The sequence below is a fragment of the Pseudomonas violetae genome (assembly GCF_023072615.1).
GTDB classification, from domain to species: domain Bacteria; phylum Pseudomonadota; class Gammaproteobacteria; order Pseudomonadales; family Pseudomonadaceae; genus Aquipseudomonas; species Aquipseudomonas violetae.
On the sequence record NZ_JAKNRW010000029.1, the window covers coordinates 1 to 57,671 of the forward strand.

General features: G+C 59.8%; 43 protein-coding genes, 1 rRNA gene and 1 pseudogene (1 of these 45 running past the window's edge). 30 read left to right on the forward strand and 15 right to left on the reverse strand.

What is annotated here, in order from left to right; all coding sequences use genetic code 11:
• The 6 genes from rrf to qhpG all read left to right on the forward strand — a co-directional run.
• Positions 1-75 (forward strand): 5S ribosomal RNA (rrf, locus tag L9059_RS31090); the annotation flags it as partial.
• A 161-nt stretch (positions 76-236) separates the two neighbouring features.
• The gene (gene mrdA / locus L9059_RS23700) at positions 237-2,129 is read left to right on the forward strand and encodes a penicillin-binding protein 2 (RefSeq protein ID WP_247293315.1); all 1,893 of its coding nucleotides are present in this window, start codon (positions 237-239) and stop codon (positions 2,127-2,129) included.
• A gap of 147 nt (positions 2,130-2,276) precedes the next feature.
• Positions 2,277-4,181, forward strand: coding sequence for a sigma-54-dependent Fis family transcriptional regulator (locus L9059_RS23705; protein ID WP_247293316.1), 1,905 nt, complete (start codon positions 2,277-2,279; stop codon positions 4,179-4,181).
• A complete protein-coding gene (locus L9059_RS23710; protein WP_247293317.1) occupies positions 4,181-5,899 on the forward strand; it encodes an ABC transporter ATP-binding protein in 1,719 nt (572 codons plus the stop codon). The genes L9059_RS23705 and L9059_RS23710 overlap by 1 nt, the downstream gene beginning before the upstream one ends.
• Positions 5,889-6,566, forward strand: a complete 678-nt coding sequence (qhpE, locus tag L9059_RS23715) for a subtilisin-like serine protease QhpE (protein ID WP_247293318.1) — start codon at positions 5,889-5,891, stop codon at positions 6,564-6,566. The genes L9059_RS23710 and qhpE overlap by 11 nt, the downstream gene beginning before the upstream one ends.
• Entirely contained in the window at positions 6,563-7,858 is a 1,296-nt protein-coding gene (gene qhpG / locus L9059_RS23720) for a flavin-dependent monooxygenase QhpG (protein ID WP_247293319.1), read from the forward strand. Before qhpE ends, qhpG begins: the two co-directional genes overlap by 4 nt.
• Positions 7,859-7,997: 139 nt before the next feature.
• Here qhpG and L9059_RS23725 read toward each other — a convergent pair whose 3' ends face one another.
• Positions 7,998-9,488 (reverse strand): aldehyde dehydrogenase family protein, encoded by a 1,491-nt coding sequence (locus tag L9059_RS23725; RefSeq protein WP_247293320.1) that lies wholly within the window; start codon positions 9,486-9,488, stop codon positions 7,998-8,000.
• A 435-nt stretch (positions 9,489-9,923) separates the two neighbouring features.
• Here L9059_RS23725 and peaA point away from each other — a divergent pair, with 435 nt between their 5' ends.
• The 4 genes from peaA to peaD all read left to right on the forward strand — a co-directional run bounded on the left by peaA (position 9,924) and on the right by peaD (position 14,497).
• The gene (gene peaA, locus L9059_RS23730) at positions 9,924-11,504 is read left to right on the forward strand and encodes a quinohemoprotein amine dehydrogenase subunit alpha (RefSeq protein WP_247293321.1); all 1,581 of its coding nucleotides are present in this window, start codon (positions 9,924-9,926) and stop codon (positions 11,502-11,504) included.
• A gap of 95 nt (positions 11,505-11,599) precedes the next feature.
• Positions 11,600-13,030 carry a quinohemoprotein amine dehydrogenase maturation protein gene (gene peaB, locus L9059_RS23735; RefSeq protein ID WP_247293322.1) on the forward strand — a complete coding sequence of 477 codons (1,431 nt, stop codon included), beginning with the start codon at positions 11,600-11,602 and terminating at the stop codon, positions 13,028-13,030.
• Position 13,031: 1 nt separating this feature from the next.
• The gene (gene qhpC / locus L9059_RS23740; RefSeq protein WP_008027961.1) at positions 13,032-13,355 is read left to right on the forward strand and encodes a quinohemoprotein amine dehydrogenase subunit gamma; all 324 of its coding nucleotides are present in this window, start codon (positions 13,032-13,034) and stop codon (positions 13,353-13,355) included.
• Positions 13,356-13,378: 23 nt separating this feature from the next.
• A complete protein-coding gene (gene peaD, locus L9059_RS23745) occupies positions 13,379-14,497 on the forward strand; it encodes a quinohemoprotein amine dehydrogenase subunit beta (protein ID WP_247293323.1) in 1,119 nt (372 codons plus the stop codon).
• A gap of 126 nt (positions 14,498-14,623) precedes the next feature.
• Here the strand turns inward: peaD and L9059_RS23750 are convergent, their stop codons facing one another.
• A complete protein-coding gene (locus tag L9059_RS23750) occupies positions 14,624-15,025 on the reverse strand; it encodes a lysozyme inhibitor LprI family protein (RefSeq protein WP_247293324.1) in 402 nt (133 codons plus the stop codon).
• A 204-nt stretch (positions 15,026-15,229) separates the two neighbouring features.
• On the opposite strand from L9059_RS23750, the gene L9059_RS23755 reads away from it, so the two are divergent.
• A complete protein-coding gene (locus L9059_RS23755) occupies positions 15,230-15,718 on the forward strand; it encodes an SRPBCC family protein (RefSeq protein ID WP_247293325.1) in 489 nt (162 codons plus the stop codon).
• A 465-nt stretch (positions 15,719-16,183) separates the two neighbouring features.
• Here the strand turns inward: L9059_RS23755 and inhA are convergent, their stop codons facing one another.
• Positions 16,184-16,861, reverse strand: coding sequence for an isonitrile hydratase (gene inhA / locus L9059_RS23760; RefSeq protein WP_247293326.1), 678 nt, complete (start codon positions 16,859-16,861; stop codon positions 16,184-16,186).
• Between the two features lie 89 nt (positions 16,862-16,950).
• Between inhA and L9059_RS23765 the strand changes: the two genes are divergently transcribed.
• Positions 16,951-17,934: a GlxA family transcriptional regulator gene (locus tag L9059_RS23765; RefSeq protein ID WP_247293327.1), complete on the forward strand. Its 984-nt coding sequence runs from the start codon at positions 16,951-16,953 to the stop codon at positions 17,932-17,934.
• Here L9059_RS23765 and L9059_RS23770 read toward each other — a convergent pair.
• The 3 genes from L9059_RS23770 to L9059_RS23780 form a co-directional block, all read right to left on the reverse strand.
• A complete protein-coding gene (locus L9059_RS23770) occupies positions 17,903-18,802 on the reverse strand; it encodes an alpha/beta fold hydrolase (RefSeq protein ID WP_247293328.1) in 900 nt (299 codons plus the stop codon). The two genes, L9059_RS23765 and L9059_RS23770, sit on opposite strands and share 32 nt — an antisense overlap.
• 68 nt (positions 18,803-18,870) lie before the next feature.
• Positions 18,871-20,697 (reverse strand): glycoside hydrolase family 15 protein, encoded by a 1,827-nt coding sequence (locus L9059_RS23775; protein ID WP_247293329.1) that lies wholly within the window; start codon positions 20,695-20,697, stop codon positions 18,871-18,873.
• Positions 20,690-21,490 carry an SDR family oxidoreductase gene (locus L9059_RS23780; RefSeq protein ID WP_247293330.1) on the reverse strand — a complete coding sequence of 267 codons (801 nt, stop codon included), beginning with the start codon at positions 21,488-21,490 and terminating at the stop codon, positions 20,690-20,692. The genes L9059_RS23775 and L9059_RS23780 overlap by 8 nt, the downstream gene beginning before the upstream one ends.
• Before the next feature lie 353 nt (positions 21,491-21,843).
• Between L9059_RS23780 and L9059_RS23785 the strand changes: the two are divergent.
• The 7 genes and pseudogenes from L9059_RS23785 to L9059_RS23815 all read left to right on the forward strand — a co-directional run.
• Positions 21,844-22,010 (forward strand): annotated as a pseudogene (locus L9059_RS23785) (IS4 family transposase); the annotation flags it as partial.
• Between the two features lie 178 nt (positions 22,011-22,188).
• Entirely contained in the window at positions 22,189-22,815 is a 627-nt protein-coding gene (locus L9059_RS23790; protein WP_247293331.1) for a response regulator transcription factor, read from the forward strand.
• Entirely contained in the window at positions 22,816-26,421 is a 3,606-nt protein-coding gene (locus L9059_RS23795; protein WP_247293332.1) for a transporter substrate-binding domain-containing protein, read from the forward strand. It begins immediately after the preceding gene.
• Between the two features lie 124 nt (positions 26,422-26,545).
• A complete protein-coding gene (locus L9059_RS23800) occupies positions 26,546-27,754 on the forward strand; it encodes an EAL domain-containing response regulator (protein WP_247293333.1) in 1,209 nt (402 codons plus the stop codon).
• 113 nt (positions 27,755-27,867) lie between these two features.
• Positions 27,868-28,281, forward strand: a complete 414-nt coding sequence (locus L9059_RS23805) for an ANTAR domain-containing protein (RefSeq protein ID WP_247293334.1) — start codon at positions 27,868-27,870, stop codon at positions 28,279-28,281.
• 110 nt (positions 28,282-28,391) lie between these two features.
• Complete coding sequence (locus L9059_RS23810) at positions 28,392-29,018, forward strand: response regulator transcription factor (RefSeq protein ID WP_247293335.1); 627 nt, start codon at positions 28,392-28,394, stop codon at positions 29,016-29,018.
• A 93-nt stretch (positions 29,019-29,111) separates the two neighbouring features.
• The gene (locus L9059_RS23815) at positions 29,112-32,246 is read left to right on the forward strand and encodes a transporter substrate-binding domain-containing protein (protein ID WP_247293336.1); all 3,135 of its coding nucleotides are present in this window, start codon (positions 29,112-29,114) and stop codon (positions 32,244-32,246) included.
• A 97-nt stretch (positions 32,247-32,343) separates the two neighbouring features.
• Here L9059_RS23815 and L9059_RS23820 read toward each other — a convergent pair whose 3' ends face one another.
• Positions 32,344-33,252, reverse strand: a complete 909-nt coding sequence (locus L9059_RS23820) for a LysR substrate-binding domain-containing protein (RefSeq protein WP_247293337.1) — start codon at positions 33,250-33,252, stop codon at positions 32,344-32,346.
• Between the two features lie 104 nt (positions 33,253-33,356).
• On the opposite strand from L9059_RS23820, the gene L9059_RS23825 reads away from it, so the two are divergent.
• From L9059_RS23825 to L9059_RS23840, 4 genes are all read left to right on the forward strand, one after another.
• Positions 33,357-34,223 carry a pirin family protein gene (locus L9059_RS23825; protein ID WP_247293338.1) on the forward strand — a complete coding sequence of 289 codons (867 nt, stop codon included), beginning with the start codon at positions 33,357-33,359 and terminating at the stop codon, positions 34,221-34,223.
• 127 nt (positions 34,224-34,350) lie between these two features.
• Entirely contained in the window at positions 34,351-34,977 is a 627-nt protein-coding gene (gene ycaC / locus L9059_RS23830; protein WP_247293339.1) for an isochorismate family cysteine hydrolase YcaC, read from the forward strand.
• Positions 34,978-35,156: 179 nt separating this feature from the next.
• Complete coding sequence (locus L9059_RS23835) at positions 35,157-36,605, forward strand: mechanosensitive ion channel family protein (protein WP_247293340.1); 1,449 nt, start codon at positions 35,157-35,159, stop codon at positions 36,603-36,605.
• A 173-nt stretch (positions 36,606-36,778) separates the two neighbouring features.
• Positions 36,779-37,219 carry a carboxymuconolactone decarboxylase family protein gene (locus L9059_RS23840; protein WP_122838694.1) on the forward strand — a complete coding sequence of 147 codons (441 nt, stop codon included), beginning with the start codon at positions 36,779-36,781 and terminating at the stop codon, positions 37,217-37,219.
• Between the two features lie 346 nt (positions 37,220-37,565).
• Here the strand turns inward: L9059_RS23840 and L9059_RS23845 are convergent, their stop codons facing one another.
• Entirely contained in the window at positions 37,566-39,158 is a 1,593-nt protein-coding gene (locus L9059_RS23845; protein ID WP_247293341.1) for a DHA2 family efflux MFS transporter permease subunit, read from the reverse strand.
• Entirely contained in the window at positions 39,155-40,273 is a 1,119-nt protein-coding gene (locus tag L9059_RS23850) for an HlyD family secretion protein (RefSeq protein ID WP_247293342.1), read from the reverse strand. Before L9059_RS23850 ends, L9059_RS23845 begins: the two co-directional genes overlap by 4 nt.
• A 298-nt stretch (positions 40,274-40,571) precedes the next feature.
• Here L9059_RS23850 and L9059_RS23855 point away from each other — a divergent pair, with 298 nt between their 5' ends.
• Entirely contained in the window at positions 40,572-42,296 is a 1,725-nt protein-coding gene (locus L9059_RS23855; RefSeq protein ID WP_247293343.1) for a ShlB/FhaC/HecB family hemolysin secretion/activation protein, read from the forward strand.
• 89 nt (positions 42,297-42,385) lie between these two features.
• Positions 42,386-46,897 carry a hemagglutinin repeat-containing protein gene (locus L9059_RS23860; protein WP_247293344.1) on the forward strand — a complete coding sequence of 1,504 codons (4,512 nt, stop codon included), beginning with the start codon at positions 42,386-42,388 and terminating at the stop codon, positions 46,895-46,897.
• A gap of 211 nt (positions 46,898-47,108) precedes the next feature.
• Here L9059_RS23860 and L9059_RS23865 read toward each other — a convergent pair whose 3' ends face one another.
• On the reverse strand, positions 47,109-47,987 hold the full coding sequence (locus L9059_RS23865; RefSeq protein ID WP_247293345.1) for a queuosine precursor transporter: 879 nt from the start codon (positions 47,985-47,987) through the stop codon (positions 47,109-47,111).
• Complete coding sequence (locus L9059_RS23870) at positions 47,980-48,576, reverse strand: helix-turn-helix transcriptional regulator (protein ID WP_247293346.1); 597 nt, start codon at positions 48,574-48,576, stop codon at positions 47,980-47,982. The genes L9059_RS23865 and L9059_RS23870 overlap by 8 nt, the downstream gene beginning before the upstream one ends.
• A gap of 441 nt (positions 48,577-49,017) precedes the next feature.
• On the opposite strand from L9059_RS23870, the gene L9059_RS23875 reads away from it, so the two are divergent.
• Positions 49,018-49,383, forward strand: a complete 366-nt coding sequence (locus L9059_RS23875) for a DUF6124 family protein (protein WP_247293347.1) — start codon at positions 49,018-49,020, stop codon at positions 49,381-49,383.
• 145 nt (positions 49,384-49,528) lie between these two features.
• Here the strand turns inward: L9059_RS23875 and L9059_RS23880 are convergent, their stop codons facing one another.
• The gene (locus L9059_RS23880) at positions 49,529-50,293 is read right to left on the reverse strand and encodes an AraC family transcriptional regulator (protein ID WP_247293348.1); all 765 of its coding nucleotides are present in this window, start codon (positions 50,291-50,293) and stop codon (positions 49,529-49,531) included.
• Between the two features lie 97 nt (positions 50,294-50,390).
• Between L9059_RS23880 and L9059_RS23885 the strand changes: the two genes are divergently transcribed.
• Positions 50,391-51,518, forward strand: a complete 1,128-nt coding sequence (locus L9059_RS23885; protein WP_247293349.1) for an MFS transporter — start codon at positions 50,391-50,393, stop codon at positions 51,516-51,518.
• A 230-nt stretch (positions 51,519-51,748) separates the two neighbouring features.
• On the opposite strand, the gene L9059_RS23890 is transcribed toward L9059_RS23885, so the two are convergent.
• Together L9059_RS23890 and L9059_RS23895 are read right to left on the reverse strand one after the other, a co-directional pair.
• Positions 51,749-52,930 carry an acetyl-CoA C-acyltransferase family protein gene (locus L9059_RS23890; protein ID WP_247293350.1) on the reverse strand — a complete coding sequence of 394 codons (1,182 nt, stop codon included), beginning with the start codon at positions 52,928-52,930 and terminating at the stop codon, positions 51,749-51,751.
• Entirely contained in the window at positions 52,927-53,709 is a 783-nt protein-coding gene (locus L9059_RS23895) for an enoyl-CoA hydratase (protein WP_247293351.1), read from the reverse strand. The genes L9059_RS23890 and L9059_RS23895 overlap by 4 nt, the downstream gene beginning before the upstream one ends.
• Before the next feature lie 212 nt (positions 53,710-53,921).
• Between L9059_RS23895 and L9059_RS23900 the strand changes: the two genes are divergently transcribed.
• Genes L9059_RS23900 through L9059_RS23910 form a run of 3 tightly spaced genes read left to right on the forward strand, consistent with a single transcriptional unit; the run spans position 53,922 to position 57,380 of the window.
• Complete coding sequence (locus L9059_RS23900; RefSeq protein ID WP_247293352.1) at positions 53,922-55,025, forward strand: polyamine ABC transporter substrate-binding protein; 1,104 nt, start codon at positions 53,922-53,924, stop codon at positions 55,023-55,025.
• 31 nt (positions 55,026-55,056) lie between these two features.
• Positions 55,057-56,475 carry an aminotransferase gene (locus tag L9059_RS23905; RefSeq protein ID WP_247293353.1) on the forward strand — a complete coding sequence of 473 codons (1,419 nt, stop codon included), beginning with the start codon at positions 55,057-55,059 and terminating at the stop codon, positions 56,473-56,475.
• A 53-nt stretch (positions 56,476-56,528) separates the two neighbouring features.
• A complete protein-coding gene (locus L9059_RS23910; protein ID WP_247293354.1) occupies positions 56,529-57,380 on the forward strand; it encodes a LuxR C-terminal-related transcriptional regulator in 852 nt (283 codons plus the stop codon).
• Between the two features lie 120 nt (positions 57,381-57,500).
• Here the strand turns inward: L9059_RS23910 and paaZ are convergent, their stop codons facing one another.
• Positions 57,501-57,671: the end of a phenylacetic acid degradation bifunctional protein PaaZ gene (gene paaZ, locus L9059_RS23915; RefSeq protein ID WP_247293355.1), read on the reverse strand. It continues 1,884 nt past the right edge of the window; only the last 171 of its 2,055 coding nucleotides appear in the window; its start codon lies off the right edge, out of view; its stop codon occupies positions 57,501-57,503.

The following is a 57,671-nucleotide window of genomic DNA, read 5'->3' on the forward strand; positions in this document are numbered from 1 at the left end:
GAACTCAGCAGTGAAACGATGCATCGCCGATGGTAGTGTGGGGTTTCCCCATGTGAGAGTAGGTCATCGTCAAGATTAAATTCCAAAACCCCTATCTGCGTATGCAGGTAGGGGTTTTGTTTTTGTCCGCAGGAAATAATCGGCACTTTTTGGTATGGTGCACCTCGTTTTCAAGGGACTGCTATCAAGGCCTATGGACCGGCGTTACTTTTCAAATCCATAGAGCTCCTGCAGAAATGCCTGAACCAATCCCGATCAAAGACCACGAAAAAGAGACGCGCCTGGTCAACAATAGACTGATGGCCTGCGCCTTGTTCGTTGCGGCGATCTCCTGCGCACTGGTCGTGCGCCTGTATGTGCTGCAAGTGATCGAGTTCGACTACCACTCGACGATTTCGGAAAACAACCGCGTCCATATCCTCCCGATCACCCCGCCCCGTGGCTTGATCTACGACCGCAACGGCGTGGTCCTTGCGGACAACCGTCCCAGCTTCAACCTGACCATCACGCGTGAGCGCGCCACAGACGTCAAAGACGAGTTGGATCAGGTGGTCAATCTTCTGCACCTTCCTATCGAGGATCGCGCGCTGTTTGACAAGGCGATGAAGCAGGCACGGCATCCATTCGTGCCGGTTACGCTGTTCTATGAACTCACCGAAGATCAGATCGCCGTGCTCGCGGTTAATGAGTTCCGTTTGCCGGGCATTGATGTCGAACCACAGTTTGTTCGCCATTACCCAATGGGCGCCCATTTCGCACATTCCATCGGCTACGTGGGACGAATCAACGAGAGGGAATCCCAAACGCTTGATACAGTTGAATACCGTGGTGCCCAATCGATCGGTAAAACTGGCATCGAAAAATTCTACGAGTCGCAGCTGCATGGCCGCGTTGGCTATGAAGAAGTCGAAACCAATGCCCGGGGCCGGGTCTTGCGGGTGCTCAAGCACACCAATCCGATCCCCGGCAAAAACATCGTCCTGAGCCTCGACGTCAAACTGCAGGAAGCCGCCGAGCAAGCGTTGGGAGATCGCCGCGGCGCCGTGGTTGCGCTTGATCCTGCAACCGGTGAAGTGCTGGCCATGGTCAGTAAACCCAGCTTCGACCCCAACCTGTTTGTCACCGGCATCAGTTTCAAGGAATATGCTGCACTGCGCGACTCCATCGACCGGCCCCTGTTCAACCGCGTGCTACGCGGCCTCTACGCCCCCGGCTCAACCATCAAGCCTGAAGTGGCGATCGCCGGGCTTGATGCAGGTGTAGTCACCCCCCAGACCCGTGTCTTCGACCCGGGCTACTATCAGCTCCCTGACTTCGATCACAAGTACCGTAACTGGAATCACAGTGGGGACGGCTGGGTCGATATGGACGCAGCCATCATGCGCTCCAACGATACCTACTTCTACGACCTGGCCCACAAGCTGGGCATCGATCGCCTGCACGATTACATGGCCATGTTCGGACTTGGCGAAAAGGTCTCGCTGGACATGTTCGAAGAGTCTGCCGGCCTGATGCCTTCCCAGGCTTGGAAACGCGCCACGCGCCGCCAACCCTGGTTCCCAGGCGAGACAGTGATCCTCGGCATCGGCCAGGGCTACATGCAGGTCACGCCGCTACAACTGGCACAGGCCACCGCCCTGATCGCCAACAAAGGGGTGTGGAACCGGCCACATCTGGCGAGAACCGTGGACGGTGTCGCCCCTGAAGACGAGCACCCTATGCCGAATATCCTGCTCAAGGATCCCCGGGACTGGGAACAGGTCAACCACGGCATGCAAATGGTCATGCACGACGCGCGAGGCATTGCCCGGGCGGCTGCCGCCGGCGCCCAATACCGCATCGCCGGCAAGAGCGGTACCGCGCAGGTGATCGCCATCAAGCAGGGCGAGCGCTACAACCGGGCGAAGACACTGGAACGCAACCGCGACAATGCCTTGTTCGTCGGCTTTGCGCCAGCTGAACACCCGAAGATCGTCATCTCAGTGATGATCGAAAACGGCGAGGCGGGCGGTCGTGTTGCCGGTCCCGTGGTGCGCCAGATCATGGACGCCTGGTTGCTCGACCAGGATGGCCATCTCAAGCCGCAATACGCCTCGCCGAGCAAAGCTCCAGTGGATCCTCACGTCTGACGTCTTTGTCCCGGATAACCGACGGATCGGTCTGCCCGGTGCAGCAGGCGCCATATGGCACTTGCCAGCGACCTGACGTTAACGTAAAGATGACGTCAGGGCGCTTAACTCGAAAAAGGCGCAAAGCGGACCGAACCGGAGCGCTTGATGACGCTTATAAAAATAATTCCCCCCAAGCTGCATCGCGAAGCCCGGCTTGCCCGGGAGAAACTGCATCTGGAGGGTGAAGTGCCGGATGGCGTGCTGCGTGCGGAGATCGATGCATCGTGGCGCCGCAGCCTCAGTCATGGCGTGAATTTCAATGCCAAGCATGAACTGGCGCTGGAATCGAGCGCCAGCCTCGATGTGCTGCTGGCCAGCAACAGGTTGCTGATCGATGCTGCGCTGCCGGCGATCGATTACCTGGCCGAACGCCAGGGCAAGGAAGGGCTGATCATTCTGGCCAACTCCGACGCGACTATCCTTGCCGTTGAAGGTCGCGCGGATCGTCTCAAGGGTAGCGGCCTGCAGGACATCACCCTTGGTGCCTGCTGGAGCGAAGCCGCCCGCGGTACCAACGCCCTTGGCACCGCTCTGGTTGAAGCACGCCCGACGATGATCGATTGCGGCGAACACTATCTTGATCGACTGACTGATTTTTCCTGTACCTCGGTGCCCATTCATTGCCCGCAAGGCGACATCCTCGGCGTGCTCGACCTTACGCGCGAAGGCCCCTTGGGTCGCGTGCACGATAGCACCGCACTGCTGGCGATGGCCGTCAGCCAGATCGAAAGCCGAGTGTTCAACGCCAGCTATCCGGATGAAATCGTCCTGGCGTTCCACAGTCGGCGCCAGTACCTCGAATCCCCGTGGCAAGGGCTGTTGGCCGTCAGCCTTGGCGGGCAAATCCTCGCGGTCAGTGCCCAGGCCTGCCAGTTACTGCATGCCGAACGTTCGGCTCTGGTAGGTCGCCGCTGCGAAGAATTTCTCGGCGTAGACGGGCTGCAACTATTGTCCCGTCTGCACCAAGGCGGCGTTGGCAGCTTGCAGACCGCCAAGGGTGAATTCTTCTATAAAACCCTGCGCGCTCCACAGCGTTCGATCAACGTCAGCACGCCCCCGCGCAGCACCTCCAAGACACTCAAGCCACAACCAGATCTCGATTCCCTGGCCGGCAGCAATGCGCGCTATGCCCGGGCGCTGCGCATGGCCCGACAAGGCCTGGCCAACGAACTTCCAGTCTTGCTGCTGGGAGAAACAGGCACTGGCAAGGAAGTCATCGCCCGGGCGTTGCACATGGCTGGAAGTCGCTGCGACAAACCTTTCGTGGCGGTCAACTGCGCGGCGATTCCCGAAGGCCTGATCGAGTCGGAATTGTTCGGCTATCGTGAAGGCGCATTCACCGGCTCACGTCGCGGCGGCATGGTTGGACGCTTGCAGCAGGCCCATGGCGGCACGCTGTTTCTCGACGAAATCGGCGACATGCCATTGGCCCTGCAAGCCCGTTTGCTGCGAGTGCTGCAGGACCGCAAGGTGGCGCCACTGGGCGCAGGGGAAGAGCAGGACATCGATGTCGCGCTGATCTGCGCCACGCACCGCGATCTCAAGCGTCTGGTCGAGGAAAAGCACTTTCGCGAAGACCTGTTCTACCGGGTCAACGGCATCAGCGTGATGCTCCCGGCCTTGCGTGAGCGTGAGGATTTCAGCGCGCTGGTCGAGCGCCTGCTGAGCAAACTTGACGCCCCCAGCATGGTTCTGCATGACGACCTCATCCGCTTGCTCACCGGTTATCACTGGCCGGGTAACATTCGCCAGCTGGAAATGCTCCTGCGCACGGCGTTGGCCATGCGCGAACCGGGCGACAGTGTGCTCACCCTCGATCACCTGCCCGACAGCATGCTCGATGAATTGACCGCCAGCGAGCGGCCAGCCTCGGGAAGTATTCGCCAGAACGAACTGGAGTTGATTCGCCAGTCCCTGGACCAGCACCAGGGCAACGTCTCAGCCGCAGCTGACGCCCTGGGCATCAGCCGCGCGACCCTTTATCGCAAGCTCAAACAGTTGCGCCCGTGATGCAGCGTCTGATCGTGCGGCTGATCGACAGCCCGAACCCGCAAGCCCTGCAAGCCGCCTTGCGGTGGCTCTACAGCTTTGTGCGTCCCCATCGCCTGGCCATCGGCGGATTGCTTGGCCTGTCGGTTTGCGCCTCGCTGCTGGTACTGGTGCAACCCTGGCTGACCAAACTGCTGATCGACGATGGTCTGCTGGCCCGGGATTTTTCCATGCTGGTACTGATTTCCGGTTTGATGATCGTTGCCGGGCTATTGGGCACGGCACTGTCGGGCATCAACCGGTACCTGCATACGCGGCTGTCCGGGCGGATTCTGTTCTCCCTGCGCGATGATCTGTATCGGCATTTGCAAACCCTCTCGCCAAGCTTTTACGGCCAGCGGCGCATCGGCGACCTGATGTCGCGCCTTGACGGTGACGTCGCGGAGATTCAGCGCTTCGCCGTGGACTCGTTGTTCTCGGCGGTGTCGAGCGTGTTCGGCCTGGTGTGCTCGGTGGCCATGTTGTTGACCCTGTCGTGGAAGCTCTCGTTGCTGGCGTTGGTGCTGATCCCTCTGGACGTGCTGTGGTTGCGCTGGATGCGGCGCAAGGTCGAACGGGATGTGCGGCAACTGCGCGAGCGCTCCGCGGACATGTCCTCGTTCATGGTCGAGACGCTGCCGGTGATGAAGTTCATTCAGTCTGCGGGCCAGCAGCAGCGTGAGTCCCGCCGCCTGGAAACGCTCGGACAAGGCTACATGAGCCAGTTGCTGCGCTTGCAGGTCACCGAGTTTTTCACCCAGGCGGTGCCCGGTACCCTGACTTCATTGTCCCGCGCCTGTGCGTTTCTGATTGGCGGCTACTGGGTGGTCCAGGGCACCTGGCAACTGGGCGCCCTGATCGCGTTTTCCACCTACCTGGGCATGGCGGTCGGCCCCGTGCAAAGCCTGCTCGGCCTGTACGTCGCGATCCAGCGCATGACCGTCAGCCTTGGGCGGGTAATGGAATTGCGCGGCGAAGAACCTACCGTCCTCTCGCCGGGTGCGCCACAGCCGATGCCTGCCTGCGGCGATCTGCGTTTTGATAACGTGCACTTCACTCACCCGGGGCGGCCGACGACCTTGCGCGGCATCGAAGCGCGGATTCCCTACGGCCTCAAGGTCGCCCTGAGCGGTGGCTCGGGCGTGGGCAAGTCGACCCTGATCGACCTGCTGCAGCGACACCACGACCCAGAGTCTGGCCGGGTGCTGCTGGGGGAGGTCGACCTGCGCGAACTCGACCTGTTCCAGCTGCGCCGGCGCATTGCCGTGGTCAGCCAGGACATCGTGCTGTTTCGCGGCAGCCTCGCCGACAACCTGGCGTACGCAGTGCCGGACGCCAGCCGTGAAGCAATTGTCGAAGTCGCGCGCCTGGCGCAGCTTGACAGCCTGATCGCCTCCTTGCCCGAAGGCCTCGACAGTCCCTTGGGCGAACGTGGCCAGCAATTGTCCGGTGGGCAAAAACAGCGCATCGCCATTGCCCGTGCGTTGTTGCAGGACCCGCTGATTCTGGTGCTGGACGAAGCGACCTCGGCGGTGGATGAAGCCACCGAGCGCGAAGTCATCGAGGCCATCGATCAGCTGTTTGCCGGGCGTACACGCATCCTTATCAGCCATCGTCCCTCAACCCTGGCCGATGCCGATCTGCGCTTCGAATTGCTCGACGGCGTACTCATTTCGAAAACGGTGCTGCATGAAGCCTGAACTGCGGATCGGCGTGGTCGACAGCGGGCATTCGCCGGCACAGCAAGCCCAGGTGATCGCCGGGCGGCGCTTTTCACTACTCGAGGATGCACTGGTCGAGGGCGAACTACGAGAAGATCCCCTGGGGCATGGCAGCGCGGTCATTGAAGCCATCGGCCGACGCGCGCTATCGGCGGTGTTCTGTGTGGCTCAGGTGTTTGACCAGCGCGGCGTCACCAGCGCCTTGCAGATTGCCACGGCCATTGATTGGCTGGTCGAGCAGGACGTGAGATTGATCAACTTGAGCCTAGGCCTGCGCCAGGATCGCAGCCTGTTGCGCCAAGCCTGCGCTGCGGCGCTCACGCGCGGCGTGTTGCTCTGCGCGTCAAGCCCGGCTCAGGGCGAGGGCGTGTATCCGGCGAATTATCCACAGGTGTTGCGGGTGACTGGCGATGCGCGCTGTGCCGAACAGCAGTGGTCCTGGCTCGACAGCGCACAGGCGGATTTTGCTGCCTGTGTGCACGGCACCTACCCGGGACAGTCCGGCGCCAGCCTGGGGTGCGCCGCATTGAGCGGGCACATCGCGGGGTATCTGGCGCGGCAGCCGCAGGCGAATAACCAGCAGGTTGTCCAGTGGCTACAAGATCACGCCCGTTATCGTGGCCCTGAACGGCGCAGCGGAGCATGAACTCGATCGTCGTGCTCGGCGCCGGGCCGGCGGGGGCCGCAGTGGCTCTGGGGCTGCGGCGACTCGGCTATCCGGTGACCCTGGTCAGCGAATGGCGACGCTTTGCGGCCCTGGAAGGCGTGTCCACCAGGGTGATCGAGGCCTTGCGTGGCGCGGGACTGCAACGGGCTCTGGTGGACGCCGCCTTGCCCTCCCAGCGGCAGGTGTCGTGGAACGGCGAGCAGCATGCGCAGAACATTGAGTTTCTATTGGACCGTCCGAGCTTCGATCGCGGGCTGCGAGAAGACCTGCACGTTGCCGGTGTCGAGCTGATAGAGGGCCGGGTGCTGACGGTGCAGTCATTGGCTATGGGACATCGAGTCGAGATTGAAGGTCGCGAGGCATGGGTCGCCGACTTCCTGGTAGAAGCCCGCGGCCGTCAGGCGCCAGCCCTGGGCAAAGGTCTGCGCGGGGCCGAGACAGTCAGCCTGCTCAACCGTTGGCAAGGCGCGCCGGGTCAGACCGCCAGCGCTGTGGAAAGCCTCAAGGATGGCTGGGCCTGGATGGCTCGACGGGCTGACGGTCAGTGCTACTGGCAGTGGACGGTGGACGTCGCCAGTGCCGATCTGCCGATCAAGGCGCAGTTGCTCGATTACTGTAGGCACGTTCGTGAGTCCTCAGCGTTGGCCCAGGCATTTTTCGGCACCGGGCCGCAGCTTGATCTGCAGTTGCACGCACGCAGCAGCACCGCGATTCTCAGCCCGCAGGTGTGTGGCGATAACTGGATACGTGTGGGTGATGCGGCGATGGCGGTGGATCCGTTGTCCGGCAACGGGATTTTTCAGTCGCTGTCCTCGGCTCTACAGGCGCCAACGGTGATCAACACGCTGCTGCGCAAACCCGAGCGGGCCGCGCTGGCCCAGCGGTTTCATCAGCAGCGGGTCGAACAGTTGTTCTTGCGCTTTGCGCGAATCGGACGGGATTTTTATACCGATGAGCAGCGCTGGCCGGACCAGCCCTTCTGGCAGGCACGGCGCAATTGGCCGGATGCGCAGGTGGCGCATGCCGAGGCGGATTTCAGTGAGCTGAGGATCGAGCGTGCGCCGGTGCTCAGGGATGGTTTTGTCGACGAAGCCGAGGTCGTGATCACGCCAGATCAGCCATTGGGGATCTGGCATGTTCAGGGGGTTGAACTCGCGCCGCTGGTGCGACGGTTGTGGATTGAGCCTGCCGGGCAGGTGCTGGCGGGTTTGTCGGCGGAGCAGGGGCGGGAGGTTCGGGGGTGGTTGTTGGCTCAGGGATTTAAACCCTGAGATTTTGGTTGTCTGGGCAGGCCCTATCGCGGGCAAGCCCGCTCCCACAGTGATTTTTGTGATGGCAGAGATTGCAGCTTCACCACAAAACCTTGAGGGAGCGGGCTTGCCCGCGATGGCTCCCGAGAGACCGCCGCAATTACAACTTGATCAACACCGACTTCAACTCAGTGTAATGCTCGATCGCCGCATACCCCATCTCCCTGCCGACCCCGGACATCTTGTACCCGCCAAACGGCAACGCCGGGTCCAGCGCGCTGTGGCAATTAACCCAGACCGAGCCCGACTTGATCCGTGGAATCATGCGGTGCACCGCCGCCAGGTCATTGGACCAGATGCTCGCGCCCAAACCATAGGGGCTGTCATTGGCCATGCGCAACGCGTCGGCCTCGTCATCGAATGGAATCGCCACCAGCACCGGGCCGAAAATTTCCTCCTGCACCAGCGAGTGCTGCTGATCCACGTCGACAATCACGGTCGGCTTGACGAAGAACCCCGGCCCGAACTGTTCGCCACCACAGGCAATCGTCGCGCCACTTTGCCGGCCATTTTCGATGTAGCCGTAGACCCGTTCCTGCTGGCGTGCCGAGATCAGCGGGCCCATGTCCACCGATGGATCAAGGCCGTTGCCCAGCTTCATGCCATTGGCAATGGCGGCGATGTCCGCCACCACATTGTCGAAGTGTTTGCGCTGCACATACAGCCGGGAGCCGGCGCAACACACCTGGCCCTGGTTGAAGAAAATCGCACTGGCGGCCCCGGTAGCGGCAGTCTTCAGGTCGGCATCGGCCATCACGATGGTAGGAGATTTGCCGCCCAGTTCCAGGGTAACCCGGGTCATCGAGTCCATGGCGATCTTACCAATCTGCTTGCCCACCGCCGTGGAGCCAGTGAATGTCAGCTTGTCCACCAGCGGGTTATGGGTCAGCGCGGAACCTGCCGTGATCCCGGTACCGGTCACCACATTGAACACGCCCTCTGGGTAACCCGCCTCCAGCACGAGCTCAGCGAGTTTCAGCGCGGTCAGCGGGGTTTCATCCGCTGGCTTGAGCACCACAGTGCAACCGGTGGCCAGGGCCGGGCCGAGTTTCCAGCAGGCCAGCAATAGCGGGAAGTTCCAGGCGACGATAGCGCCCACCACACCGACCGCCTCGCGACGAATGAAGCTGTGGAATTGATCGTCGGGCATCAACGGCAGTGAAACTTCAACGCTGGACCCTTCGATCTTGGTCGCCCAGCCGGCCATGTAGCGCAGGAAGTCGATGGCCAGTTGCACGTCCATCACCTGGGCAACGGCCGCACTCTTGCCGTTATTCAGGCACTCCAGCTGCGCCAGCAGTTGGGCGTCGCGCTGCATCAGGTCAGCCAGCTTCCACAGCAGATTCTGCCGCTCCCGCGGGCGGGTGCGAGTCCAGGCCGAGTCGTCGAAGGCGTGGCGGGCAGCGAGTACGGCGCGGTCGACGTCTTCGGGCGTTGCCCGTGGCACCACGCACAACACTTCGCCGGTGGCCGGGTTGTGCAATGGCATGGTCTGGCCGTCGGCAGCTTCGACCCAGTCACCCCCAATAAGCATGCGCGGAGCACGCTGGATGAATGCCGAAGTGGCAGGAAGCAGATCAGGAAGCGACATGATGAAACCTCGTCTTGTTCGTGTGGCGAGGTCCTTCGCAATGGCTGTGCCAGTTGTGTTTTTTGATTGAAACCCCGATCGGATGGGCCTCTTGGGCTATTTGCCCAGGACAGGGGAATGAGTGAGCGTCGCAAATTGCGACAGCGAAGATCAAAAGATCGCAGCCTGCGATCTTTTGATCTTGAACCTATGCTTGTCTCAGAGTGAAACAGCTGTCGCGATATTGGACGCCCATTGTCTGGTTCAGGAGTCGTAAATCACCCGTTATTTCCACTAATTTATTGATAAAAAAGCACTATTTATAAGCTGGCACGCTCCGTGTATTGCTCATCGCAGACGTTTCTCCTGCCCCCGAAAGCGCTCGGCGCCGACGGCAGAAACCACAAAAACGATAAGCCACAAAAATAAGAAAGCACCGTGCGAGGTTCGACGTTGATGAAGAGAAAACTCCGATCAGGCATAACCGCCAGCTTGCTGGCCGTAACCGCCTGTATGGCGCTGCACTCGCCGCAAAGCCTGGCAGCTCGCGACGCCCAGACCATCCTCAAGGAAACCTGTCAGGGTTGTCATACCCCCGAAGCCGATAACGCCCTGAGTCGTATCAGTCACCAGCGTAAAACCCCGGAGGGCTGGCTGATGAGCATCGCCCGAATGCAGACCATGCACGGTTTGCAAATCAGCGATGACGACCGTCGCACCCTGGTCAAATACCTGGCGGACACCCAAGGCCTGGCGCCAAGCGAGACCGACGGTGTGCGCTATGCGCTGGAGCGCCGACTGAACACGGTCGAGAAATTCGACGACCAGACCAGTCAGATGTGCGGGCGTTGCCACTCCGGTGCGCGGGTCGCGCTGCAACGCCGTCCGGCGCAGGAATGGGAGCGCCTGGTGAACTTCCATCTCGGCCAATGGCCGTCGCTGGAATATCAGGCCCTGTCCCGGGATCGCGACTGGTTCGATCTGGCGCGAAAAGAAATGGTCCCCTTATTGGCCAAGCGTTATCCGCTGGACAATCCGGCCTGGAAAAAATGGCAAGCCAGCGCGCCCAAGGCCCAGGCGTTTGTCGGCGACTGGAATTTCAGTGGTCATCTGCCGGGCAAGGGTGAACTGGCCGGCGTCATGAGCGTGACGGCAGATGGCGACGACACCTTTAAAGTCAGCGTCAAAGGCCAATACGCCGATGGCAGCCCGTTCAACGGCGACGGCAGTGCAATTCTCTACACGGGCTATGAATGGCGCGGCAACGTGACCATCGACGGTGTGACCATGCGCCAGGTGTTCGCCGCGCAGGGTAGTGCGATGCAAGGCCGCATGTTTGAAGCCGAGCACGATGAACGCGGCCTGGATTTTGTCGCCGCCAAGCAGGGCAGCAGTCGTTTGCTGGCGGTGCAACCGGGTTACCTCAAGGCCGGCACCGAGACCGAAGTGACCTTGATCGGCAGCGGGCTCAGCGGCAAACCGAACTTTGGTAAAGGCGTGGAAGTGCTCGAAGTCGTCGAGCAAAGTCCTGACAGAATCAAGCTCAAACTCAAGGCCGCCGCCAATGCCCAGCCGGGCCTGCGCAGCGTCATGGTGGGCAGCTTGAAAGGCCCGACGTTATCGGTCTACAGCACCATCGCCGAAGTCAAGGTCGTACCCGCTTTCTCGGTGGCACGAATCGGTGATGGCGGCGGTTCGACGCCCAAGGTCCAGGGGCGTTTCGATGCGGAAGCGTGGGGCAAGGGCGCTGATGGCAAGCTGTACCGCATCGGGGTATTTCCGGCGCAGTGGAAGGTCGAGCCCTTCGACGATCGCGCCCGGGAGGACGAAGACGTCAAATTCGCCGGCACCATGCAGGCCGACAGTGGCGTGTTCACGCCGGGCGATGCCGGGCCGAACCCGGAACGCAAAATGTCCACCAACAATGCCGGCAATCTCAAGGTGATCGCTGCCGTCGACGACTCGGGGAAATCCCTGACCGGAGAGGGCCAGATGATTGTCACCGTGCAACGCTGGAACAATCCACCCATTCCATGATTTTGAAAACGTGAGCGGGCTGACGTTAACGGCTTCAGACACTTTTTTGGAATGATCGCACGCCCCGCCAAGCGGGGTCTGCACAGGAGGTTGCAATGGGCGCTATCTTGAACCTGGTCGAGAGAAACCTGCACGAAGTGCACGTCGACGCCGACCGTATGCTATTCCACATCCCCAGCAGTTCGCTGTTCGCCAGCGATGAGCTCACAGGCACCATCATTGACGCCTTGCGTGGCCCGGGTTGCTCGTCCGACGACCTGATCCAGCGATTGGCCTCGCGCTTCAACGGCGAAGAAATCACCGAGACCCTGCGCGAGCTGATGTCCCTGGAGCTGGTCAGCGACGGCTCGCCGCTGACCCCCGACATTGGCACCAAACGGGTCGAGCGCACCGCGATCAACACGGTCGTACTCAACGTCAACACCGGTTGCAACTTGAGCTGCACTTACTGCTACAAGGAAGACTTGGACAAACCGTCGGCGGGCAAGAAGATGGATGTCGAGACCGCTATCGCCTCAGTGGAAATGCTACTGCGCGAGTCCCCGGACGAAGAACGCTTCACCGTGGTGTTTTTCGGTGGCGAGCCGCTGAGCAATCGCAAGCTGATCGAATACATGGTCGATTACTGTGAAAAGCGCTTCCGCGAGGCCGGCAAGTTCGTGGAGTTCGTCATGACCACCAACGCCACGCTGCTGACCGAAGAGACAGTGGACTATCTCAATGCCCACCGTTTCGGTTTGTCGGTGAGTATCGACGGACCGAAAACCGTGCACGACCGCAACCGTATTACGGTGGGCGGGCAGGGCACCTATGACGTGGTGCGGCGCAAGGCCGAAATGTTGCTGTCACGCTACAACAGCCGTCCGGTCGGGGCTCGAGTGACACTGACCACGGGCGTCACCGACGTCGAGACTATCTGGGATCACCTGTTCAACGAACTGGGGTTTGCCGAAGTCGGTTTCGCCCCGGTGACCTCCGGCGACATCAGCACCTTCAACCTGACCAGCGACGAACTGATAGAAGTGTTTGCCAGCATGAAGAGGCTCGGCCGGCGTTACCTGGACGCGGCGCTGGAGCATCGCAACATCGGCTTCTCCAACCTGCACCAGTTGATCACCGACATCCACGAAGGCCACAAGAAAGCGCTGCCGTGCGGCGCCGGCCTGAAGATGCTGGCGGTGGATCACAAGGGTGAACTGAACCTGTGCCACCGTTTCACCGGTTCGAGCCTGCCGACCTTCGGCAACGTCCACAGCGGCGTGAAGCAGGTGGAATTGAATGACTTCCTGTCCCAGCGCCTGGACCGTACCAACACCGGCTGCGAAGACTGCCAGATCCGCAACCTCTGCTCCGGCGGCTGCTACCACGAGAGCTACGCCCGTTATGGCGACCCGACCCACCCAACCTATCACTACTGCGAACTGATGCGTGACTGGGTCGACTTCGGCATCGAGGTCTACACCCGGATCATGGCCCACAACCCTGCGTTTATCAGCAGCTACATCACCCCGCGCAAGGCTCACTGATATGAAGCATCTAAAGGCAATCAATAATAAAGCGCTGAAGCTCGACGAAGCCGCAGCAGAAAACCGCATCGAAGAAGTGGTTGCGATGAGTTCTGTCGCCGGTTGCGCCTCGACCACTGACCCGGGCTGGGAAATTGACGCGTTCGGCGGCGTATCGTCGCTGTGCCAGCCGATGGAAGCGGACCTTTATGGCTGTTCCGACCCGTGCTGGTGGCCAGCCCAGGTGCCCGACATGATGAGCACCTACCCGGACTGGAACAAAGATGCCCAGGCGTCCAACGATAACTGGCGCAATCTCGGGACTGTCTTTCCCAAAGACAAGTGATCGGCTTACAGAAGGATTTCAGCATGCCTCGCATCAATGCCTGCGGCCTGGCCGCACTCGCCGTCCTGAATGCCTTGACGTTCACGGTCCTGGCCGATGAAAACACCGCCCTCACGGCCGGTCACGAATACATGGTGACCACCAATTACCCGAACAACCTGCACATCATCGACCTGGCCACCGACACCCTGTTGAAGACCTGCAAGATGCCGGACGCATTCGGTCCCGGCACCGTGCAGCTCTCGCCCGACCGCAAGAGCGCCTATGTGCTGAATAACCACTACGCGGACATCTATGGCGTCGAACTGGATAACTGCAAACAAGTATTCCACGCCAGCATCACCCAGAAACCAGGCGAGAAGGCGAAGTCGATGTTCGCCTTCACCCTCAGTCATGACGGCAAGGAGTTGTTCGCCATTGCCAACCCGACCTTGATGCTCAATGATCGTTATGAAGTGCAGCAACCGCGGCTGGATGTGTACGCCACTGACGCTGGAATGGACGCCAAGCCTGTGCGCAGTTTCCCCGCGCCTCGCCAGCTCACCATCATGCAAAGCGGCGACGATGGCACGCTGTACGTTGCCGGGGCGGATGTCTATAAAGTGGATGTCAAAACCGGCAAGTTCGACGTACTGATCCCCAGTCGCCACTGGAAACGCGCCAACTACAGCGCCCCTGACGTGCTATATGTGTGGAACCAGCAGACCTACCGACATGACTTCTCGCTGCTCTATACCGCCGCTAAATTCAAAGACAAGAAGCAGGACCCTGCCACCGCCGAGTACCTCTACGGGCTATTCAGCGTCGACCTGAAAACCGGCAAGACCGAAACCACCGACTTCGGCCCGCTGACCGAAATCTACTTCAGCGGCATGCGCTCGCCCAAGGACCCCAACCTGATGTTCGGCGTGCTCAACCGCCTGGCCAAGTACGATATCAAGGAGAAGAAAATGCTGCAGGCGGCGACGCTTGATCACTCCTACTACTGCATCTCCTTCAACAAGGACGGCAGCAAGATTTACCTGGCGGGGACGTTCAATGATGTGGCGATCTTCGATCCCGACAGCATGAAGCAGATTGGCAGCATCAAGTTGCCGGGTGGGGATATGGCCATTACCACGGCGCAGATATTTACCCGGTAGTGGCGGCGGCCTGAGCGGCCGCCTTCGTCGGAACGCCGCCCGGAGCAAGCCCGCCCCGCACTGTCCGTGTCGACTCGGACAGTGCGGGGCGGGCTTGCCCGCGATTAGGCCCTCATAGAGACCGCATCAGGCCCCAGGAACCGGACACCCCATATCCCCCTCCTGGCACTTCAAATAATTCCTGAAGGTCTCGACCCGCGCCCGGGTCAATTCGGTAATGCAATTACCGTAGATCAACGGATAAACACTACCACCCTCCACCCCCGACGCTGAAAACTTGCACTGCGCATCCCTAAACGCAATCCACGATCGCTGCGCGCCGATTAACAGCTTCTTGCGGTCCGGATCGCTCTTCAGCCGTCCGGTAATCTGCTGGTACAGCGCATTCAACTCCTTGTCCGCCGCCTTGTTCTGCAGGGCGGCGCACTGGTTCATCGTCGCCTGATCCGTGGCGTTAGCGCAATCTGCGGCGAGGGCCACGTGGGTGAACAGCAATGGCGTCAGCGCCAGGAGAAAGCGTAAGTACATGGGAGTTCTCACTATGACATCGTAAAGAGAAGAGCAGTGTAGCGAACCCTGGCGATGGCAGTTGCCGGTCGCGCAAAAGCCATTCGATTCCAGTCATCTCGCTGCCGACTATGCGCTGAAGGTTGATTACAGCATCCGCTTGGTACAACTTTAGGGTTGGTCTTGTGGTCTTACAGGCCTACTGTTCATTACAGGAGGTGACATATGAACCCAGCATCAGATCGTATCGAAAGGAAAATCCTGCTCAGGACCCCGCGCTCGCAGGTCTGGCGCGTGATCGCCCATGCCGAAGCCTTCGGGCAATGGTTTGGTGTGGCACTGGAAGGCAAGCGGTTTGTCGCCGGTGAGTGGACCCAGGGGCAAATTACCTATCCTGGTTATGAACACCTGCTGTGGAATGTACTCGTGGAGCGGGTTGAGCCGGAGCGAGTATTTTCGTTTCGCTGGCACCCCTACGCAGTGGAACCGCACATCGATTATTCCCAGGAGCCCACCACCCTGGTGTTGTTCGAACTGGAAGATATGGATGGAGGCACGTTACTCAAGGTCACCGAGTCCGGCTTCGATCACGTTCCCCAGGAGCGCCGACTCAAGGCATTCCGCATGGACAGCCGCGGCTGGGATGAGCAGATGAACAATATCGAAGAGTTCCTCAAGATCAGTCAAAGGGCGCACGAACGCCAGCAAGAGTAAATGCCCGGATGCTTAAGCCCTGATTGAAGCGCTGGGCGCGGGAGGGCGACACAGAGCCGATCATCACGCCGACGCGGCTGCGATTACGCGTGCAGCCTTTAGCCCCGACATGCCTAAGGGCTTTCGGACGGCCGCTATGGCGAATGTCTTACACGCGATGGTAGTGATATCGTCTGTTACACATTGGATCCGATGCGTATTCTGACCCCATCAACCGAAGCACAGGAAGTGCCTCGGGATCACGGACGATCGACCATCAGCACGGAACGCTATCGACAGGGAGTCGACATGGTCTTGGGAAACCCGCTTCGGCGGGTTTTTTTTCGCCCGCAAAAAACCGACCCCGGTAGCGAGCTCGCTCGTGATGGACGTCAACGATAACGCTGGGCGCCTGATTCCCCATGGCGTTCTTTCATTTTTCTGGAGCAAGCTAGTTCCCAAAGTCGGGCCATCTAACGCATCTGTTTACAGCCTGGCCGCAGCCCGCTCGGTAATCACGGTCCGTTGCTCAAGCGACTGCGCTGCGCGCAGACGGGCATCTTCCAGCACTGCAGTCGGCGCAGTGTCCGGGCTGCCCGAAGCAAAAGGCGGTGCGGGAGCATATTCCAGCTGCAACTGCACTAACTGTGCAGTGTCCTCGCCGAACAATTCCGCAGCCAGCGTCAGGGCAAAATCGATCCCCGCCGTGATCCCGCCACCGGTCAGCAGATTGCCGTCGCGCACTACCCGATCCTGAACCGCAATAGCCCCCAAAGGCTTGAGCAGCTCGTGATAGGCCCAGTGCGTGGTGGCGCGCTTGCCCTTTAGCAGGCCTGCCGCGCCGAGTACCAGTGAACCGGTGCATACCGAAGTCACATAGCGTGCAGTGGCCGCCTGGGCCTTGATGAACGACAGCGTCACTTCATCCTCCATCAGCGTGCCGACGCCACTGCCGCCGGGAATACAGATCACATCCAGCGCCGGACATTCATCGAACGTCGTAGTGGGTTGCAACACCAGCCCGGTGCTGGCAGTCACGGGGGCCAGGTCTTTCCAGACCAGATGCACCTGCACATCTGGCAGGGACGCCAGCACGTCATAAGGCCCGGTCAGATCAAGCTGCTGAACCTGGGGAAACAACAGGAAACCAATCTGTAACGACATGGTGTTTTTCTCATGAAGTGGGTGGACGACTTCACTCTAGACGTCCAGGATGTGGCGCATACGCCAATTAGCCCACGAATTACGCCAATATGCCTAAAGTCATTCATGTGCTCGCGTTCGCCAAGGTGCAACTGCTCGATGTCACCGGGCCGCTGCAAGTGTTTGCCTCAGCCAATGACATCCTTCGTCAGCAAGGCCTGCCGGCACCCTACGCACCGACGGTGATCGTCAGGGGCGGCGGGGCAGTCATGTCCTCGGCGGGATTAGCATTGCTGGCCGAACCGTTACCAGAAACGGCCAGCGACACATTGATCATCGCCGGCGGCTGGGGCGTGTATGACGCGGCGCAGGACTCGGCGCTGGTGAGCTGGGTGCGCACCCATGGAACCCGATGCCGGCGCGTGTCCTCGGTGTGTACGGGGGCCTTTCTGCTGGCCGCCAGTGGCTGGCTGGATGGCAGGCGGGTGGTCACTCACTGGACCCGTTGTGACCAGTTGGCGCAGCAGCATCCGCAGCTGCGGGTCGAACCTAATCCGATCTTCATCAATGACGGCCCGGTCTGGACTTCGGCCGGCGTCACCGCCGGCATTGACCTTGCGCTGGCCATGGTCGAGCAGGACCTCGGTCACGAGATCGCCCTGGAAGTGGCCCGCCAGCTGGTGGTATTTCTCAAGCGTCCCGGTGGCCAGTCGCAATTCAGCGTGACCTTGTCGTTGCAAAAAGAAGGCAACCGGTTCGACGAACTACATGCCTGGATCAGCGAAAATCTCTCCCTGGACCTGGGCATTCCAACGCTCGCCGCCCAGGCCGGCATGAGCGAGCGCAGTTTCGTCCGGCACTACCGTGCCGATACCGGCCAGACTCCCGCCCGGGCAATTGAATCGATCCGGGTGGAAACGGCGCGCAGGTTGCTCAGCGACACCGGTTTGCCGGTCAAGCGCGTGGCGATGCAATGCGGCTTCGGCAGCGAAGAGACCCTAAGGCGCGGTTTCCTGCGGGCGATGGGGGTAACTCCGCAGGCTTATAGAGAGCGTTTTTGCATCAACGCTGCATCAAATCCAGTAATGCCCTGAGCGTCGCTTCGGGCGCTTCTTCGGGAATGTCGTGCCCGACTCCCGGCAAAATCCGCCGCTCGTAGTCACTGGTGAAATGGTCCCGATCCTCGTCGTTTGGCGTTGCAGGTCCGACGCCATCGTCGGCGCCGCACAGCGAGATAGTGGGCACATTGATCGGCGGCTGACGAGTCAGTGCCTGCTCCATCCACTCCAGCGCTGGATCGCCGGCGGCATACATGAATCGGTGTCGGTAAGAATGAATCACCACCTCGACAAAGTCCGGGTTATCAAAGGCCGTTGCACTGCGCGGGTACAACGCCGGGCCCTCGGCCCAGGTCGGTGACCACAGGCGCCAGAGCAGCTCGCACAGCGCTCGCCGGTTCCGGGTCAAGCCTTCCACTCCGCGCGGGCTATGGAAGTAATACTGATACCAGAGGCGATGTTCGGTTTGCGGATCCAGCGGCTGCGCCGAGTTGGGAATGTCCTGGAGGTTGTACCCATCGCCAGTCACCAGGCAACGAACCCGATGCGGCCACAGCGCCGCAACGATGCACGCCGCTCGTCCACCCCAGTCATAGCCGCAAAGCGCTGCCTGCTCAATCCCAAGCGTGTCCATCAGGTCCAGCAGATCCTGGGCAAGTGCCGCCTGCTGCCCGGAGCGCGGGGTACCCGGGCTATTAAAGCGGGTTGGACCGTATCCGCGCAGGTAGGGCACGATCACCCGATAGCCTTGTGCACCAAGGTCAGGTGCTATGTCGTCAAAGGCCCGCGGAGAGTAGGGGAAGCCGTGCAGCAGAATGACCGGATCGCCACTGGCAGGGCCGTGTTCTTCATAGGCGAGCGTGAGCATTGATGTTCGGGTGAACTGGATGGGATGGCCATACATGCAGAAGTCTCCGCGACTTTTCGGGCACCTACGAGGGATTGCGTGACCCTGTAAGATTCACGCCGTCATTAGGGCTGCCAATAACTCTTCTCGCCACTCAACTTCCGATCGAGAAAACTCGCCGCACTGATCAGCGCCAGATGTGTCAGTGCCTGCGGTGTGTTTCCCAAATGCCGGCCTCGGCTGTCGAATTCTTCGGCATACAAACCCAGCGAATTAGCGTACCTGAGCAATTGCTCGAATTCCAGATGCGCCTTCTCCACCTGGCCTGCCCGGGCCAGGCACTCGACGTACCAGAACGAGCAGGCCGCGAATGCACCTTCAGTGCCTTCCAGGCCGTCAATTCCGGCATCCTCGTTGCGGTAGCGGTAAACCATGCCGTCACGCACCAGGGTTTTCTCGATCGCCCGCAAGGTCGATAGCCAGCGCGGATCCTTGGCGCTGACGAAACGCACCAGCGGCATTAACAGCATCGAACCATCCAGGGCCGTGCTGCCGATATGCTGGACGAAATGCCCGCGTTCTTCATTCCAGAAGTTTTGCCAAATGTCCGCATAAATGGCCTGTCGAGTCTCATCCCAGCGAGCGAATGGCGCGGGCAGCGAGCGTTTGGACGCCAGGCGAATGGCCCGGTCCAGCGCGACCCAGCACATCAGTCGCGAGTGCAGGAAATGATGCTGTTCGCCGCGCATTTCCCAAATGCCGACGTCTTTCTGCTGCCAGCTTTCACAGACTTGATCGACCACCTCAACCGTGTGCTTCCAGCCCTTATGTGAAATCGCATCGCCGTACTTGTTCACCAGGTACACGGCGTCCATTAGCTCGCCGAAGATATCCAACTGTACCTGGTCGTAGGCCTGATTACCGATCCGCACTGGCGTCGCACCACCGTGGCCTGCAAGGTGAGAAAGTTCGGTTTCCGGCAGTTCCTGGCGGCCATCGACGGCATAGAGGATGTTCAGTTTCATCGGCTTGCCTCGGCAATCGCTGACGCGTCCTCGCAGCCAGCCCATGTACGCATTGGCCTCTTCGACGAAACCCAGGCGCATGAACGCATAGACGGTGAACGAGGCGTCACGGATCCAGGTGTAGCGATAGTCCCAGTTACGCCCGCCGCCGGGTGTTTCCGGCAGGCCGAAAGTCGCGGCCGCGAGAATGGCGCCATGCTTGCGCGAGGTCAGCAGCTTCAGCGCCAGGGCCGAACGATTGACCATCTCTCGCCAGCGGCCGCGGTAATTGGACTGGCTGCTCCAGTCGCGCCAAAATTTCAGGGTGCGCTCCATGCACATGTCCGTGGCGCCTTTTTTAAAGCGCGGGTCATCCACGCCGCCGAGCAGGAATTGCGCGCTCTGGTCCTGCTCCAGGGTGAACTGCGCTACTGCTGCATCGGCATCGAGGCTCATCGCCTGATCCGATGACAGGCGCAGGGGAGGCTGGCCGGTCGCCTTGAACACCACGTCCTGCTCATCCATCTGCGCGCGAGTGCTGGCGCGGGCGTAATCGTGTCGAACAGCGCAGCGCATATGAAAGGTCGCCTGGCCGCTGACAACGCGAACCCGGCGCATCAATACTGGCAGATCATCCTCGCTGTCGCCGATTGGCAGCAGGTCGGTGACCTCGACCACCGCGCGGTCGCTCAGCCAGCGGGTTTGCAGGACGTTGGTGTCCGGCAGGTAAATCTGTTCCCGGCGCGCATCCGGCAAGTCCGGCGTCAGCTGGAATATCCCGGCGTCAGGTGTGTCCAGTAACGAACAGAAGATCGACGGGCTGTCGAATTCCGGCCAGCAGAAAAAGTCCACGCTGCCTCGGTCATTGACCAGTGCAGCGCTGCGCATGTCGCCGATGATGCCATGGGCGTCGATAGCGCTTTGTCGTTCAGAATGATGATCAGCCATTGCCGCGAAACTCCGGATAGAGGCTCATGCCGCCGTCGATGAACAGGGTGGTGCCGACAATGTAGTCGGATGCATCGGAGGCGAGAAAGACCACGGCATTGGCAATGTCCTCGACGTCACCGATGCGGCCATAGGGGATAAGTTTGAGCAGTTGTTGTGCGGCTTCACCCTCGGTGGCTGCCTGGTTGATAGCCGTGCGAATTGCTCCCGGGGCGATGCCGTTGATGCGGATGCGCTGGTGGCTGACTTCCTGGGCGAGGGTCTGCATCAGCATGTCGATCCCGCCTTTGGACGCGGCGTAATTGGCATGGCCGGCCCAGGGAATGCGCTGGTGCACCGAACTCATGTGAATGATTTTTCCGGCTGCCCGGGACACGCCTTCGCGAATCCCCTGCCGATTGAAAATTCCCAGCGCCGCACGGGCACATAGGAACTGGCCGGTGAGGTTGACGCCAATCACCTGGTTCCAGTCGGCGAGGCTCATATCCACGGTCGGGGAGTCTTTTTGCAGGCCCGAATTGGCCACCAGGATATCCAGCGCACCGAAGGCTTCGAGAGTTTGTGCGAAGAGGCGTTCGACGTCTTCCTCCTTGGAAACGTCCGCGCCGATGGCGATGGCGCGACCGCCTTCAGCGTTGATCTGTCGGGCCAGTTCTTCAGCAGGTGCGGCCTGGGAATTATAGTTGAGCACCACGGCGGCGCCGGCAACGGCCAGGGCCTTGGCGGTGCCGGCACCGATACCTGAGCTGGCGCCGGTGATGAGAGCGACCTGGTGGTCCAGGGATATCAGCATAAGGTTAGCGCCTTGAATTGAGGGCCTAAGTAGCTGACTGGTTTCAGGCTTCAAGAGTTCAGCAGCAAAATCAAAAGATCGCAGCCTGCGATTTTTTGATCTTGGAGCCTTAACATTCAGCCAACAATTCAGAGCTTTGCGCACCCCCGCCTTGTGGCAATTTGCACTCCCTGTTCGAGACATGCGTCCCATGGCAAACCCCTACCGCGACCTGTTTAAAGCCCCAGGCAGCAGAGCCTTCATACTGGCCGGCATGATCGCGCGCATGGCGATCGCTGCAGGCGCAGCAGTGCTGGGCTCAGCCATCCAGAGTTCCCGCCATTCGAAACGGAGTCCCCAGGTGCTGTAGGCGCGAGCTTGCCCGCGATGGTCGTCCACGATAACGCGCGAAGGGCCTGCAGATCCAAAGGTGCCCAAACCCAAAGATTGGTTCGAGGGCAAGGCTGTGCACGCCCATGTATCGACGGACCAGGTACCCAAGGCGGCTAAAGCGCAAAGACCTAGAAAGGAATGGCCGTAAAGGCGAATTCATAATCCGCCGTGACCGCAGGAATGGATATGTACACGAGACAAGGTCAAAAGATCGCAGACTAGTTTCACTCGGCAACCTCTCCAAAGCGCCTGGAAAAAAAACGCGATCAGGCAGCCATCCCCGCAGCCTCTCGCTACAATGCCCGCCATGTCTTGCAGAGGTTCCTATGGTCAAAGCGATGGTGGTAGACGATCATCCGTTCATTCGGGCATCGGTCACAATGCTCCTGCAGCAGGAAAACATCGAAGTGATCGCCGAGGCGGACAACGGTGCGGATGCCGTGCAACGAGCCCGCGAACACGCGCCAGACTTGATCATCCTCGACATCGCCATGCCCAGGCTCGACGGCCTGCAAGTCATCAGTAGGATCATGACCGACCAACCGCATTGCAAGATTGTGGTCCTGACGTCGCAGTCGCCGATTTTCTTCGCCATGCGCTGCATGAAGGCCGGTGCCGCCGGTTACATCTCCAAGAACGATGACCTTGATGAATTGATCAGGGCCATCAAGGCCGTGTTGACCGGCTATACATTCTTTCCCAACCTGGCAAACAGTTCAGTGCGGCGCAACGATGCCCAGGCCAGTGACCTGGAACTGATCCAGAGCCTGTCCGATCGAGAGCTGACAATTCTGCAGCAACTGTCCAACGGCATGAGTAATAAGGAGATCGGCGAAGCCATGCTGCTGAGCAGCAAGACCATCAGCACCTACAAGACCCGCCTGATCGAAAAACTCAACGTGAAGTCCGTGGTGTACCTCGCCGATTTCGCCAAGCGTAATCAGTTGGTGTGAATGAATCAGGCCTGGGGTAAATGGCTCGTCGTGTTGCTGTTGTCGGGCTCCGTTCATTGCGTATGGGCCGCGGCAGCGTCGGTGGAAAACCTACGGGTCCTGGGGCGTTCGCAGGTCGATGGCTACCAGGTAGTGCTCGATGAGCCCGACCGGCAATGGCTGCGCCACAAGGGGGTATTGGTGTTGGGCGCTTCGGCGCCGGACGACCCGCCATTTGGAATCACCGGCACCGGTCGTGACTATGAAGGGCTGACGGCAGACTACGCCGCATTGCTGGCCGAGCTGCTGCAGGTGCGCATCGAGGTGCGTCGTTATTCGTCCCGGGCTGATGTGGTGCATGCGGTCCAGCAGGGCGAAGTCGACCTGCTCGGCACGTCCAACGACTTCGAGGCGGCGGACCCACAGCTGGTGATGTCCAGTGGCTACGCCGAAGACCTGCCGACCCTGGTCACTCGTATCGGCGACAGTCAGAACGCCACGCCGGACCTGGCCGGAAAACAGGTGGCTATGCTCTACCACTACCTGCCACCGGAAGCCGTCAAGGCGTACTTTCCCAACGCCCATTTGCAACTCTATCCCTCGACATTGAGTGCGATCGGTGCGGTAGCCTTCGGCACGGCCGATGTCTATCTGGGCGACTCCATCAGCGCCAACTACCTGATCAACAAGAATTACCTGAACAACGTGCAGTTAGCGGCGTTTCTCGACACCAACGTCAACAACTTTGCCTTCGCCACGGCCCGGGACAACCCGCACCTGCTGCGCATCGTCAATGCTGCGCTGGCGGTGATTCCCGCGAGCGAACGGGTGACCATCCTGCGTCGCTGGAGTGCGGGCGGGGCGAACATGAGCGAGCTGCAGGTGTTGAAATTCAGCAGCGCCGAACAGCGCTGGATGGAGGAACACCCCCACGTCAAGGTGGCCATAGACGAGAGTTTCCTGCCGCTGTCGTTTTACGGCCAGGATGGCAAGTTCCGCGGGCTGGGTGCCGATGTGCTGGCCAAGGTGGCGCTGCGCACCGGGTTGAAGTTCGACATTCAACGCCTGCATACGGTCCCTGAACTGATCCGGCAAGTCGAATCCGGCCAGGCGGACCTGGTGATCAGCTTGACTCCCAGCGCCGCGCGCGAGGAGACCTTGCGGTTTACCCGTCCCTACCTCAGTACGCCGTATGTGCTGGTCAGCCGTACCTCCGGCGGCAGTCCCGCGACCCTGGACGAGATGGGCGGCAAACGCCTGGCGGTGATTCGCGGCACGCCGGTACGCGACCAGTTGATCGAGCAGTACCCGAGCATCGAATTGATCGATGCCGACAACGCCGAGCACGCCATGACCCTGGTGGCCAAGGGGCAGGCCGATGCCGCCGTCAGCGCACTGATTACTGCGCGCTACATGATTTCCCGGCAGTATCGCAACCGGCTGCGCATCACCAGCACGGTCGGCACCACGTCCGCTCGCCTGGGCTTCGCGACCACCCGCGATGCCACCGAACTGTATTCGATCCTCGACAAGACGCTGCTGAGCATTCCCCCGGAGGAGCTGGACGAAGTGTCCAACCGCTGGCGCAGCGAAGTGGTGGTGGACGACAGCTACTGGTTGCGGCATCGCGCGGCGATCATTCAGGGCTTTGCCCTGGCGGCCGTGTTGCTGCTGCTGGCGTTGGGCTGGATCGGCTATCTGCGCCAGCTGATTGCCAGGCGACGTCAGGCGGAAGTGGCCCTCAGCGATCAGCTGGAGTTTATGCGCGTGTTGATCGACGGCACACCGCACCCGATCTACGTACGCGATCGCCAGGCACGGCTGCTGATCTGCAATTCGGGTTACCTCGATGTGTTCGGTATCAAGCGCGATGCGGTGGTTGGCAAGACCGTCATCGAGGGCATGTTCAAGAACGTGCAGGAAGCTGCGGCCTACCATGAAGATTATCTGCAGGTGATGAAGGACGGCCGGCCCCTGATTCAGGACCGCAAGTTGACCCTGGGCGCAGACGTGCTGACCATCTACCATTGGATGCTGCCGTACCGCGCCAGTAGCGGTGAAGTGAGTGGTCTGATCGGTGGCTGGATCGATATCAGTGAGCGCCAGCGTCTGGTCCAGGCGTTGCGCGAGGCCAAGGACGACGCCGACGACGCGAACCGGGCGAAGACCACCTTCCTGGCCACCATGAGCCACGAGATCCGCACGCCAATGAACGCGGTGATCGGCATGTTGGAGCTGGCGATGAAGAAGGCCGATCAGGGGCTGAGCGACCGATTTGCCATCGAAGTAGCCTCAGGTGCCGCGCGTAGCTTGCTTGAACTGATCGGCGATATTCTGGATGTATCACGCATTGAATCCGGGCACTTGAGCCTGGCCCCGGAGCGCGCCAACCTGGGGGAGTTGGTGATCGTCGTCGCGCGCATTTTCGAGGGGCTGGCGCGCCAGAAACAGCTGCGCCTGATCCTCGAACTGGATGTCGGCGCCCATCGTGAAGTGCTGGTCGACCCGCTACGCTTCAAGCAGATTATCTCCAATCTGTTGAGCAACGCCATCAAGTTCACCGAGGCTGGCGAGGTCCGTCTGCAAGTCAGGGTCCAGGCCGGGCATGACGAGCACCTGACGCTCTACCTGCAGGTCGTCGACACCGGCATTGGGATTTCGGATGAGGATCAACATCGTTTGTTCAGCCCCTTCACCCAGGCCAGCAACAATCGCCAATCGGCGCGCAGCGGCTCGGGCCTCGGGCTGGTGATCTGCCGCACTTTGTGCGAAATGATGGGCGGCCAGCTGACGTTGAACAGCAGGATTGGGAAGGGCACCCAAGTCGACGTCGTCCTCGACCTGCCCACGTTGCAACCTTTGGATGAGCCGGTGACTGTGCAGGTCGCGGTGGCACCGGCGAATCGTGCATTGAGTATTCTGGTGGTCGACGATTACCCGGCAAACCGCCTGTTGCTGTCCCAGCAACTGAGCTACCTCGGCCATAAGGTCCGGGACGCTGAAGACGGCGTGCAGGGCTTGCACGCCTGGCGCAGCCAGCCTTTTGATGTGGTCATCAGCGACTGCAATATGCCGGTCATGACAGGGTACGAAATGGCCCGGGCAATCCGCCAGGAAGAGCGCGCCAAGGGACTCGCCCCCAGCCTCATCCTGGGATTTACCGCCAATGCGCAACCCGAGGAAAAGCAGCACTGCCTGGACGCAGGAATGGATGACTGCCTGTTCAAGCCGATCAGCCTCGGGGACCTCGGTGCACGGCTGTCGAGCGTGATCCCGAGCGCCGAGCAGGCAGCCGCCCCCTTCAAGGACGATATTGACTTGGGCGGGCTGTACCAGTTGACCCGGGGTGACGAGGCGTCGATCAAGCGCCTGCTGGATGACCTGGCGTCCTGCAATGATGACGATATGGCGCGGTTGATGCGGCTGTTCACGCAAAACGACGTGCCGGGGCTGGCGAACCTGGCTCATCGCATCAAGGGCGGTGCGCGAATCATCAAGGCCCAGGGTTTGATCGGGGCATGCGAGCGTCTCGAAGCGGCATGCGCCGGAGTGAATCCGGTGCAATTGACCGAGGCCGTTGACGAGTTGCATCAGGCGATGGAGCGATTGGCTCAGCGGTTGGGTTAATCGTGCTCATTCATTACTAATAAGAAATTTGGGAAATTTCCTACGAGGTTTGGGAAATTTCCTAAATAGTATTCACCGCTCATTCTGGATAATCGTCTTCCCTTACAAGACGAGTTCAGATGACATGACCTGCCCGCCACTGCGCATTCTGATACTCGAAGACCATGCCTTTCAACGCTCCGTGGCCGTGAGCATGTTCAAGCAGGCAGGCTGTTGCGAGGTGTTCGAAGCTTGCGATGGAGCGCAGGCGCTGGCGGTCTTGCACGAAGTCGGACCGGTGGACATCGCCCTGTGCGATTTGCAGATGGAGGGCATGGACGGTCTGGAGTTCTTTCGCCGGCTGGGGGCCAGCAGGCAGGTCAAGTCGATCATCATCAGCAGTTCGCTGTCGGCGGATCTGCGGCGGGCGGTGCACCAGATCGTCTCCCTGCTGGGGCTCGAGTTGCTGGGGGATGTCGGTAAGCCGCTGCACCCGCAGGTGTTGCGCGAGTTGCTCGACAAACACCTCAACCCTTTGCCGGTGGTCAAACCCGCGATGGCAGCGCCTTTGTTCCTGGCCTGCGAGGAGGAGGTGTGCGGGGCGCTTGCCTTGGGGCAGATCCAGTCCTGGTACCAGCCCAAATTCAATCTGCACACCGGCCAGGTCTGTGGCGTCGAGGTACTAAGCCGCTGGCTGCACCCGGACAGGGGGGTACTATCCCCGGCGGTGTACCTGCCGATACTGGAGAGGCACGGGCAGATGCACCAGCTGCTATTCGCCCAGCTGGAGCAGGCGCTGATCCTCCAGCAGGCCGCGGCAAGCAGGGGTTTTGCCCTGAACATGGCGTTTAACCTGCAAGCCGCGCAACTGGTCGACAGTGAACTGACGGCCAGCATCCGACGTATCCTCATCCGCCATGGCGCACCGGGGACCGGACTGACCTTCGAACTCACTGAAAGCGGTTTGCTGGAAGCGCCTGCCACCAGCCTGGAGAACCTGGTACGCCTGCGAATGATGGGCTGTCGGTTGTCCATCGACGACTTCGGTGCCGGTTTTTCTTCACTGCAACGCCTCTGTCAGTTGCCTTTCAACGAGATCAAGCTCGACGCCGAATTTGTCCGCAGCCTGGAACACGAACCGCGCTGTCGGGCGGCCATCAGCAGTACCCTGGCGCTGGGGGACAGCCTGGGCATGTCGGTCGTCATCGAAGGCATCGAGACCGACGCGCAGCGCCTGCGCCTGATGTCGCTCGGCTGCATTCAGGGGCAGGGCTACTGGTATGCACGCCCCATGAGTGGCGAAGATTTGCTGGGCTGGTTGCAGCTGCGTGGAGAATCCCCGGATGGTCGCTGATGCCTAAGTCCGGACAAATGGGGTGGGAGTTTAGGAAAAGTCCTACAGAAAGCCCCACAGCTCATGCGTAGCCTTGCGCCATCTCGAACTTCACACCCTGCTGGGGGCTTACGTTGCCGAACAAAGCTTTACGTATCCTGATTGCCGACGAGCAGCATTTTCAGCGCATGAGAATCGAACGGCTGTTCAATCAGCTCAACTATTACCGGATCGCACCTGTTCACTGCCTTGAGGAATTGCTGACGTTGGTCGACTACGGCTGCGAGCCGTTCGACCTGGTGGTGATCAACGCTTCCATGGCAGGCGATGCTTTGAACCTGCTGGATTTCTTTCGTTTTAACGCCCAGGTTCGTCACGCCTTCATTTACGAAGGTCAGCGCGCAAAGTTGCCGCCGATTCCCGCCTGCGAGCAACAGAAGATCCAGGTCAGCCACACATCATTGCCGGATCTGGCATCAATTAGCCGCCTGATGGCACTGGTCGATCGTCGCCTACCGTCCGTCGGAACTGTCATTTCTGTCAGGTAGTTTCACCGCAGTGCCCATGTCAGAATTTTCGCGCAGCTGTTGCGTTTGATCCGGGCCTGTCCCGTGAGCATTCTCTGCTCAATCGTCGTGTTTTTGTACATGGAGTTGTCATGAAGTCAGCGCTGATTGTGGACGATCATCCGGTGGTTCGCGCCGCAGTCAAAATCGTACTCCGCCAGGAAGGTTTTCACCGAATCTACGAGGCCAGTTGTGGCAACGAAGTCATGCTTATGATTCGCGAACATCAACCGGAACTGCTGGTGCTGGATCTTTCCTTGCCAACGCTGGATGGGCTGGAGGTACTCGCACGGATACATGACAGTGGGGCGCGGTGCCGGGTAGTGGTATTTACTTCCCAGGAGGCCATGCATTATCAGGACCGCTGCATCCGCGCCGGTGCCTCGGCCTACGTGCCCAAGTCGAATGATCTGCAGGATTTGCATAAAGCCATACATGCGGTTATGGCCGGTTACACCTTGTTCGCCCAGCTCGTTTCGAACTCGGTGGCACTCAGCGTATTGCAGCGCAGTGAGGGGCAACGGATAAGCCAGCTCTCTGATCGTGAGCTGACTATTTTGCGCTACTTGGCCAATGGCATATCTAACAAGGAAATCGCCGCAACCCTGCACTTGAGCCACAAGACCGTCAGCACCTACAAGACGCGCCTGATTGAAAAACTGGACGTCAAGTCGTCGGTGTACCTGAGGGATTTTGCTCTGCGCAACCGTCTGATTTGAATGAGCAACTCCTGGCCCCCGCGTTGCCTGGTTGCGGCATTTTTACTAGGCCAGTGGCTCTGGATCAGTTTGGCTTGGGCGCAGCCGCAAACAATGACCTTGTTGTGTCGCTCCGAAGTCGCAGGCTATAGCGCCGGGTTGTCGGCTAGCGATGCGGGTTGGCTCAGGCAGAAGGGGCGATTGGTGCTCGCGGTCTCGGGGCCGGACTATCCGCCCTTCGACATCACCACCACGGGCAACTCGCTGGAAGGCCTGACTGCCGACTACGCCGGGTTGCTGAAACAGTTGTTGGGCATAGAGATCGAAGTTCAGCGCTATCCATCCCGCGAAGAAGCGGTACGGGCCATCAAGGAGGGGACCGCCGATCTGCTGGGCACGGCCAACCGCTATGAGGCGCAGGACCGGCAATTGCGCATGTCCAGCGCCTACGCGGTGGATCAACCGGTACTGGTGACACGGCTGGGGTTGTCGCAGCCACTGGATCCGCAGTTGGTCGGCAAGCGGTTGGCGATGCTGTATCACTACCTGCCAGAGAAAACCGTGCAGGGTTTTTACCCCAATGCGCAGGTGGAACTCTTCCCCTCGACGCTGGGAGGCGTGGGGGCCGTGGCATTCAGTCATGCCGACGTTTACCTCGGCGATGCCATCAGCACCCATTACCTGATCAGCGAAAACTACATCAACAACGTGCAATTGGCGGATTTTTCCCAGCTGGAGTCCGGGCGCTTCGCATTTGCCATGAAGCACGACAACGTGCGGTTACAGCGTGTCGTCAACCGCGCATTAGCGGCGGTGCCAATAGATGAACGATTGAATATCCTGCATCGATGGGGCGCCAGCGGGCCTTCCGTCGTCGGCACCCAACCGCTGCACTTCACGGTGGCCGAGCAGCGTTGGCTCGACGCTCACCCGCGCCTGAACGTCGCGATCAATGGAAATATCATGCCGATATCCTTCATCGGCGGCGATGGCGAATTTCGTGGTATTACCGCTGATGTTCTGAGCAAGATCAGTGTTCGCACCGGATTGAAATTCGATGCCAAGCCGCTTAATGCGGTGGCCAAAATGATCGAGCAGATCAAGTCCGGTGAGGTCGACCTGATCGGCGGTATCAGCCCCAGCAGCGAGCGCGAAGCCGATCTGCAATTCACCCGCTCATTCATGACCAGCCCTAATGTCCTGGTGGTTCGTGATGCTCCATGGAGCCCCGCGACCCTGGACGAGATGGCCGGCAAAACGCTGGCCATTACCCAGGGCAACAGCACCATCGATTATATTCGCCAGCATTACCCACAAATCAAATTGCTTATCGCGCCTCTGACGGCAGAGGCCATGTCCATGGTTGATCGGGGTCAAGCCGAGGGTGGTATCAACTCGCTGATTGGTGCCCGTTACATGATTTCCCGGCAATTCCCCGGGCGATTGAAAGTCACCAGCACCGTGGGTGCCGACCCTGCCCGCGCCACCCTCGCCACGGGTCTTGACTCCCCGGAACTGCACTCGATTCTGGACAAGGCGCTGCTCAGCATTTCGCCGGAAGAAATCGAAGACATGACTCAATATTGGCGCAACGACTTGATTGTCGAACCCAGCTATTGGCTGCGCCATCGCCAGGATATTCTCCAGGGGTTCACGGCCGCGGGGGCATTGCTGTTGGTGGCGCTGGCGTGGATCGTCTGGCAGCGCCGGCAGATTCGCCAGCGCCAGCATCTGCTGCAACAGCTACAGGAAGCCAAAGACGCCGCCGACGATGCGAATCGGGCGAAGACGACGTTCCTGGCAACCATGAGCCATGAAATTCGGACCCCGATGAATGCCATGATCGGCATGCTCGAACTGGCGCTCAAGCGCGCGGAGCAGGGTGTCATCGACCGCTCGGCGATCGAGGTGGCGTCCACGGCGGCGCAACAGCTCCTGGGTTTGATCGGCGACATCCTGGACATCGCACGGATCGAGTCCGGGCATCTTTCGCTGATGCCCGAACGAGCCAATCTGCGCAGGCTGGTCGAGTCGGTGTGCCAAATTTTTGAAGGACTGGCCCGGCAGAAGAACCTGAAGTGGCAGGTCGAGCTGGACCCGCGCAGCGACTGCGATGTGATGATCGATCCGACGCGGTTTAAACAGGTCCTGTCCAACCTCCTGAGCAACGCCATCAAGTTCACGCATCAAGGTGGCGTGAGCCTGGCGCTGCGGGTGGAGCCTGCTCGCGACGGACATCTGTCGGTGAGCGTGCTCATCGAAGACAGCGGTATCGGCATCAGCGAGTTCGATCAGAAGCGCCTGTTCAGCCCGTTCGTGCAGGCCGGCAATAATCCGCAGTCGGGGCGCCAGGGTTCCGGATTGGGGCTGGTGATCAGCCGTACATTGTGCGAAAGGATGGGCGGGCAACTGCTGCTCGACAGTTTGCTGGGGCGCGGAACCACGATTGTAATCCGTCTCGAGTTGTTGGAGTTGCGACCGTTGCTCTGCAGTGATATTGCCAGTGTGATGCAGGCCCCGACCCGGGCGTTGCGCATCCTGGTGGTCGACGATTACCCGGCTAATCGCCTGCTGCTCTCGCGCCAGTTGGGCTACCTGGGTCACCAGGTGCTCGTGGCCGAGGATGGCGAGGTGGGGCTCAGGCAATGGCGCGACCACGAGTTTGACGTGGTCATAACCGACTGCAACATGCCGCTGCTTAGCGGGTACGAACTGGCGGGGGCCATACGTGATGAAGAGCGCGTCCATGCCGTGGAGCCGATCCTGATTCTCGGGTTTACTGCCAATGCTCAGCCCGAGGAGAGGGCACGTTGCCTGGAGGCAGGCATGGATGACTGCCTGTTCAAGCCCATCAGCCTGGGCGACCTAAATGCTTGGTTGGTGTCGAGGTTTGGCGTAACGCCCGCCGTCGTAGACGTTCCCGACAATGCCGAAATCGACCTGCGAGGCCTGGAACAGTTTGTGGGTGCCGATCGAGAGTTGATCGAGCAACTGCTGCAGGATGTTGTAGTGACCAACCGCATTGATCGCAACGAACTGCTCGACGCCCATGCCCGCAGCGATCATCAGGCCCTGCGAGTGTTGGCGCACCGGATTAAGGGCGGGGCGCAGATGGTCCGGGCGGCCAATCTGGTCGAGCGCTGCGAACAGCTGGAGGAGGCGTGTCGCGATGGCAGTCAACACCGGATCGACGAATCTGTCGATCAGTTGCAGCAGGCAATGAAGCGCCTGGAACTCAGCCTCGGGTAGGAACCGTGCAGGAGCTGCGTAGGAGCGGTCGAGTGAAACGAAGCTGCGATCTTTCAAAGACTGCCTCAATCCCCCTAACCCCAATAACGAAAACCCCCTAAGCAATATCCGCATGACTGAACTCTTCCCCAAGAAAATCAATCAACGCCCGTACCGACGGCAGCAACCCGCGACGTGACGGAAAAATCGCGTGGACGATCCCGCACTTCGGCGCCCACCCCGGTACCAGTTCCACCAGGTGCCCGGCGGCAATGTCTTCGCGCACCACGACACTGGGCAGATGCGCCACGCCGACGCCTGCCAGCACCGCGTGGCGCAGTGCCAACAAGTCGTCCGTGACCATGCGTGGCGCATGCCGGATCAATGCGCTGGCGCCCTCTGCGCCAAACAGCTCCCACTGATAGTCGCGCTGCGCCGCGCCCCAGTGCACGCTCGGCAAGCCGCTGAGGTCTGCCGGCGTGGCAGGGGATGACAGGCGTTCGGCAAAGGCCGGGCTGCCCACCAGGCACTGAGTGCTGTTGCCCAGCACCTTCATCACCATGTCTGTGTTTTCCAGCGGCGGGAAACGCACGCGCAGGGCGATGTCGAAGCCCTCGTGAATCAGGTCGACCCGGCGATTGGTACTCTCGATGAACAACTCCACCAGCGGGTACTTGAGCATGAAGCGGGTCAGCATCGGCCCGACCCAGGAATTGAGCAGGGCGGTCGGGCAACTGATGCGCACCAGGCCCTGGGGTTCGGAGCGATTGCGCTCAATCAGTTCGGCGGCGCTTTCCGCTTCCACCCGCATGGCCAGGCAACGCAGGTAATACGCCTGGCCGATTTCGGTCAGCGAACAATGCCGGCTGGTGCGATGCAGCAGGCGCACACCCAGGCGCTCTTCTAGCTCGGCGATGCGCCGGCTGAGCTTGGACTTGGGCATGTCCAGCGCCCGCCCGGCCGCAGCGAAGCCACCATGCTCCACCACTTGGGTGAAGTAATAAAGGGTGTTGAGATCTTCCACCATCGTTCTCCAAATAGAACGCTGCGACTGTTTTTTGCAGTCTATCGCACCAAAGGCTTCGGTTTTAAGCTTTATCCATGGCGACAAACCACAGATTCGGAGGCCTTATGAAAAACATCATCGGTATTTACACCAGCCCGCGCAGTCATTGGGTTGGTGACGGTTTTCCGGTCCGCACACTGTTTTCCTACGACAACCTGGGCAAGCACATAAGCCCGTTTCTGCTGCTGGATCACGCCGGCCCGGCTGAATTCAGCCCGACTACAGCACGCCGTGGCGTAGGTCAGCATCCGCACCGCGGCTTTGAAACCGTGACCATCGTCTACAAGGGCGAACTTGAACACCGTGACTCCACTGGCAGTGGCGGCAAAATTGGCCCGGGAGACGTGCAATGGATGACCGCCGCCTCGGGGATTGTCCACGAAGAGTTTCATTCCGAAGGCTTTGCCAAAAGCGGCGGAACCCTGGAAATGGTGCAGCTATGGGTCAACCTGCCGGCCAGGGACAAAATGGCCGACGCCAGTTACCAGACGATTCTAGACGCAGACATTCCGACCATTGCGCTTAAGGACGATGCCGGAAGCCTGCGCCTGATCGCTGGGGAGTTCGAGGGCCACACCGGCCCGGCGCGCACCTTCACCCCGATCGACGTCTGGGACCTACGCCTCAACGGTGGCAAGTCGTTGACTCTGGACCTGCACGAAGGTCGTAACACGGCGTTGGTGGTATTGCGCGGCACGGTTCAGGTCAACGGCCAGGAACTCGTGCGAGAAGGGCAGCTTGTACTGCTTGGACGCGAGGGTCACCAGCTCAGCCTGGAGGCTAAAAACGACGCGGTGGTGTTGCTGCTCAGCGGCGAGCCCATCGACGAACCCATCGTCGGCCATGGACCGTTCGTGATGAACAGCGAGCAGGAAATCCACCAGGCCTTTGCCGACTTTCAATCGGGCCACTTTGGCCGGATGAGCGGTTGAACTGATTGCTGCACCGCTGTGGCGCGGCCAGCTCGTGTGACTACGCTTGCCTGGCCGCGATTTAAACGAAAAAACCGAAATCACTGCGCCGGCCTGATCGGCATCGATAAATAGCGAGGATTACCCCATGACTACTTCCTACAAACGTCTCGACAAGGATAACGCTGCGGTTCTATTGGTGGATCATCAGGCAGGCCTGCTGTCGCTGGTGCGCGACATTGACCCGGATCGTTTCAAGAACAACGTGCTGGCGCTGGCCGACCTGGCCAAGTACTTCAAGCTGCCGACCATCCTGACCACCAGCTTCGAAACCGGTCCGAACGGCCCGCTGGTGCCAGAACTCAAGGCGCTGTTCCCCGACGCGCCCTATATCGCTCGTCCTGGCCAGATCAACGCCTGGGACAACGAAGATTTCGTCAAGGCGATCAAGGCGACCGGCAAGAAGCAGTTGATCATTGCCGGTGTGGTGACCGAAGTGTGCGTGGCATTCCCGGCGCTGTCGGCCCTGGCTGAAGGCTTTGAAGTCTTCGTGGTGACTGACGCCTCCGGCACGTTCAACGAACTGACCCGGCAATCGGCCTGGGACCGCATGTCGTCCTCCGGCGCCCAGCTGATGACCTGGTTCGGCCTGGCCTGCGAGCTACACCGCGACTGGCGCAACGATGTGGAAGGCCTGGCGACTCTGTTCTCCAACCACATCCCGGACTACCGCAACCTGATGACCAGCTACAACACGCTGACCAACAACAAGTAAGCCGGGCCCCCCTGTGGGGGCGGTCTTGCTCGCGAATGCGTCCTGTCAATCACACTTCATTGACTGTCGGAACGCATTCGCGAGCAAGTCGCACCGCTGCTCCCACGGTATTTCTGCTTGTCCCCAAGACCTCATTTGCTCCTACACTGCGCCCATTCGTACATTGCCGGAGCCGCTCGATGCTGTCATTGCTCACCGATCACCCGTTGTTCTGTGCGCTGGTCCTGATCCTTATCGACCTGGGACTGTGGCGGCTGATCAGTGCCAACGGCAGCAACTGGAAACTGATGGTGCGGCTGGTGATCTTCTCGCTGTTCAGCGTCCTGTTGTTCAACGAAGGCCTGAACCCGCTGGAACCCGCCCCCTGGGCCGACAACGTGCCGTTGCACCTGGCGGCAACCGGCTTGCAGATCGGCTGGTGGCTATTCGGTGCGCGCACCCTGACGGTATTGATCGGCGCCGTGATGATGCAGCGGGTGGGGCACACCGGGCGCCTGCTTCAGGATCTGCTTGGCGCCGTGATTTTCCTTATCGCAATCATTGCCGCCCTGGCCTACGTCCTGGATTTGCCGGTCAAGGGCGTCCTGGCAACTTCCGGCGCCCTGGCGATCATCGTCGGCCTGGCACTGCAAAGCACCTTGAGCGACGTGTTCTCCGGGATTGTCCTCAATACCACCAAACCCTATCAACTGGATGACTGGATTTCCATTGACGGCACCGAAGGCCGGGTGACTGACATCGACTGGCGTGCTACCCGCCTGCAGACCTCCCAGGGCAGCATGGCGGTGATTCCCAACTCGCTGGCGGCCAAGGCCAAAATTATCAATTTCAGCCGACCCACTGACATGTTCGGGGTCTCGATCAGCCTGCAACTGAGCCCGCGCGCGCGACCGCAAAAAGTTATCGATTCACTGGAACGGGCCATGCAAGGCTGCCGCTATCTGTTGTCCAAACCGGCGCCGAGCGTCGCGCTCAAAGGCTCCAGTGCCGCAGGAGTGGAATACGAGATCAGCGGCTTCGTTGCGTCGATGGATCAGAAACGCATGGTGCGTAATCAGCTGTTCGACCTGGCGTTCCGCCATTTGCAGGCGTCAGGTGTGAGCCTGCTGTCGAACGTCGAATCCAATGCCCCGGCCGGCCTGTCGCGGCCACTGGCATTGCTGGACAGTTCGACCCTCTTCTCGACCTTGCGTCAGGATGAAAAGGAAACCTTCAGCCAGAACATGAAGCTGCAGAACTTCCGTGCCGGTGAAATGATCCTCCCGGCAGGGGAGGTCAGCGACCATCTGTTCATCATCGAATCCGGCGTAGTATCCGTCGAGCTGAGCCGTGAGGGCGTCAAGTTCGAGTCCGGGCGCATGGGCCCGGGTGAAGTGATCGGCGAAGGCGGCATCCTCTCCGATACCGCGCTGCCGGCGGACTTCACCGCCAAGACCTTCTGCAGTCTGTACCGCATCGAAAAGGACTACCTGAAACCCTGCCTCGATACGCGCCACGACATCAGCGAAGCCATGACGGCGCTGCTGGATTTGCGCCTGAACAAAGCCCGAACCCTCACTCAGGAAACGCCCCAGGTGCTGGAGAAAAAGGGATTCCTGCAATGGCTGCGGCGGCGCAGCGAGAGCTAGTCAGTGCACTACGGGCAACCCTGTTTCCTGTGGAGGCGGGCTTGCTCGCAAAGCGGCCATCAGCCCCACCGCAATCCACCATTGGCTTACCCGACTTCTGCAATATTGGCTATTTAAGTAAACCAGCGCCGGGTTTAACGTAGCTCTACATTCACTTGTCCCCGGAGCCCGTCATGAAACCTCGCATCGATTTCTACACCGCTTCCCCAGACGCACTCAAAGCCATGATCGCTTTGGAAACCGCTGTCTCGAAACTGCCGCTGGAAAAGACCCTGATCGAACTGGTCAAGCTGCGCACCTCGCAAATCAACGGCTGCGCCTTCTGCCTGGACATGCACAGTGCCGATGCGCGCAAAGGCGGCGAAGCCGAGCGCCGGCTGTACACGCTGTCGGCCTGGCGCGAAACCCCGTTCTTCACCCCGCGAGAACGCGCCGCACTGGCCTGGACCGAATCCCTGACCCTGCTGAGCCAGACCCACGCGCCAGATGAGGACTACGAACAACTGGCCGCCGAATTCAGCGCGAAGGAAATGGTCGACCTGACGGTGGCGATTACCACGATCAACAGCTGGAACCGCCTGGCGGTAGGCTTTCGCAAGATGCCGCAGGACTGAGCAACGTTTTAAACAGACAGCCAGTCTGATTCGCCGCCAGGACCCAAACTGCTCAATGCAAAAGCCCACTCAGATGCAATGCTGGTAAGGCTTTTTGTAGGAGCGAGCTTGCTCGCGAAGAACCGATAGACACCGCGCTCATCCAGGCTTCACGCGTTATCGTTGAGGCTTTTCGCGAGCAAGCTCGCTCCTGAAACGGAGGGTGTCTAAGAATAGCTGCAAGACACTTGTCCACAGCTTTGCCGACAGTGGAACTGAATCTTAGAAGCCCCCACACTGCTTGAAGTGCGGGGGCTTTTTTGTGATCGCCCCCAAGATGCAAATACCCCGCATGTATTCCAACTGATCAATGCCCATCCGCCGAAGGCGTCGGCGGCGGTTGCACCTTGCGCATCAACGGCACCATCGCCGTCGCAATCACAAAACACAGCATGATCATCAAAAACGCATCCCCGTACGCCTGCGTCTGCGCTTCCCGGTACGTCAGCAGCCACAGTTGCCGAAGGCTGGCCGTCACGCCAATGTCACCACTTTGGCCCAAAGCGGCAACGTTGTGACCGACCTGGGACAACCACTGATTCAACGCCTCATTTGTGCTGTTGAGGTTTTCCGCCAGGCGCGTGAAGTGCAGGTTGGTGCGGTCGTTGAGGATGGTGGCGCAGGCGGCGATGCCGATGGCGCCGCCGAGGTTGCGCATCAGGTTGAACAGGCCCGAGGCATGTTGGAGGCGTGCCGGGGCCAGGCCGCCGAGGGTCAAGGTCACGGCGGGGGGCACGGCCAGTTGCTGGGCGATGCCGCGCAGGGCTTGGGGCAGCATCAACTCCTTGGCTCCCCAGTCATGGGTGATTGGGCTGAAGTCCCACATCGACAGCGCGAACAGGCCCAGGCCAGCCATCATGATCCAGCGCAGGTCGATGCGATTGGCCAGGAAGGCGTACAGCGCAATGGCCAGGACCTGAAACACGCCGGTGGAGAACACCGCCAGGCCGATATCCAGCGCGCCATACCCGCGCACCCGGCCGAGAAACAGCGGTGTCAGGTAGATAGTGGCGAACAGGCCGATGCCAGTGACGAACGAGAAGAAACAACCGAGGGCAAAGTTGCGGTCTTTCAGGGCGCGCAGGTCGACGATCGGATTGGCCACATGCAGGGTCCGGCCGATGAAGGCCAGGCCCGACAGGCCGCTGATCCAAGCGGTGGTGAGGATGGTGGAGTCGCTGAACCAGTTCCAGCGCGGACCTTCTTCGAGGGTGTATTGCAGGCAGCCAAGAAACAGGGCGAGGAACAGCATGCTCAGGTAGTCGGCGCCTTTGAGCAGTGACAGTTCAGGCTGGTCGATTTTCACCAGCAGGGGCACGGCCACCGCAACGAATATGCCCGGAACCAGGTTGATGTAAAACAGCCAGTGCCAGGATGAAATATCGGTGATGTAGCCGCCAATCACTGGGCCCAAGGTGGGGGCCAGGGACGCGACCGCGCCGATGGTGGCCGCTGCGATCACCCGTTGTTTGCCGGTGAAGAAAAAGAACGCGGTGGTAAACACCAGCGGAATCATCGAGCCGCCGAGAAAGCCTTGCAGGGCACGGAAGGCGATCATGCTCTGAATGTTCCAGGCCAAGCCGCACAACAGGCTGGCCAGGGTGAAGCCCACGGCCGATGCGCTGAACAGCCAGCGGGTCGAGAACACCCGGGACAGCCAGCCCGACAACGGGATGACGATGATCTCGGCGATCAGGTAACTGGTCTGCACCCAGGCGGTTTCGTCTGTTCCGGCAGACAGCCCGCCGCCGATGTCGCGCAACGATGCCGAGACGATCTGGATATCCAGCAAGGCGATGAACATGCCGATGCACATGCTGGCGAAGGCGAAGACCCTGGTCGCCGTGCTCATCGTGGCGGCATCGAACGGCTGCGCGGGGGCGGCGAGCGTGCGGCTCATGGTGCACTGACCACGGCTGGCGCTGCGGGTTCGGCACGGGTGTCCACCTCGGCGGTGACCGACAGCCCTGGACGTAGATGGCCGAGCACGCCATCTGCCGGATCGAGCAGGATGCGCACCGGCACCCGCTGCACGATCTTGGTGAAGTTGCCGGTGGCGTTCTCCGGAGGCAGCACGCTGAACTGCGCGCCGCTGGCCGGCGCCAGGCTGCCCAGACGGCCGTGGAATTCACGGCCCGAGAGCACGTCCGCGTGAATAATCACCCGCTGACCGGGGCTCATGCGCGCCAACTGGTCTTCCTTGAAATTGGCATCCACCCACAGGCCGCTGGCGGGCACCACCGAGAGCAATTGCGAACCTGCCTGGGCGAACGCGCCGACCCGCGCCCGGCGATTGCCCACCACGCCATCCACCGGCGCTTTCAACTCGGTGTAGCCCACGTCCAGTTGCGCCAGATCGCGCTCGGCCCGGGCCTGGACCAGGGCGGCACGGGCTTGTTGCTTCTGGGTGGCGATGACGTTGAGCTGGCGTTGCGCGGCCAGCAGTTCAGCCTGGGCCCGGGCGCTCAAGGCTTGCGCGGTCTTGTAAGTGGCATCCACGCGTTGAGCACTTTCCACCGAGACCGCGTTGCTGCCCACCAGACGTTTGTAGCGCACGTTGTCATCACGCGAGCGGGCGGTTTCGGCATGGGTGGCATCGATTCCTGCGCGCGCCTGGCCGATCACGGCGTGCTGCAATTGTTCGGTGGCGTCGAGGTTGGCGAGCAAGGCTTCTTCGGCGGCGACTGCGCCTTCAGCCTTGGCCAGGCGGGCGCGGTAGTCCCGGGAATCGAGGCGGATCAGTGCGTCACCGGCCTTGACCTTCTGGTTGTCGGTGACCAGCACTTCCTCTATGTAGCCCGCGACCTTGGGACCGATCACCGTCACATCGGCACCGATATATGCATCGTCGGTGTCCTCGATAAAGCGCCCGCTGGTCCACCAATGTGAAGCGTAAAAACCAACGGCAATCAGGACGGCGATGACTGCCGTCAGCAGCGCCAGGCGCTTGAGCAGGGGAGACCTGGATTGCGCTTTCACAGCAACTTTGGGATCGGGACTGGGCATGCGGGTCATGGGAAACACCTGTGGGCTACGAACTATTATTACGAGCATAATATGATATATGTAATATTTTCAGGCAATTTCTTTTTCCTACCGACCGTCAGATGAGCGCAGCGACGCGTAGGGGAATTCGTGGAGAAGATGTAGGAAACCGGAAGGAAAAATGTGGGGCAGACAGGTCAGGTTATACAAAATATTAGATGTGTTTAAGAAGTGTAATCGCGATATTGCATAAGCCCGAGCGGCCCCCTGACGATGAAAAACATAGACGAAACGGCACCACGCCTTTTCAGAACCGTCAGGAAGTCAGGTGCCGAATTTCATTCGCGCTGTACCTCGTCATCCCCGCCCAAATTCGCCCCTGCCGGCATTGCTATTGGGGCTCTGCGTGTCGCCGTTGTATGCGGCCGAATTTGCTGCGCCCGGGCAGGAGGTCTTGCGCCAGCAGCAACAGCAACAGCGCGACCTGCAGCAGTTGCAGTTGGAACAGCGCAGTCGGCAACTGGAACGCGGCAGCCTGGGCCTAGGGCCAGATGCTCGGAAAACGGCCGCTGAGGTCACAGCCGATGAGCGTTGCTGGCCTTTGTCCGGAGTGCGCGTCGGCGGTACGACGCTGATCGACCGGCAGACCCTCGACCGGCAAATCACCCCGTTGGTGGTGTCGTGCATGGGGCCTGGCCAGATCAATCGGTTACTGGCGGCGATCACTGAGCTCTACGTGCAAGCCGGCTACATCGCCAGTCGGCCCTACCTGAGCGCCCCGCCTGAAGCGGGGCAGTCGCTGGATATCCTGGTGGACGAAGGTTACATCGAGTCTATCGAACTGGCGGATCAGAGCCTGCCGATCGCCCTCGGCGGGGCATTTCCGGGGATGCTCGGCAAGGCCCTGAACCTGCGGGATCTGGAGCAGGGGCTGGACCAGTTGAACCGCCTGCGCTCCTTCGACCTGAGCGCCGACATCGTCCCCGGTGGGCAGCCCGGCGCTTCGCGGATCGTCCTGCGCTCACGCACCAGCGGCCAGTCACGATGGGCATTGAACCTGGGCCAGGACAATCTCGGCGGCGCACGCACCGGTCGCGACCGCAGTCACCTGAGCCTGGTGGTCGATTCTCCACTGCAATTAAACGATGTGCTGAGCCTGGGTTTCAGCGACACCCTGAACCAGGGCGACCGCTTCAGCCGCAGCGCCAGCCTGTACTACGCCGTGCCTTACGGTTACTGGACCTGGAGCGTATTCGCCAGTCATGCCCAATACCGGGCGCCGTTCAAAATCGGTTCGCTGCGCCTGCACAGCAGCGGCACCACCGATCAGCTTGCCCTGCGGGCCGATCGGGTGTTGTGGCGTGGCCAGAACCAACTGCTCAGCGCCAACCTGCAACTGGCGCACAAGAATGTCGACAGCTACCTGGAAGACGTCCGACTGGCCATCCAGAGCCCGACCCTGACCGTGGCCGAAGCGGGGCTTAACCTGTACTGGCTCGACAGCGCGGTGTGGAACCTGGACGTCAACTACGCCCAGGGCTTGCGCTGGTTCGGCGCGGATGATGACGCGGATCGCCAGCACAAACGCCAACCCAGGGCCCAGTTTCGCAAGTACCGCGTCGGTCTCGGGCAGTGGCGTAACGGCCAGCTCGGGCAACAGGCCTGGCAGTGGCAGAGCCAGCTCAACGTGCAATACAGCCCCGACCCGCTGCCCGCCATCGAACAACTGCTGGGCACCGACGACGCTGCGGTGCGCGGCTATCGGCTCAACAGCGCATCCGGGGCCAGTGGCGCCGTCTGGCGCAACACCCTGCGCCTGCCACTGAACACCGATCAAGCGCTGCGCATCACTCCGCGCTTGAGCCTGGACAGCGGCTGGATCAAACCCCTTCGCGATGCCCCCAGCCAACGTCTCAATGGCGCTGGCCTGGGGGTCAACTTCGCCTGGAAAAACCTGCAAGTGGATGTCGATTACCAACGCAGCCTCAACACGCCCGACGGTTTCAGGACCGAGCCTGCGGTGTGGCTGATGCGTGTCGGATTGCAGCTCTGAGCACCACAAACCTGCCGATGGTCCTGTGCGCGCCAGCCTCGGCAGTCCTTCCTGCGCGCCGCGACATTGCACCTGAAATAAGAGGTTTTATGCCTGCACAAAGATTTGCATTTCATCTATCGCCAAGAGGCCAACTGCGCTGGGCGATTGCCAGCCTGCTGCTGGTTGCCCCCCTACCCAATGTACTGGCCTCGGGGGTCGTGGTAGCTCCCGGGCCCGGGGGCGTTGCCCAGTTGCAAAACCAGAACGGCGTACCCATCATCGATATCGTTGCGCCCAACGGTGCTGGCCTTTCCCATAACCAGTTCCTCGATTACAACGTCGACCGCCAGGGCCTGGTGTTAAACAATGCGTTGCAGGGCGGCGTCTCGCAACTGGCCGGGCAACTGGCTGCCAACCCGCAGTTCCAGGGCCAGGCCGCGAGTGTGATTCTCAACGAGGTGATCAGCCGCAATGCCTCGACCATCAACGGCACACAGGAAATATTCGGTCGCGCCGCCGATTACGTACTGGCCAACCCCAACGGCCTTTCGGTCAACGGCGGGGGCTTTATCAATACGCCCAACGCGCACCTGGTGGTCGGGCGTCCGGAAGTGATCGACGGCCAACTGCACGCCTTGAGCACCCGCAACGTCGGCGGGGAGCTGGAGATTAAGGGGGCCGGCCTGCACAACCGAGAAGGCTCGATCAACCTGATTGCGCCACGCATCGACAGCCAGGGCAAGATCGCCGCCCGGGATCAGTTGAACGTCACGGTCGGTCGCAACTCGGTGGATTACCCCAGCGGTCAGGTGACCTACGTTGATCCCACCGGTTTCAGCGCTGACAAGCGAATCGATGCAAAACTGTTCGGCGCGATGCAGGCCGGGCGCATCAACATTATCAGCACCGCAGAAGGTGCTGGCGTTCGGGTGGGTGCGGTCCAGGTCGAAGGTCGTGACGGCGTGCAGATTCGTTCTGCGGGCGACCTGACCATTAGCGGTGGCGTAGTGGGCGACAAGTACGTATTCACTCGGGCAAGCCTGCGCAGTACCCAGGGCGATGTCGGCCTGTACAGCGGCGATGACCTGAGCCTGGCTGCCACGGATGTGTCCGGCCGGGACGTGCAGGCCCATGCGGGGCGCAACCTGACACTGACGACCGTTGAAAGTCGCTTGATTCATAAAACAGACAACGACTCCCAGAACAAGAAGCTCGGTATTACCTGGGCAACCTTCGAGGAGAAGCAGACCCACCGCGAACTGCGTCACCACGGCAATCGGCTCACGGGCAGCCGCGATGTGCATCTGTCGTCAGGTGCCGACATGGAAATCAAGGCCTCGAAAATCAAGGCCGGGCAGCAACTGCAGGCGCAAAGTGCCGGCAACCTGCGCCTCACCGCCGCCACCGACAGTGTTACGGATACCCACGAAAGCAAGCACCGCAAGTTCCTCTGGAAGGAAAACTGGGAAACCCGCGAAGAAGCACAGAGCAGCGTGATCTCCGAGCTGCAGGGTGACAACATCACCTTGAAGGCCGGGAATCTGTTGCGCACTGAAGGGGCCAAGCTGGACAGTGACCACGACATCCAGCTCGCCGCCCAGCGGGTGGAAATCACCACCACCAGCCGTACCAACAGCAAGAAGGACGACCGTTACCGCGGTGATCTGGTCGGTGGGGCGTTTTTCGGCAAGAAGGGCCAGGAAGACCAGTTGGGCACCTGGCACCAGGGCAGCGCCATCAACGCATCGGGGCGTCTGATCATCCAGGCCGACGACGTGCAGGTGACCGGCAGTCAGGCGCGCGGTGCGACCGATGCGGCGGTCATTAGCGACGTTGGATCGCTGGTCGTCGATGGGGTGGAGCAGACCTCCCGGTCCTCAACCTACAACAAGGACAACAAATTCCTCGGCATTGTGCAAAAGGAGTCTCGCCACGGTAGCGACGACAGCACCACCCTGCGCAGCAAGTTGAGCTCCGACAGCAACCTCACCGTCAGGAGTCGCAAGGACATCGAGGTAGTGGGTTCGACGCTCAAGGCCGGTGGCACCCTCACTGCCAATGCCCAGGAAGACGTGAATGTGCACTCGGCGCAGGACAAGACCAGCCGCACCGACATCAGCAAGGACCGCGGCTTCGACGCCTATGCCAAGGAAAATGCACCGGGCGCCGGGCAATATCGCGCCGGTGTGCGCTACGCGGCTAACGAAAAGAACGAGCGCCGCGATGAAACCCACCATGAAAAATCGAGCCTCAGCGGCGCCGAACTGCATGTCAACGCAGGGGGTGACCTGAAGGTCAAAGGCGCCGAGCTTAAAGCCACCAAAGGCGACGTGGACCTCAGCGGCAAGACCGTCCAACTACTGGCTGAGAAGGATATTCTCGACACTTCGACAGAAAAGAGCACCACCGGGGGCGGTATCTACGTCACCGGCGGCCTTGACCGCCTGGGCAGTGGCTCGGAAATCGGACATTCGGCGTCGAAGGACACCACCAGCAAAAACACCGCCCAGACCGCCTCGGTTGAGGGCAGCGGCCAGGTCAACATCAATGCCGACAAGTTAGTCACCGAAGGCGCACAGGTCACTGGCAAAAAAGGTGTGAACGTTACGGCCGATGAAGTGGAAAACCGGGTGGCGCAAAACACCGACAGCACCACTCACTCGGAAAACAACTCCATAGTCGACGCTGGTATTAACGTTGAATACAAAAACATAGCCCGCCCCGTTATCGGCGCCATCAAGGATGTGCTCACCGGAAAAATGCCGGACGTCGAAGCGTTGGGCAATCTTGGCAAGCCCAACCTTGGGATCGACCTTGGCGTGGGCCATAAAAGCGCCGGTTTCGAGGAGCACAACAGCAACGCGCTGGTCAGCCAATTCAGCGGTGACGGGCTGGACCTCAACGTCAAAGGCACGCTACGGGACCAGGGTACGCGCTGGGAGACAAACAACGGCCGTTTGAACATCAGCGCCGAGCAGTTGATCGCCGAAGCGGCCGGCAACACCCACAACCGGACTGACTCGGCGGTGGATGCCAAGGTCGACGCGCGGGTCTACACCACCACCGGCGAAGACGTAAACCTCACCGCCAACGGCGAAGGCGGCAGCAGTCGCGTGCACAAAGAGACATCCACCGCGGTCGTCGGGCGCTATGCCGGCAACCAGGGTGTGAATGTCGAGCTTGGCGGTAACGGCCGATTCGAAGGCAGCGAGTTCGACGGTGGCAAGGCCGGGGTCAAGGTCGAGACCGGCGGCACATTGGCGATGAACCAGGCCAACGACCGTGAACTCAACGAGAACGCCAGCCTGCGCGGCAGTGCCTGGGTCAAAGGCGGCACCTATCCGGGAGCGGAGGGCACCAACATTGACATCGGCGGCGGCGCCCAACTGGATTACAAAAATGCCAGCACCGACAGCAGCAAGGCCCGCGTCGCCAGTATCAAGGCAACCGGTCCGGTGCAGTTGAGCAGCGGGGGCGATCAGGTTCATCAAGGGACAGTCATCGATACACCGGCACCGATTGAGCTGATCAGCAACGGCAAACTCGACCTGCAAGCCGCCACCGACACCGAACAGACTCGCGGGCTCAACCTGGGTGGCGGCCTGAACCTGGGCGGCAGCAAAACCAGCAGCGAGATGACTGACGAGAAGAAGGGCCTGTTCAACGCCAACCTGAACGCTGGCCGGGTCAATGAAACCACCCGTACCCTGGCGGGCGGGCAGATAACCAGCCAGGAACGGATCACCCTGGCGGGCGAATCGATCCATCTGCAAGGCACTCAACCCACTGCACCGGACGTGCGTTTTGATGCTGGGGAGGGCGGGGTCAATCTCGAATCGGCCCTGTCGAGCAAAAGCCGCGACAACTGGAACGTCGAGCTCAAGGGTGGTGGCAACCTCAGCGGCAGCACGCCGACCGCCGCCGATCCAGCGGGCGTCGCCTCCAATGACTATGGCTTCAATGGCCTGGCCAAGGTGGGCATCGACAACCTGCGCAGCAGCACCTCGCAGAACAGCCTGACCAAGGCCGACCGCGTGGAACTGGACAGCGCCGGTGATGTGCAACTGGCAGGTGCGCGGATGGATGCCGGCACGGTCAATGGCAAAGTGGGCGGTGACCTGACGGTGCAAAGCCGGCAGGATCAGTTGAACCACAAACGCTTCGATGTTGACCTGGGCCTCACCGGCAACAAACCCGCGCCGGTCCAACCCGACAGCGTCGCGACAAACGTGGCCCCCAAGGCCTTCGATTACAAGCCGACCTTCAAGTTTGACGGCGAGTATGCCTACAAGGACAGCGTTGGCCAGGCCTCCGGCATCAACGGCATCCAGGGCGTGAACCTCGCCGTGGGCGGCGCGACGCAACTCACAGGTGCTCGCATCGCCTCCCCAGAGGGCCGCGTTGACCTGGGTGACTCCAACGTCGGCACCACGCCCTTGAGCAACCTCGATCATCGGATCAAGGCTGGCTTGGAACTGCCACAAAAACCGGCCGGCGGCGTCACCAAGCCGGACGTGTCCAGCAGCGATCTGCAAACCCTTAACTTCGGCCCGGTGAGTGTCGGCAGCCGATTCGATACCGATTCGCTGCAGGCAGGCGTTGACGAGGGCAAGCTCTAAACAGCAACTTGCGGGAGCGAAAATTGCTGGTGATGACGGAGCTTGAAAGGACAGGGATGTCGTCCAGAACCTCACCTGTATCCTGCCTGAGAATGGGAGTAAGTGAGTTTAAAGGGCACAATTGGAAGTACTGCAAGCTTAAAGCAAAAGCTAGTATTATAACGTTAATTTCGCACTGGAGAGTTAGCTTGATACTAACTCATATCGAAATTTAGGCGCTCCTGAGTTGGTTTATGTGTTTTTTGAATAATGCCCTTGCTCCGTACGCAGGCAGTATATTGAATACGGCAAAACACATTTTTATAGCTATTTGGACGAATATCATATGCATTATTTCGCTGTCGCGCATGGTGCCATAAAACGCAATAAAGCAAAAAAGGAAGCTGTCGATTACCACAGCAAAAAACGTACTTAAGAAAACTCGGATGAAAAGAAACTTTGAGTTTGTTAGTTCTTTTATTTTACATAGCAGGTAGGAGTTAGCATACTCGGAAAAGAGGAAGGAGACGGAAGAAGCCACCAATACAGAGGTGACATGGTTGACTAATTCACTATAAGTATTGTCGAGCTGCCAACCAGGCAGTCCTGGAAAGTAGCTTGTGGCGCTTAGAAGGCTAAAAATAAATCCGTTGCTGACGAATGCAAATAGAATTGCTTTCCTTGCCAGTCTAAAGCCATAAAATTCGTTTAATAGGTCCACTACCAAAAATGTCAGGGGGTACAGAAATACTCCAGGGGTAACAATTATGTCAAATTGCCCCAGATAGAAAAGTTTTGCGGCTGAAAAATTAGTGAAGATGTACAAGCTAAAGAGAAGTAAGTTTAGGGCGGCAAAAACAATCCATGCACTTTCGTGGCGATCATTGACTTCGTATGCAGACGGCGCGGTACCGTGAGAATAGAATTTTCGATATATTGTCTTTATTTCTGCTTTGTTTAAATTATCTATGATCTCGTTTGTTATCAGTTCTTTTAAAGGTATCTTTATTATTTTTCCTGTTGAAATGATCATGATAATAGCTAGCTTTCTATCGTTTTCGAAACCCAGTAATTTATATTTGTTATTGTCGATTTCGTCTTTGTTAGTCATTGAATCTTTCCTCGATTATTTCTCCGATAACGCAAAAATGTTCCGATGTGGAAAAATTGTCGGTAGTTATGAAGAGCTTTCTCGTGGTTTTGTCATATATTAATTTCTCTCGACCGCAGTTTGAACAATTTTTATTGATGATTAACAAGTCCCCAGGTTCGTTGCTACCTGTTATTTCGCATTCAAGAAGAACTCCGATTAGGTTGCAGGCGGCGCCGAAATAATATGTGAGCGGGTGAAGTGTGGCTAATTCTCCGATTCGCTTGTTAAAGTTTTGAATAAGTAAACTCTCTTTTATTATCGGAATTGCGGCCGGGTTCATGTTGCCGTGCAGGGAAATACTGCTTTCGATTGTCTCTTTTTCTTCAAAATCGACGTGTTCTATTTCTTTGTAAGAAACTCCAAAGAAGTCAGAAATTTTTCTGACGGTGGATTGTTGAACGTTTATGACCTTTCCTTCCAGAATATTATATATGGTGGTTCTAGTTAAGCCGGCTGAGTTGCAAAGCGATAGTTGGGTCACGCCACGACTTTTTATTAGGTATTTGATGTTGTTCTTTAGATTTTCAGTTTTTTCTTTTCTGTGCATTTTTAGTTACCGTTATCGTTGTAAGGGTATCGTTAGTATTAGCTCAGAAGCTACGTAAAATGCTTTTTGGATATCTGTTGTGCTGAATTATGTACGCTATTCAGCCTCGCGTACGTCGGGTGAACGTTACATAATGTTTCGTAAGGAAAAGTGATCTTGATTGTGTGATTTTTCCTACGGGAAAAGCTACGCTCTGACCTCTGCTTACGCTTGATACTCCCCAGAAGAGTTAAATACAGTCCCTGCGCATGCATACTCATGTGTATAGATTTTAATCAGTATTATTCATTGTGGTGTGCATCTGTTTAATAATTTGGTTAATGGATTTTGTTTTGGGTTTAATTGTTTTTCCCTCAGCGATGATGCGCGTACAGTAGATAGTCGAGTCCCTGGTTAACACTGTGGGGCTGTATGAAATTCAAATTGGCAAGGAGCTCTGGTATGAAACAAACTGTTCCCAATCCCGCGAACATATCTAACGGGTTACCCGAAAACAGCATCGGTTTATCCAACCCTTCTAAAGTCGCCGAACAGATGGTCAGCGTGCCCCTGCGCAATACCGCTCGTCCCGAACCGGCCAGCCATTTTTTTGCAGTGGTTCCAGACGTGGACACCGAGTCCATGCTCTGTCACGCCTCGGAAACTCTCGCATCGCTCAGCGTCATGGCCACCGATCTCGCCCGAGAGCTTGAGGGCCCGCGTCGCCATGTGATTCTGGCTATTCAGCAGTTGTCCGCACTTAGCGAGCTACTGGTGAATCGGGCACTGGATAACCTGCATCCGCCGGTGGGGTTGTCTGAAAAGTAAGTGAACTGCCAACGCTGAATGGTGCTTTCTTTACCTGTGGAGTTTTTCTTCACGGTTATCGTTCTTCGGCTGCAGGGGCAGGGCTGCAGGTAAGAAGGGTGCCTTTTGGCACCCCCCCACTCGCATAGTGATGACATTCCGGGCTTTATTTCAGCCAATTCCCCGGCGTCACCCCAGCCATCTCCCGAAAAAACGCAATAAACGCACTGTCACTGCCAAACCCCAACTCAAAGCTGCAATAACCAATGTTGCGCCCCGTCGACAGCAATTCCATGGCGCGCATCAGGCGCCACTGTTGGCGCCATTGCTGATAACTCATGCCGGTCTCGCGCTGGAAAATCCGCGTAATCGTGCGGCTGCTGGCGCCCGTCTGTGTTTGCAACACCTGAAGTTCAGGCGGCAGATGCTCCAGGGTCTTCAGCAACGGAGCCAGGCGTTTGTCCCAGGGCAATGGCAACAGCATGGGCTGGCGTGCGGCGTCGCGAATCTCGGCCAGGCACAGACCCAGCAGGTGAACGTGTTTGCCCTGGTGCCAATCGGTGTCGAAATCGGCCAAGGCCATCGGTTCGAGCACTGCCCCGAGCAGCGTACTGACTTCAATCACGCAAACCTGCTGGGGCAAGTCAACGCACAGCGCCGGGCTCAGGTAGAGGGAGCGGTAGTCGACGCTCTGCTGCATGACCGCACGGTGAGCCACCCCCGCAGGAATCCACGCCGCGCGCGACGGTGGCAGCAGGCATATCTGTTGCGCCAGGGTAATCCGCGTGCAGCCTTTGCGAGTGAACAGCAACTGGGCGCGTTGATGTTGGTGCAATCCGGAATCGTGATCGCCCAGGGTCGCGGCGATGCCGATCACCGGGGCGCAATAGCTGTCCGGATCGAAAGTGGCGTGTGGGTCGAGCCAGGCCATGACTGTCCGATTTCATCGATAAATTGTCAGGGTTTCGATAATACGCCAGTCGAGGTTTTTTAATATCACCGACAGTTTCTACAACAGTGAAGTCGTGATGAATTCCAAGAGCTTGTTGACCCTGGCCATAGCGCTGCTGATGTTTCCACAAATTGCCCAAACCCTTTACAGCCCGGCCCTGGCGGATATCGGCCAGGCCTTTGCCGTGACGCCGGAACGGGCGGCGCAAATGCTGTCGGTGTACTTTCTGGCGTTCGCTTTCGGCGTGATCACCTGGGGCCGGCTGTGCGACCGTATTGGCCGTCGACCTTCGATGCTCTGCGGCCTGGCGACCTACGCAGGCGCATCGCTATGGGCGCTGAGTGCCGATGCTTTCAGCACCCTGTTGGCCGCCCAGGCTTTGGCGGCGTTCGGCGCGGCGGTCGGTTCGGTGGTCACGCAAACGGTGCTGCGGGACCGCTTCAGGGGCGCTGAGTTGGCGCAGGTATTTTCAATGATGGGTATCGCACTCGCCGCCAGCCCGGCGATCGGCTTGTTCAGCGGGGCGAGCCTGGTGCAGGGCTTCGGCTATCAGGGGGTGGTCGGGGCGCTGTTGCTGCTGTCGATCGGACTGTTGATGTGGTGTTGGCGAACCTTGCCGGAAACCCGCCCACAGAATGTGAAGACTCCTGCGCTGTTTGAAACCTTTGGACGCATGCTGTGCGACCTGCAGATCTGGCGATCAGCGCTGTTGGTGGCTTCGTTCAACATCGCGTTGTTCAGCTATTACAGCTTGGGCCCGTTCCTGTTCGAGCGGCTGGGCCTGAGCGCGCAGGCGTTCGGCTACAGCGGGGTGGTTCTTGCGCTGGGATCGGGCCTGGGGGCGTGGTTAAACAAACGTCTGCTGCAAAAAGGCCTGGGCAGTTCACGCTTGATTCAATTGGCTTCGTTGCTCGGCTTGATGGGTGGAGTGGGCGTTTGGCTGCTGCAGGACAGCGGGCTGTTTGTGTTGGCGATGCTGTGGGTGGTGTTGGCGTTTGGCATGGCGATCCCCAATATCCTTGGCGCGGCGCTGGTGAATTACACGGATCGCCTGGGCACGGCAGGGGCGGTGTTTGGGTTGTTTTATTACTGCGTGATGGGTGCGGGGCTGATGCTTGCGGCATGGGGGCAGGCGTTGGGCGAAACGCTGATGGTGTGTGGGGTGGTGGCGTTGGTGTTGGCAGGGATGTCGAGGAGGAAGTGATCCATCCGTCCCTGTAGGAGCGAGCTTGCTCGCGATGAACTCAAAGGCGCCGCGTTTAGGCAGGATGTTCGCGTCATCGTTAACGTTCATCGCGAGCAAGCTCGCTCCTAGAGGTGCAATTTGGGAGCTGGCTTGCCCGCGATGACGGTGACGAATGGCATGGTTAAGACAGCGGCTGCCACATTGGGTCTGCGCCGGGAGCCCTGCAAAATAGCGGGTTCCAGAGGTCCTTAAACCCGCTCAAAAATCGCCGCAATCCCCTGGCCACCGCCGATGCACATCGTTACCAAGGCATAGCGCCCGTGAGCCCGGTGCAGCTCATGAATGGCCTTGGTCGCAATAATCGCCCCCGTCGCGCCCACGGGATGCCCCAGCGCAATGCCCGAGCCATTTGGATTGACCTTGGCCGGGTCAAGGCCAAGCTCCTGGCTGACCGCGCAAGCCTGGGCGGCGAAGGCGATATTGGCCTCAACCACATCCATATCCTGCACCGACAGCCCCGCACGCTTGAGTGCCAGGCGCGTTGCGGGGATGGGGCCCAGGCCCATTAGTTCCGGCTCGACACCGGCGTGGGCATAGCTGACCAAACGCGCCAGCGGGCGCAGATTATTGCGTTGCACCGCGTCCCCCGTGGCCATCACCAAGGCCGCCGCGCCATCGTTCAACCCCGAAGCGTTGCCCGCCGTTACCGAACCGTCCTTCTTGAACGCTGGCTTCATTTGCGCCAGTTGCTCCAGGGTCGTCGCGCGAGGGTGTTCGTCGACGTTGAACAGTACGGTTTCCTTGCGTCCCTGGATTTCCACTGCTGCGATCTGCTCGCTGAAATAGCCATTAGCAATGGCAAAGGCGGCGCGCTTTTGATCCTCCAGGGCGAGGGCGTCCTGCATCTCGCGGGTGATGCCGTTGCGCGTCGCGACGTTCTCGGCGGTGATGCCCATATGAATGCCGTGGAACGGGTCATGCAGGATACCCAGCATGTAGTCGACGGCCTGCACGTTGCCCATGCGTGCACCCCAACGCGCCGAGGGCAGCAGGTACGGCCCGCGGCTCATTGACTCGGCACCAGCGCCGATGGCAATTTCGGCATCGCCGAGCAGCAAGGTCTGGGCGGCGCTGATGATCGCTTGCAAGCCGGAACCGCACAGGCGATTGACGTTGTAGGCGGGCGTCTCCTTGGGGATGCCGGCGTTCATTGCTGCTACACGGGAAATGTAGGCGTCGCGGGTTTCGGTGGGGATCACGTTACCCATCACCAGGTGGCCGACCTGCGCTGGATCGACGCCAGAGCGTTGCAGAGCTGCCTTGACCGCAGTGGTTGCCAGATCGGCCGGTGGCACGTCCTTGAGCGATCCGCCAAAGGTGCCAATGGCGGTGCGGGCGGCGCTGACGACAAAAACTTCTGGAGTGTTCATGGGGGTGTCCCTTTCGACGGATTCTTTTCAGTGCTGCGGTTGAGCAGGGCGTTCAGCGCTGTTTGCGCTTCCTGGGTATTCAGGCGTTCGATGAACAGCAGGTTTTCCTGGCGGATCGTGGCTTGCAGTTCCGCCAGAGTGGCCTGCCTGAGCAACTGCCGGGACTGGCGCAATGCACCTTGCGGCAACGCCAGCAGGCGCTGGGCCAGTTGCCGGGCGGCGGTCAGGCATTGCGCGCCGTCTTCGCACAGTTCATTGGCCAGGCCCCATTGCACCGCATCGGCGCCGCTCAGGGTTTCGCCCAGCAGCAGTAACCGGGCGGCGCGGGCGTGGCCAAGCAGGCGCGGCAATAGCAGGGTGGCGCCAAATTCCGGGCACAGGCCGATGTTGACGAACGGCATGCGCAACTTGGCATTGCGGCTGACCACCACCTGATCGCAGTGCAGCAGCAAGGTCGTGCCAATACCGATAGCGGCGCCGCACACCGCTGCGATCAACGGCGTTTGCATCTGGGTAACCACCTTCATCAAGCGAAAGGCAGGGCTGTCCAGGTGGGTGGGCGGGTTCTGCAGGAAATCCACCAGGTCATTGCCGCTGGTGAAACAGCTGTCGCCTCCGGTGATGATGACCACGCCAATGGCCGGGTCCTCATCTGCAGCCTGTAACAGGTCGGCCAACTGCGTGTACATGGCGTTGTTCAGCGCGTTGAGCTTGTCGGGACGGTCAAACGTCAGCGTCAGTACGCCAGCGCTGCGGTCCTGTTGGATCAGATCGTTCATGAGCGACTCTGGTTGATCAGTGCGTCGGCCACTCTAAGCGCGGGACCTGCGCCGGATCTATGACAAAACGGGTCAACGCATCTGCTTCTTTTTGCCATGTTGTTCAGCCGCGAGGTTGGCGACACACCCATTCGGGGTATGGTGCCGCCCGCCTGATCGTTCAATAGTGCCTGCATCCAGTCATTTAGAACGCTTGATAAGGTGAATGTGCCATGCGCAAGGCTCTCAAGTTGATTTTCAGTGTGTTCCTTGTTCCGTTGTCACTCGATGCCCATACCGCCGAAGTCGACGGTGCCAAAACGCTACGGTTGTACAACTGGGCGGATTACATTGGCGAGAAAACCCTTTCCGACTTCGAAAAAGCCAGCGGTATCAAGGTCATCTACGACACTTTCGATGCCTACGAAACGGTTCAGGCGAAGTTGCTCACCGGGCACTCCGGTTATGACCTGGTGGTGCTCAACGCGTCCCTCGCGCCGCCGTTGATCCAGGCAAAAGTATTCCAGCCGCTGGACAAGAAGTTATTGCCGGGCTGGACCCACCTCGACCCCAAAGTGCTGCAGGACCTGCAGGGCTTTGACCCTGGCACGCAGTATTCCGCGCCCTACACCTGGGGCAGCAACGGCATCACCTACAACGTCGACAAGATCAAAGAGCGCATGCCGGACGCGCCGATCGGTTCGCTGGCAATGATTTTCGATCCCAAGATTGTCTCGCGCTTCGCCGACTGCGGCGTGACCCTGGTGGATGCACCGACCGAAGTGATTCCCCTGGCCCTGACCTACCTCGGCCGCGACCCGCGCAGTGCTGCGCCGGAGGACCTGAAAGCCGCGCAGGAATTGCTGTTGTCCGTGCGCCCCTACATTCGCAAGTTCGACTCGGTCAACTACCTGACCAGCCTGCCCAATGGCGATGTGTGCATGGCCATGACCTGGTCCGGCGACTACGCCACGGCAATGGCTCGCGCCCAAGAAGCCAAGCTGAAGATCAACCTGGCGTACTTCATTCCCAAGGAAGGTTCGCTGATCTGGTTCGACAACCTGTACATCCCGGCTGATGCCCCGCATGTCGCCAATGCGCACAAGTTCCTCGACTACCTGATGCAGCCCCAGGTGATGGCCGACGTCACCGATTACATCCACTACGCCAACAGTAACGCGGCCGCCACGCCCCTGGTGAAGGCCGAAGTGCGCGACAACCTGGCGATTTATCCCGATGACGAAACCCGCGAGCGTCTGTTTGCGCAGAAAACCCAGGACGCCAAGGCCATGCGCGCGATGACGCGAGTCTGGAGCACGGTAAAAAGCGGGATTTGATCGTTCAACTATTCGGTTCGAGGTTTTTCCTATGGCTACTCCAACTAAACACAGGCTGTCCGCTGCTGAAGAGTTCCGGCTGATCAAGGCTGACAAAGCCCACTACATGCATGGCTATCATATGTTCGACGAACATGCCGAGCAGGGTTCCCTGAATATTGTCGCCGGTGATGGCGCCTACATCTACGACACTCAGGGCAACCGCTTTCTCGACGCCGTGGGCGGCATGTGGTGCACCAATATCGGCCTGGGGCGCGAAGAAATGGCCCTGGCGATTGCCGACCAGGTTCGCCAGCTGGCCTACTCGAACCCGTTTTGCGACATGTCGAACAACGTGGCGATCCAGCTCTGCGAGAAACTCGCCAGCCTGGCCCCCGGCGATCTCGACCACGTGTTCCTGACCACGGGCGGCTCAACCGCCGTGGACACCGCCTACCGGCTGATCCAGTACTACCAGAACTGCCGCGGCAAGCCGGAAAAAAAGCACATCATTGCCCGCTTCAACGCTTATCACGGCTCGACCACCCTGACCATGTCAATCGGCAACAAGGCTGCCGACCGTGTCCCGGAATTCGACTACGCCCACGAGCGTATTCACCACGTGTCCAACCCCAATCCGTATCGCGCACCGGACGGCATGGACGAGGCGCAGTTCCTCGAGTTCCTGGTCAAGGAGTTCGAGGACAAGATCCTCGCCATCGGCGCCGACCAGGTGGCGGGGTTCTTCGCCGAGCCGATCATGGGCTCGGGCGGGGTGATCATTCCGCCCAAGGGCTACCTCAAGCGCATGTGGGAAGTCTGCCAGCGCTACGACATCCTGTTCGTCGCCGACGAAGTGGTGACCTCGTTCGGGCGCCTGGGTAAGTTTTTCGCCTCGTGGGATCTGTTCGAGGTGCAGCCGGACATCATCACCACCGCCAAGGGCCTGACGTCGGCTTACCTGCCGCTGGGCGCCTGCATTTTTTCCGAGCGCATCTGGAAAGTCATCGCCGAGCCGGGCAAGGGCCGTTGCTTCAGTCACGGTTTCACTTACAGCGGGCATCCGGTGTGCTGCACGGCCGCGCTGAAGAACATCGAGATCATCGAACGCGAACACCTGCTGGAACACGTCGATGTGGTGGGCGCCTATCTGGAGGAACGCCTGGCGACCCTCGGCGACCTGCCGCTGGTGGGTGATGTGCGCTGCCAGAAGTTCATGGCCTGCGTCGAGTTCGTGGCGGACAAGCGCACCAAAGCGTTGTTTGCCGACAAGATCAACATTGGCGAGCGGATTCATTCCCGGGCGCAGTCGAAGGGCTTGCTGGTGCGCCCGATCATGCACCTCAATGTGATGTCGCCGCCGCTGATCCTCACCTGCGCCCAGGTCGATGAAATCGTCGAGACCCTGCGTGAGTGCATTCTTGAGGTGGCGGCCGAGCTCCAGGCGAGCGGGCAGTACCAGGGCCAATGATTTTGCCGGCCAGGTTGTTACCAGGCACCGGCTCACCCGCTAGACTGCGGGGCATGAGCAAACCAGACGACGATACACTGATCGCATTGCCCTTCGGGGCACTGCACAAATGGCACGGGCAGATGCGCGAGGCGTTTGCCCATGTGGACGCACCTGATGCACTGGCTGACCTGGCGTCGGCCCTGGAGCATCTGGTCGGTATCGAGTCGGTGATGATCAGCCTGGAGCACCGCGATCGTCCACCGCAGCTGCTGTACCAGCGGGGCATCGCGCAGGAGTACCAGGTGTCGATGCTCGATCGCTATTTTTCCGGTGGGTATTTGCTCGATCCGTTTTGCCTGGCGGTGGAGCAAGGCCTGGCGCAGGGCTTTTATCACCTGGAGGAAATCGCCCCGGATGACTTTTTCGACAGTGAGTATTACCGCACCTACTACCTGAAAGCGGGGTGCTCGGAAGACAGTTATTACATTGTCGATACCGGCAATGACACGAAGATTTCGGTGAGCCTGTTCCAGGGGTTCGGCGGTGAAAGCCTGCGCGGTGAACAGTTGAACCTGCTGCGCGCGGTCGAGCCGTTGGTGCGCGAGTTTGTCAGTGAGTTCAGCCGGCGCGGCATGCAGCGGATCGCAGCGGTCCAGAGCCCGCAAGATGGCGCAGCAGGCGGTGATCTCAAGCAGCGAGTGCAGTGGGCCTTCGAGCATTTCGGCGGCACCGCGCTGACCGAGCGCGAACGCGAAGTGGCGCACATGGTGCTACGAGGGCACTCGGTGAAGTCCACGGCGAGCGAGCTTGGCATATCACCGGAGACGGTGCGCATGCATCGCAAGAATCTGTATCTGAAGCTGGCGGTGGGGTCGCAGTCGGAGTTGTTTGCATTGTTTATCGAGTGGCTGCGTAGCCATTAACGGGGTAACCCTGTAGGAGCGAGCTTGCTCGCGATGGACTCGAGGACGCCGCGGGGAGCCAGTCTTCCCGCGTTATCGTTAACGGCCATCGCGAGCAAGCTCGCTCCTACGGGGGATGCGTTAGATTTCGCGCTTCACTACCAGGGTCAAAATGTCATAGCTGGCCACCAGCTCACCCAGCTGGTTGGTCACCTCCACATCCCAGGCCACCACGCCTTGCGGAATACCCTGCGGGCTCTTCTTGCCCTGATCGATCTTGCGCTTGCAGGTCAGGCGCGCCTGGATCGTATC

Bases quoted from the DNA above. Each gene is read 5' to 3' on its own strand.
- mrdA (WP_247293315.1), top strand. From the start codon at position 237: ATGCCTGAACCAATCCCGATCAAAGACCACGAAAAAGAGACGCGCCTG.
- L9059_RS23705 (WP_247293316.1), top strand. From the start codon at position 2,277: ATGACGCTTATAAAAATAATTCCCCCCAAGCTGCATCGCGAAGCCCGG.
- L9059_RS23710 (WP_247293317.1), top strand. From the start codon at position 4,181: ATGCAGCGTCTGATCGTGCGGCTGATCGACAGCCCGAACCCGCAAGCC.
- qhpE (WP_247293318.1), top strand. From the start codon at position 5,889: ATGAAGCCTGAACTGCGGATCGGCGTGGTCGACAGCGGGCATTCGCCG.
- qhpG (WP_247293319.1), top strand. From the start codon at position 6,563: ATGAACTCGATCGTCGTGCTCGGCGCCGGGCCGGCGGGGGCCGCAGTG.
- L9059_RS23725 (WP_247293320.1), bottom strand. From the start codon at position 9,488: ATGTCGCTTCCTGATCTGCTTCCTGCCACTTCGGCATTCATCCAGCGT.
- peaA (WP_247293321.1), top strand. From the start codon at position 9,924: ATGAAGAGAAAACTCCGATCAGGCATAACCGCCAGCTTGCTGGCCGTA.
- peaB (WP_247293322.1), top strand. From the start codon at position 11,600: ATGGGCGCTATCTTGAACCTGGTCGAGAGAAACCTGCACGAAGTGCAC.
- qhpC (WP_008027961.1), top strand. From the start codon at position 13,032: ATGAAGCATCTAAAGGCAATCAATAATAAAGCGCTGAAGCTCGACGAA.
- peaD (WP_247293323.1), top strand. From the start codon at position 13,379: ATGCCTCGCATCAATGCCTGCGGCCTGGCCGCACTCGCCGTCCTGAAT.
- L9059_RS23750 (WP_247293324.1), bottom strand. From the start codon at position 15,025: ATGTACTTACGCTTTCTCCTGGCGCTGACGCCATTGCTGTTCACCCAC.
- L9059_RS23755 (WP_247293325.1), top strand. From the start codon at position 15,230: ATGAACCCAGCATCAGATCGTATCGAAAGGAAAATCCTGCTCAGGACC.
- inhA (WP_247293326.1), bottom strand. From the start codon at position 16,861: ATGTCGTTACAGATTGGTTTCCTGTTGTTTCCCCAGGTTCAGCAGCTT.
- L9059_RS23765 (WP_247293327.1), top strand. From the start codon at position 16,951: ATGCCTAAAGTCATTCATGTGCTCGCGTTCGCCAAGGTGCAACTGCTC.
- L9059_RS23770 (WP_247293328.1), bottom strand. From the start codon at position 18,802: ATGTATGGCCATCCCATCCAGTTCACCCGAACATCAATGCTCACGCTC.
- L9059_RS23775 (WP_247293329.1), bottom strand. From the start codon at position 20,697: ATGGCTGATCATCATTCTGAACGACAAAGCGCTATCGACGCCCATGGC.
- L9059_RS23780 (WP_247293330.1), bottom strand. From the start codon at position 21,490: ATGCTGATATCCCTGGACCACCAGGTCGCTCTCATCACCGGCGCCAGC.
- L9059_RS23790 (WP_247293331.1), top strand. From the start codon at position 22,189: ATGGTCAAAGCGATGGTGGTAGACGATCATCCGTTCATTCGGGCATCG.
- L9059_RS23795 (WP_247293332.1), top strand. From the start codon at position 22,816: ATGAATCAGGCCTGGGGTAAATGGCTCGTCGTGTTGCTGTTGTCGGGC.
- L9059_RS23800 (WP_247293333.1), top strand. From the start codon at position 26,546: ATGACCTGCCCGCCACTGCGCATTCTGATACTCGAAGACCATGCCTTT.
- L9059_RS23810 (WP_247293335.1), top strand. From the start codon at position 28,392: ATGAAGTCAGCGCTGATTGTGGACGATCATCCGGTGGTTCGCGCCGCA.
- L9059_RS23815 (WP_247293336.1), top strand. From the start codon at position 29,112: ATGACCTTGTTGTGTCGCTCCGAAGTCGCAGGCTATAGCGCCGGGTTG.
- L9059_RS23820 (WP_247293337.1), bottom strand. From the start codon at position 33,252: ATGGTGGAAGATCTCAACACCCTTTATTACTTCACCCAAGTGGTGGAG.
- L9059_RS23825 (WP_247293338.1), top strand. From the start codon at position 33,357: ATGAAAAACATCATCGGTATTTACACCAGCCCGCGCAGTCATTGGGTT.
- ycaC (WP_247293339.1), top strand. From the start codon at position 34,351: ATGACTACTTCCTACAAACGTCTCGACAAGGATAACGCTGCGGTTCTA.
- L9059_RS23835 (WP_247293340.1), top strand. From the start codon at position 35,157: ATGCTGTCATTGCTCACCGATCACCCGTTGTTCTGTGCGCTGGTCCTG.
- L9059_RS23840 (WP_122838694.1), top strand. From the start codon at position 36,779: ATGAAACCTCGCATCGATTTCTACACCGCTTCCCCAGACGCACTCAAA.
- L9059_RS23845 (WP_247293341.1), bottom strand. From the start codon at position 39,158: ATGAGCCGCACGCTCGCCGCCCCCGCGCAGCCGTTCGATGCCGCCACG.
- L9059_RS23850 (WP_247293342.1), bottom strand. From the start codon at position 40,273: ATGACCCGCATGCCCAGTCCCGATCCCAAAGTTGCTGTGAAAGCGCAA.
- L9059_RS23860 (WP_247293344.1), top strand. From the start codon at position 42,386: ATGCCTGCACAAAGATTTGCATTTCATCTATCGCCAAGAGGCCAACTG.
- L9059_RS23865 (WP_247293345.1), bottom strand. From the start codon at position 47,987: ATGACTAACAAAGACGAAATCGACAATAACAAATATAAATTACTGGGT.
- L9059_RS23870 (WP_247293346.1), bottom strand. From the start codon at position 48,576: ATGCACAGAAAAGAAAAAACTGAAAATCTAAAGAACAACATCAAATAC.
- L9059_RS23875 (WP_247293347.1), top strand. From the start codon at position 49,018: ATGAAACAAACTGTTCCCAATCCCGCGAACATATCTAACGGGTTACCC.
- L9059_RS23880 (WP_247293348.1), bottom strand. From the start codon at position 50,293: ATGGCCTGGCTCGACCCACACGCCACTTTCGATCCGGACAGCTATTGC.
- L9059_RS23885 (WP_247293349.1), top strand. From the start codon at position 50,391: ATGAATTCCAAGAGCTTGTTGACCCTGGCCATAGCGCTGCTGATGTTT.
- L9059_RS23890 (WP_247293350.1), bottom strand. From the start codon at position 52,930: ATGAACACTCCAGAAGTTTTTGTCGTCAGCGCCGCCCGCACCGCCATT.
- L9059_RS23895 (WP_247293351.1), bottom strand. From the start codon at position 53,709: ATGAACGATCTGATCCAACAGGACCGCAGCGCTGGCGTACTGACGCTG.
- L9059_RS23900 (WP_247293352.1), top strand. From the start codon at position 53,922: ATGCGCAAGGCTCTCAAGTTGATTTTCAGTGTGTTCCTTGTTCCGTTG.
- L9059_RS23905 (WP_247293353.1), top strand. From the start codon at position 55,057: ATGGCTACTCCAACTAAACACAGGCTGTCCGCTGCTGAAGAGTTCCGG.
- L9059_RS23910 (WP_247293354.1), top strand. From the start codon at position 56,529: ATGAGCAAACCAGACGACGATACACTGATCGCATTGCCCTTCGGGGCA.